General features: G+C 56.9%; 48 protein-coding genes, 3 tRNA genes and 1 pseudogene (2 of these 52 cut by a window edge). 33 read left to right on the plus strand and 19 right to left on the minus strand.

Annotated elements, in window-relative coordinates; translation table 11 throughout:
* The 4 genes from csrA to ADS46_RS14755 form a co-directional block, all read left to right on the plus strand.
* On the plus strand, nt 1–155 hold the 3' portion of the coding sequence (gene csrA, locus ADS46_RS14740) for a carbon storage regulator CsrA (RefSeq protein WP_066321318.1). Its footprint begins 34 nt before the window's first position; the window shows 155 of its 189 coding nt (coding positions 35–189); its start codon lies off the left edge, out of view; its stop codon occupies nt 153–155.
* 121 nt (nt 156–276) lie between these two features.
* Nucleotides 277–369: transfer RNA gene (locus tag ADS46_RS14745), tRNA-Ser, on the plus strand.
* Between the two features lie 17 nt (nt 370–386).
* Nucleotides 387–463 (plus strand) — tRNA-Arg (locus tag ADS46_RS14750).
* Nucleotides 464–522: 59 nt separating this feature from the next.
* A tRNA-Arg gene (locus tag ADS46_RS14755) sits at nt 523–599 on the plus strand.
* A gap of 116 nt (nt 600–715) precedes the next feature.
* On the opposite strand, the gene ADS46_RS14760 is transcribed toward ADS46_RS14755, so the two are convergent.
* Nucleotides 716–1,666, minus strand: coding sequence for a tRNA dihydrouridine synthase (locus ADS46_RS14760; RefSeq protein ID WP_066321774.1), 951 nt, complete (start codon nt 1,664–1,666; stop codon nt 716–718).
* Nucleotides 1,667–1,838: 172 nt separating this feature from the next.
* Here ADS46_RS14760 and ADS46_RS14765 point away from each other — a divergent pair, with 172 nt between their 5' ends.
* The 3 genes from ADS46_RS14765 to ADS46_RS14775 all read left to right on the plus strand — a co-directional run bounded on the left by ADS46_RS14765 (nt 1,839) and on the right by ADS46_RS14775 (nt 5,333).
* Nucleotides 1,839–2,096, plus strand: a complete 258-nt coding sequence (locus tag ADS46_RS14765) for an OadG family protein (RefSeq protein ID WP_066321319.1) — start codon at nt 1,839–1,841, stop codon at nt 2,094–2,096.
* A gap of 91 nt (nt 2,097–2,187) precedes the next feature.
* Nucleotides 2,188–3,999, plus strand: coding sequence for a sodium-extruding oxaloacetate decarboxylase subunit alpha (gene oadA / locus ADS46_RS14770; RefSeq protein WP_066321321.1), 1,812 nt, complete (start codon nt 2,188–2,190; stop codon nt 3,997–3,999).
* A gap of 11 nt (nt 4,000–4,010) precedes the next feature.
* A complete protein-coding gene (locus tag ADS46_RS14775) occupies nt 4,011–5,333 on the plus strand; it encodes a sodium ion-translocating decarboxylase subunit beta (RefSeq protein WP_066321323.1) in 1,323 nt (440 codons plus the stop codon).
* Nucleotides 5,334–5,392: 59 nt separating this feature from the next.
* On the opposite strand, the gene ADS46_RS14780 is transcribed toward ADS46_RS14775, so the two are convergent.
* Together ADS46_RS14780 and ADS46_RS14785 are read right to left on the minus strand one after the other, a co-directional pair.
* Nucleotides 5,393–6,016 (minus strand): IMPACT family protein, encoded by a 624-nt coding sequence (locus tag ADS46_RS14780; RefSeq protein WP_066321324.1) that lies wholly within the window; start codon nt 6,014–6,016, stop codon nt 5,393–5,395.
* 15 nt (nt 6,017–6,031) lie between these two features.
* A complete protein-coding gene (locus ADS46_RS14785; protein ID WP_085918900.1) occupies nt 6,032–6,325 on the minus strand; it encodes a LexA family protein in 294 nt (97 codons plus the stop codon).
* Nucleotides 6,326–6,657: 332 nt separating this feature from the next.
* On the opposite strand from ADS46_RS14785, the gene ccmA reads away from it, so the two are divergent.
* The 13 genes from ccmA to ADS46_RS14850 all read left to right on the plus strand — a co-directional run bounded on the left by ccmA (nt 6,658) and on the right by ADS46_RS14850 (nt 21,754).
* Entirely contained in the window at nt 6,658–7,284 is a 627-nt protein-coding gene (ccmA, locus tag ADS46_RS14790) for a cytochrome c biogenesis heme-transporting ATPase CcmA (protein ID WP_066321775.1), read from the plus strand.
* 11 nt (nt 7,285–7,295) lie between these two features.
* Nucleotides 7,296–8,027 (plus strand): heme exporter protein CcmB, encoded by a 732-nt coding sequence (ccmB, locus tag ADS46_RS14795; RefSeq protein WP_066321328.1) that lies wholly within the window; start codon nt 7,296–7,298, stop codon nt 8,025–8,027.
* Between the two features lie 13 nt (nt 8,028–8,040).
* Nucleotides 8,041–8,781 carry a heme ABC transporter permease gene (locus tag ADS46_RS14800; RefSeq protein WP_066321329.1) on the plus strand — a complete coding sequence of 247 codons (741 nt, stop codon included), beginning with the start codon at nt 8,041–8,043 and terminating at the stop codon, nt 8,779–8,781.
* A complete protein-coding gene (gene ccmD, locus ADS46_RS14805) occupies nt 8,781–8,990 on the plus strand; it encodes a heme exporter protein CcmD (protein WP_066321330.1) in 210 nt (69 codons plus the stop codon). The genes ADS46_RS14800 and ccmD overlap by 1 nt, the downstream gene beginning before the upstream one ends.
* Nucleotides 8,974–9,462, plus strand: a complete 489-nt coding sequence (gene ccmE / locus ADS46_RS14810) for a cytochrome c maturation protein CcmE (RefSeq protein ID WP_066321332.1) — start codon at nt 8,974–8,976, stop codon at nt 9,460–9,462. Before ccmD ends, ccmE begins: the two co-directional genes overlap by 17 nt.
* A gap of 46 nt (nt 9,463–9,508) precedes the next feature.
* Entirely contained in the window at nt 9,509–11,488 is a 1,980-nt protein-coding gene (locus tag ADS46_RS14815) for a heme lyase CcmF/NrfE family subunit (protein WP_066321334.1), read from the plus strand.
* Nucleotides 11,485–12,012 carry a DsbE family thiol:disulfide interchange protein gene (locus tag ADS46_RS14820; RefSeq protein WP_066321336.1) on the plus strand — a complete coding sequence of 176 codons (528 nt, stop codon included), beginning with the start codon at nt 11,485–11,487 and terminating at the stop codon, nt 12,010–12,012. The genes ADS46_RS14815 and ADS46_RS14820 overlap by 4 nt, the downstream gene beginning before the upstream one ends.
* The gene (locus ADS46_RS14825) at nt 12,003–12,473 is read left to right on the plus strand and encodes a cytochrome c-type biogenesis protein (protein ID WP_066321338.1); all 471 of its coding nucleotides are present in this window, start codon (nt 12,003–12,005) and stop codon (nt 12,471–12,473) included. Before ADS46_RS14820 ends, ADS46_RS14825 begins: the two co-directional genes overlap by 10 nt.
* Nucleotides 12,470–13,714, plus strand: coding sequence for a c-type cytochrome biogenesis protein CcmI (gene ccmI / locus ADS46_RS14830; RefSeq protein WP_066321339.1), 1,245 nt, complete (start codon nt 12,470–12,472; stop codon nt 13,712–13,714). Before ADS46_RS14825 ends, ccmI begins: the two co-directional genes overlap by 4 nt.
* A gap of 18 nt (nt 13,715–13,732) precedes the next feature.
* A complete protein-coding gene (smc, locus tag ADS46_RS14835; RefSeq protein WP_066321340.1) occupies nt 13,733–17,224 on the plus strand; it encodes a chromosome segregation protein SMC in 3,492 nt (1,163 codons plus the stop codon).
* A gap of 474 nt (nt 17,225–17,698) precedes the next feature.
* Complete coding sequence (gene zipA / locus ADS46_RS14840; protein ID WP_066321341.1) at nt 17,699–19,333, plus strand: cell division protein ZipA; 1,635 nt, start codon at nt 17,699–17,701, stop codon at nt 19,331–19,333.
* Between the two features lie 112 nt (nt 19,334–19,445).
* Complete coding sequence (gene ligA, locus ADS46_RS14845) at nt 19,446–21,479, plus strand: NAD-dependent DNA ligase LigA (protein WP_066321345.1); 2,034 nt, start codon at nt 19,446–19,448, stop codon at nt 21,477–21,479.
* Nucleotides 21,479–21,754: a YheU family protein gene (locus ADS46_RS14850; RefSeq protein ID WP_066321347.1), complete on the plus strand. Its 276-nt coding sequence runs from the start codon at nt 21,479–21,481 to the stop codon at nt 21,752–21,754. Before ligA ends, ADS46_RS14850 begins: the two co-directional genes overlap by 1 nt.
* On the opposite strand, the gene mnmC is transcribed toward ADS46_RS14850, so the two are convergent.
* Both mnmC and ADS46_RS14860 read right to left on the minus strand, forming a co-directional pair.
* Nucleotides 21,751–23,757 carry a bifunctional tRNA (5-methylaminomethyl-2-thiouridine)(34)-methyltransferase MnmD/FAD-dependent 5-carboxymethylaminomethyl-2-thiouridine(34) oxidoreductase MnmC gene (mnmC, locus tag ADS46_RS14855; RefSeq protein WP_066321348.1) on the minus strand — a complete coding sequence of 669 codons (2,007 nt, stop codon included), beginning with the start codon at nt 23,755–23,757 and terminating at the stop codon, nt 21,751–21,753. The genes ADS46_RS14850 and mnmC overlap by 4 nt on opposite strands.
* A gap of 157 nt (nt 23,758–23,914) precedes the next feature.
* Nucleotides 23,915–24,214 carry a YciI family protein gene (locus ADS46_RS14860; protein WP_066321350.1) on the minus strand — a complete coding sequence of 100 codons (300 nt, stop codon included), beginning with the start codon at nt 24,212–24,214 and terminating at the stop codon, nt 23,915–23,917.
* A gap of 131 nt (nt 24,215–24,345) precedes the next feature.
* Between ADS46_RS14860 and ADS46_RS14865 the strand changes: the two genes are divergently transcribed.
* Both ADS46_RS14865 and ADS46_RS14870 read left to right on the plus strand, forming a co-directional pair.
* Nucleotides 24,346–25,266 carry a PHP domain-containing protein gene (locus ADS46_RS14865; protein ID WP_066321351.1) on the plus strand — a complete coding sequence of 307 codons (921 nt, stop codon included), beginning with the start codon at nt 24,346–24,348 and terminating at the stop codon, nt 25,264–25,266.
* 47 nt (nt 25,267–25,313) lie between these two features.
* Nucleotides 25,314–25,937, plus strand: a complete 624-nt coding sequence (locus tag ADS46_RS14870; RefSeq protein ID WP_066321352.1) for an L-threonylcarbamoyladenylate synthase — start codon at nt 25,314–25,316, stop codon at nt 25,935–25,937.
* A 55-nt stretch (nt 25,938–25,992) separates the two neighbouring features.
* On the opposite strand, the gene ADS46_RS14875 is transcribed toward ADS46_RS14870, so the two are convergent.
* Both ADS46_RS14875 and ADS46_RS14880 read right to left on the minus strand, forming a co-directional pair.
* Nucleotides 25,993–26,931, minus strand: a complete 939-nt coding sequence (locus tag ADS46_RS14875; RefSeq protein ID WP_066321353.1) for an ion transporter — start codon at nt 26,929–26,931, stop codon at nt 25,993–25,995.
* 38 nt (nt 26,932–26,969) lie between these two features.
* A complete protein-coding gene (locus tag ADS46_RS14880; protein WP_066321355.1) occupies nt 26,970–27,851 on the minus strand; it encodes a CYTH domain-containing protein in 882 nt (293 codons plus the stop codon).
* A gap of 117 nt (nt 27,852–27,968) precedes the next feature.
* Between ADS46_RS14880 and ADS46_RS14885 the strand changes: the two genes are divergently transcribed.
* From ADS46_RS14885 to argA, 3 genes are all read left to right on the plus strand, one after another.
* On the plus strand, nt 27,969–28,649 hold the full coding sequence (locus ADS46_RS14885) for a TIGR00153 family protein (protein WP_066321356.1): 681 nt from the start codon (nt 27,969–27,971) through the stop codon (nt 28,647–28,649).
* Between the two features lie 44 nt (nt 28,650–28,693).
* Nucleotides 28,694–29,959, plus strand: coding sequence for an inorganic phosphate transporter (locus ADS46_RS14890; RefSeq protein WP_066321357.1), 1,266 nt, complete (start codon nt 28,694–28,696; stop codon nt 29,957–29,959).
* Nucleotides 29,960–30,122: 163 nt separating this feature from the next.
* Nucleotides 30,123–31,439: an amino-acid N-acetyltransferase gene (gene argA, locus ADS46_RS14895; RefSeq protein WP_066321358.1), complete on the plus strand. Its 1,317-nt coding sequence runs from the start codon at nt 30,123–30,125 to the stop codon at nt 31,437–31,439.
* A gap of 17 nt (nt 31,440–31,456) precedes the next feature.
* Here argA and ADS46_RS14900 read toward each other — a convergent pair whose 3' ends face one another.
* Complete coding sequence (locus ADS46_RS14900; protein WP_066321359.1) at nt 31,457–32,311, minus strand: SDR family oxidoreductase; 855 nt, start codon at nt 32,309–32,311, stop codon at nt 31,457–31,459.
* A gap of 349 nt (nt 32,312–32,660) precedes the next feature.
* Here ADS46_RS14900 and ADS46_RS18905 point away from each other — a divergent pair, with 349 nt between their 5' ends.
* A complete protein-coding gene (locus ADS46_RS18905; RefSeq protein WP_199825247.1) occupies nt 32,661–32,804 on the plus strand; it encodes a hypothetical protein in 144 nt (47 codons plus the stop codon).
* 55 nt (nt 32,805–32,859) lie between these two features.
* Here the strand turns inward: ADS46_RS18905 and ADS46_RS19090 are convergent, their stop codons facing one another.
* From ADS46_RS19090 to ADS46_RS14920, 5 genes are all read right to left on the minus strand, one after another.
* Entirely contained in the window at nt 32,860–33,477 is a 618-nt protein-coding gene (locus tag ADS46_RS19090) for a HipA domain-containing protein (RefSeq protein WP_267886955.1), read from the minus strand.
* The gene (locus ADS46_RS19095) at nt 33,432–34,130 is read right to left on the minus strand and encodes a HipA N-terminal domain-containing protein (RefSeq protein ID WP_267886956.1); all 699 of its coding nucleotides are present in this window, start codon (nt 34,128–34,130) and stop codon (nt 33,432–33,434) included. The genes ADS46_RS19090 and ADS46_RS19095 overlap by 46 nt, the downstream gene beginning before the upstream one ends.
* Nucleotides 34,117–34,371 (minus strand): helix-turn-helix transcriptional regulator, encoded by a 255-nt coding sequence (locus ADS46_RS14910; RefSeq protein ID WP_066321361.1) that lies wholly within the window; start codon nt 34,369–34,371, stop codon nt 34,117–34,119. Before ADS46_RS14910 ends, ADS46_RS19095 begins: the two co-directional genes overlap by 14 nt.
* Nucleotides 34,372–34,504: 133 nt before the next feature.
* On the minus strand, nt 34,505–35,851 hold the full coding sequence (gene xseA / locus ADS46_RS14915; protein ID WP_066321362.1) for an exodeoxyribonuclease VII large subunit: 1,347 nt from the start codon (nt 35,849–35,851) through the stop codon (nt 34,505–34,507).
* Between the two features lie 3 nt (nt 35,852–35,854).
* Complete coding sequence (locus ADS46_RS14920; RefSeq protein WP_066321363.1) at nt 35,855–36,445, minus strand: DsbA family oxidoreductase; 591 nt, start codon at nt 36,443–36,445, stop codon at nt 35,855–35,857.
* 173 nt (nt 36,446–36,618) lie between these two features.
* Between ADS46_RS14920 and guaB the strand changes: the two genes are divergently transcribed.
* From guaB to ADS46_RS14935, 3 genes are all read left to right on the plus strand, one after another.
* Nucleotides 36,619–38,088: an IMP dehydrogenase gene (gene guaB, locus ADS46_RS14925; RefSeq protein WP_066321364.1), complete on the plus strand. Its 1,470-nt coding sequence runs from the start codon at nt 36,619–36,621 to the stop codon at nt 38,086–38,088.
* Nucleotides 38,089–38,177: 89 nt separating this feature from the next.
* A complete protein-coding gene (guaA, locus tag ADS46_RS14930; protein ID WP_066321366.1) occupies nt 38,178–39,755 on the plus strand; it encodes a glutamine-hydrolyzing GMP synthase in 1,578 nt (525 codons plus the stop codon).
* Between the two features lie 278 nt (nt 39,756–40,033).
* Nucleotides 40,034–43,243: an ATP-binding protein gene (locus ADS46_RS14935; protein ID WP_066321367.1), complete on the plus strand. Its 3,210-nt coding sequence runs from the start codon at nt 40,034–40,036 to the stop codon at nt 43,241–43,243.
* A 382-nt stretch (nt 43,244–43,625) separates the two neighbouring features.
* On the opposite strand, the gene ADS46_RS14940 is transcribed toward ADS46_RS14935, so the two are convergent.
* The 6 genes from ADS46_RS14940 to ADS46_RS14965 are packed head-to-tail and all read right to left on the minus strand — an operon-like array spanning nt 43,626 to nt 52,061.
* Complete coding sequence (locus ADS46_RS14940; RefSeq protein WP_066321368.1) at nt 43,626–47,018, minus strand: DEAD/DEAH box helicase family protein; 3,393 nt, start codon at nt 47,016–47,018, stop codon at nt 43,626–43,628.
* 3 nt (nt 47,019–47,021) lie between these two features.
* On the minus strand, nt 47,022–47,501 hold the full coding sequence (locus ADS46_RS14945; protein ID WP_066321370.1) for a hypothetical protein: 480 nt from the start codon (nt 47,499–47,501) through the stop codon (nt 47,022–47,024).
* Nucleotides 47,502–47,503: 2 nt separating this feature from the next.
* Nucleotides 47,504–48,439 carry a hypothetical protein gene (locus ADS46_RS14950; protein ID WP_066321372.1) on the minus strand — a complete coding sequence of 312 codons (936 nt, stop codon included), beginning with the start codon at nt 48,437–48,439 and terminating at the stop codon, nt 47,504–47,506.
* Between the two features lie 3 nt (nt 48,440–48,442).
* The gene (locus ADS46_RS14955; RefSeq protein WP_066321374.1) at nt 48,443–49,588 is read right to left on the minus strand and encodes a restriction endonuclease subunit S; all 1,146 of its coding nucleotides are present in this window, start codon (nt 49,586–49,588) and stop codon (nt 48,443–48,445) included.
* The gene (locus ADS46_RS14960) at nt 49,585–51,123 is read right to left on the minus strand and encodes a type I restriction-modification system subunit M (protein WP_066321376.1); all 1,539 of its coding nucleotides are present in this window, start codon (nt 51,121–51,123) and stop codon (nt 49,585–49,587) included. Before ADS46_RS14960 ends, ADS46_RS14955 begins: the two co-directional genes overlap by 4 nt.
* A gap of 59 nt (nt 51,124–51,182) precedes the next feature.
* The gene (locus tag ADS46_RS14965) at nt 51,183–52,061 is read right to left on the minus strand and encodes a WYL domain-containing protein (RefSeq protein WP_066321379.1); all 879 of its coding nucleotides are present in this window, start codon (nt 52,059–52,061) and stop codon (nt 51,183–51,185) included.
* 349 nt (nt 52,062–52,410) lie between these two features.
* Here ADS46_RS14965 and ADS46_RS14970 point away from each other — a divergent pair, with 349 nt between their 5' ends.
* From ADS46_RS14970 to ADS46_RS14985, 4 genes and pseudogenes are all read left to right on the plus strand, one after another.
* Complete coding sequence (locus ADS46_RS14970) at nt 52,411–53,541, plus strand: hypothetical protein (protein ID WP_066321381.1); 1,131 nt, start codon at nt 52,411–52,413, stop codon at nt 53,539–53,541.
* The gene (locus tag ADS46_RS14975) at nt 53,541–55,838 is read left to right on the plus strand and encodes a ThiF family adenylyltransferase (RefSeq protein ID WP_066321383.1); all 2,298 of its coding nucleotides are present in this window, start codon (nt 53,541–53,543) and stop codon (nt 55,836–55,838) included. Before ADS46_RS14970 ends, ADS46_RS14975 begins: the two co-directional genes overlap by 1 nt.
* 15 nt (nt 55,839–55,853) lie before the next feature.
* Nucleotides 55,854–57,056 carry a patatin-like phospholipase family protein gene (locus ADS46_RS14980; protein WP_066321384.1) on the plus strand — a complete coding sequence of 401 codons (1,203 nt, stop codon included), beginning with the start codon at nt 55,854–55,856 and terminating at the stop codon, nt 57,054–57,056.
* A 131-nt stretch (nt 57,057–57,187) separates the two neighbouring features.
* A pseudogene (locus ADS46_RS14985) lies at nt 57,188–57,671 on the plus strand (IS30 family transposase) (it continues 507 nt past the right edge of the window).

Below are 57,671 nucleotides of genomic sequence, written 5' to 3' on the forward strand. Positions count from 1 at the left end.
TGATGATCGGGGATGAAATCACCGTCACCGTACTAGGTGTGAAGGGTAACCAGGTTCGTATCGGCGTCAATGCGCCAAAAGACGTGGCGGTTCACCGTGAAGAGATATACCAGCGTATTCAGCGCGAACGCAGCGGTGAGAGTGAAGCCGAGTGAGCGTTGTTTGGCGGTGCGATAGTGCCGTGTCATACGTGTAAGGTAAGGTCGGCGCGAAAAAAATCCGAGCAGGGCTGGACAACTTTCTGCCAAATCGGTAATATTCGCGCCGTGCCGTTAAGGAGAGGTGGCCGAGTGGCTGAAGGCGCTCCCCTGCTAAGGGAGTATAGGGTTTATAGCCCTATCGAGGGTTCGAATCCCTCTCTCTCCGCCAGCCGCACATCAAGGTAAGCGCCCGTAGCTCAGCTGGATAGAGTATCTGACTACGAATCAGAGGGTCGGAGGTTCGAATCCTCCCGGGCGCGCCACCTTTTTCAGATGTTGTTTTACCCGTGTTTTTAGATAGATAACGTGGAATAACATCCACGCGCCCGTAGCTCAGCTGGATAGAGTATCTGACTACGAATCAGAGGGTCGGAGGTTCGAATCCTCCCGGGCGCGCCAGATTCCAAACCCGTCCTTTTCAAGGGCGGGTTTTCTGCTTTCTAGTCAGGCTCAAGCGACTCGTGCTTGAGCCTCGTGCTCGTTTAGCGCCCCACTTAACGGTAGGGGCGCTTTTTTTATGCCGTCTCGGCCATGCGGGCTGGCACAACCAGGCTTTCCAGCAGGGTGTCCAGGTCGGTAATCCGCTTGACGCGCTGAAAGTGCAGGTTGGCCTCCGCATTGCCCTGCCGCATCTGCGCAAGCCACTGTTTGACGAGCGATACCACCACTTTCTTCGGCAGCTGTTGACGTTGACGATGAGCGTATTGCTTGAGAACGCTGGCGCGCATTGACCAGGTGGTGTCGGCCAGGCGTTCGCCGGTGCGTTGCCAGTGTCGTATCCTGGGCGCCAGCCAGGGGTCGGCCAGGGCGCTGCGTCCCAGCATGACATCGCGGCATCCGGATAGCGTGCGCGCTTTCCAGTAGTCTTCCAGGGACCAGATATCGCCATTGGCCACCACCGGCAGTGAAACGCGGTGGCGAATCCTGGCGATCCACTCCCAGTGAGCGGGTGGTCGATAGCCTTCGTCGCGGGTGCGCCCGTGAACCACGAGCCGGGCGGCGCCGCCGGCTTCAGTGGCCTGGGCGCAGGCAATGGCCAGGCGGCGGTCAGAGAACCCCAGACGGATTTTGGCCGTCACGGGAATTTCGCCGTCCAGGGCGGTAGCAACCGCTTTCACGGCCTGATAGACGCGCTCGGGCTGGCGCAGCAGCGATGCGCCGCCGTCGTGACGGTTGACGAGCTTGGCCGGGCAGCCGAAATTAAGATCAATGCTGCGCGCCCCGAGTGACAAGGCCTGGCGGGCATTGGCGGCGAGAGCCACCGGGTCGGCGCCCAGGAGTTGCAGGTGAACTGGAATACCGCTGGGAGTGGCAACCTGGTCGCGGGCGAGTTCAGGGCAGTGCTTGTAAAACACCCGAGGGGGTAGTCGGGCATCGACGACACGTACAAATTCAGTCACTGTCCAGTCAAACCCAGGCGTGACCGTCAGCAGCTCGCGCGTGACCGCATCGATCACCCCCTCCATGGGGGCTAGTCCGATTTCGCCTTTATGTAGTAAATTAACAACCATGACTTACACCATCGCGCCATTGCATTCTTCAGGGGGTGTGGCAGGTTAGTGTATTCCCAGCATTGCGCCAAGCGTCAATGGGCGGTCGCGTTGATGGTCTTATCCGTTACCAGAAAGGAGAAGCCTTATGCAGGACCCGGAACTATTACAGGAAGGCCTCGGGCTTATGGCGTTAGGTATGGGGTTTGTGTTTGTTTTTCTTGCGATTTTAGTTTTTTTGCTGACCTTGATGTCAGGCATTATTCGGCGTTTTCAGCCTGCTCCCGCGCCGGTTGCGCCCGGTGGCGGGGCCAAGCCTGCACCCCGGGGGAAAGGACAGGACGATGAGACGCTAGCCGTGATTAGTGCTGCAGTGCACCGTTATCGCTCGAAAAGACGTCGTTAACTTTCATCTTTTGTCGGGGCGCTCCGGGCAATCCGCATAATTTTTTGTTATTTTTACTACAAATAAACATTCCTTGACTACGAGCCAAGCCATGAACGAAACAAAAAAACCACTAGGCATTACCGATGTCGTGCTGCGCGACGCCCATCAGTCGCTGTTTGCTACCCGTCTGCGTCTGGCTGACATGCTGCCGATTGCCGAAAAGCTGGATAAAGTCGGCTACTGGTCCCTGGAAACCTGGGGCGGCGCGACGTTCGACGCCTGTATTCGCTACCTGGGCGAAGATCCCTGGGAACGCATTCGGGCCCTCAAGGAAGCCATGCCCAATACACCCCAGGCCATGCTGCTACGCGGCCAGAACCTGCTGGGCTATCGTCATTACGCCGACGATGTGGTGGATAAATTCGTCGAGCGCGCCAAAACCAACGGTGTCGATGTATTTCGCGTCTTTGATGCCATGAACGACCCGCGCAATCTGGAACGCGCCATCAAGGCGGTTCGCCAGGTGGGCGGTCATGCGCAGGGGACTATTTCTTACACGGTTAGTCCGGTCCATACCCTGGATAGCTGGGTTGACCTCGCCAAGACCATCGCGGCCATGGGCGCGGATTCGTTGGCTATCAAGGATATGGCGGGTCTACTCACGCCTTACACCGCGTTTGAGCTGGTCTCGCGTCTCAAGAAAGAGCTGTCGATCCCCGTGCACCTGCACTGCCATGCCACCACGGGGCTTTCCACCTCGACCATTCTCAAGGCGGTCGAAGCGGGCATTGATAACGTCGATACCGCCATTTCGTCGATGTCGATGACCTACGGCCACAGCCCCACCGAATCGGTGGTGGCGATGCTCAAGGATACCGACCGCGATACCGGGCTCGACCTTGAACTGCTGGAAGATATCGCCAGCTACTTCCGCGGCGTGCGCAAGAAGTACGCTGCCTTTGAAGGCTCGCTGCGCGGCATCGACTCGCGGATTCTGATCGCCCAGGTACCGGGCGGCATGCTGACCAACATGGAAGGCCAGCTCAAGGAGCAGGGGGCGGGCGACAAGCTCGACGATGTGCTCACCGAAATCCCCCGCGTACGCGAAGACCTGGGCTTTATTCCGCTGGTCACGCCGACCTCGCAGATTGTCGGCACCCAGGCCGTCATGAACGTGATGATGGGCGAGCGCTACAAGTCGATTTCCAAGGAAGTCCAGGCGCTGCTCAAGGGCGAATACGGCGCCGCGCCTGCGCCCTTCAACAGCGAGCTGCAACAGCGCGTGCTGGAGGGCAGCGAGCCGATTACCTGCCGCCCGGCGGACAACCTCTCGCCGGAAATGGACAAGCTGGCCAGCGAACTGAAGGACAATGCCAAGGCCGACGGCATTCGCCTGGCCGACGGCGAGCAGCAGGTCGACGACGTGCTGACCTACGCGCTGTTTCCGCAGATTGGTCTTAAGTTCCTCAAGAACCGCGACAATCCTGACGCCTTTGAGCCCGAGCCCCAGGCCGCCGAGGCGGAAACGGCCAGCGTCCCTGCCAAGGCAGAAAGCCAGGCACCTGCCGTAAGTGCCGGCCCGGAAACCTACACGGTCAAACTCAACGGCAAGGCGTTTGTGGTGGAAGTCGCTGAAGGCGGCGACATCAGCGATGTGAAAGAGCAGCCCGCGGGCGGTGCCGCTCCGAAGGAAGAAGCACCGGCCCCCAGCGGCGAGGCCATTACCGCGCCGCTCGCTGGCAACATCTTCAAGGTCAATGTGCGCCCGGGCGATACCGTCGAAGCGGGTGACGTGGTGATTATTCTTGAAGCGATGAAGATGGAAACCGAAGTGCGTGCCAGCAGTGCCGGAACCGTTTCGGCTGTTAGCGTCAGTGAAGGCGACAGCGTTGTCGTTGGCGATACGCTGATAGAACTTTAAGGACCCTCCACATGGATAAATTACTGACCCTATGGCAAGGCTCCGGGCTTTATAACCTGGAGTTGGGCCAAGCCGTGATGGTGATGGTGGGCCTGCTGCTGCTTTATCTCGCCATCTACAAGAAGTTTGAGCCACTGTTGCTGGTGCCGATTGGTTTTGGTGGCATTCTCGCCAACATCCCCGAAGCCGGTTTGGCGCTGTCCGCGCTGGATCAGGCGATTGACGTGGGGCGGCCCGTGCTGCTGGAACAGATCGCCTCGGCGCTGGGTGGCAGCCTGGACAGCCAGGCGAATATCGAGAGCTGGCGCACGAGCCTTCAACAGATGATGGCCAATGGCGCATCGGCCGAGCAGCTTGCTACCGCAAAAGCCGTGGCCAAGGGGGCGGGCTACGGCGATGGCTTGCTGTACATGTTTTACACCGTGGCGATTACCTCGGGCATTGCACCGCTGATTATCTTCATGGGCGTTGGCGCCATGACCGACTTTGGGCCGCTGCTAGCCAATCCGAGAACGCTGTTTCTCGGCGCCGCCGCACAGTTCGGCATCTTCGCCACGCTCTTCGGTGCCGTGCTGCTGTCGTCGATGGGCTGGATGGATTTCTCGCTCAACCAGGCGGCCGCCATCGGCATTATCGGCGGGGCGGATGGCCCGACGTCGATCTACGTCTCGAGCATGCTGGCCCCTGAACTACTGGGTGCCATTGCCGTGGCCGCCTACGCCTATATGGCGCTGGTGCCGTTGATCCAGCCGCCGATCATGCGCCTTCTGACCTCAAAGAAAGAGCGCGAGATCACCATGACGCAGCTGCGTCCGGTGTCGAAGCTCGAGAAAATCGTGTTTCCATTGCTGCTGTTGATCCTGGTGGCGTTGTTTCTACCCGATGCGTCGCCGCTGTTGGGGATGTTCTGTTTTGGCAACCTGATGCGCGAATGCGGCGTGGTCGAGCGGTTAAGCGACACGGCGCAAAACTCCCTGATCAATATCGTGACGATCATGCTCGGGCTGGCGGTGGGCTCCAAGCTCATGGCCGACAGCTTCCTGGCCGTGGAAACGCTGGGCATCATGGCGCTGGGGATCGTCGCCTTCGGGATCGGCACCACGGCAGGCGTGCTGATGGCCAAACTGATGAACCTGGTGAGCAAAATGCCGATCAACCCCTTGATTGGCGCGGCAGGCGTTTCGGCGGTGCCCATGGCGGCACGCGTGGCCAACAAGGTGGGGCTGGAGTCCAATCCGCATAACTTCCTGCTGATGCACGCCATGGGGCCGAATGTGGCCGGGGTGATCGGCTCGGCGGTGGCCGCCGGGGTGATGATCAAGTACCTGGGTTAGGCGAAAGCGCCTGGCCCATAGCAAAACGGCCGCACCTCAAGGGGCGGCCGTTTTTTTGCCTAGGTGTTGATGATCTGCGCGTTAATGGACTGCTTCAGGCGGCTTTCCAGCGGTGTCAAGTCGAGTTCCCAGTCACTCGGCCAGCCGATGGTGAGCGCGACTCCCTTTCCGTCATACTCGGCGTTGACCACGGGAATGGCCTGCTCCTCGCACCACCCGCGGGCAATGGATTCGTCGGCGAAGGAAAAGCATACCCGGTAGTGAACGCGTTGGATAACTTGCCGGGTTTCCAGGGTATCGAGGGCCTTGTTCACCGCCTGGGCATAGGCCCGGGCCAGCCCGCCGGTGCCCAGTTTGGTGCCGCCAAAGTAGCGGATCACCACGCAGCCTACCTCGCCCAACTGACTACCTTGAAGCGCTTGGAACATGGGGCGGCCGGCAGTGCCGCCGGGCTCGCCGTCATCGGAAAAGCCAATGCGCTGCTGCTCGCCCGGGGCGCCGGCGATGTAGGCCAGGCAGTGGTGGCTCGCATTGGGGTGTGCCTGCCTGGCGGCCTTTGTCAGTGCCTCCGCGGCGTCAACCTCCGGGGTATGGGCTATCCAGGCAATGAAACGGCTCTTCTCGACCTCGATCTCGTCAATATGCCAAGTGCCTGGGGGCAGTTGGGGTACGCGATAACGCATGAATATCCCGGCAATTTAGTGTGTCACGGGATGATGCTCAATTCCCATGAACATGCCAAGTACCTGAATATCGCGATTATGCAAAAACACTTCGGGGTGCCGGGCATCATCCAGCCACAGGCGTACGCCCGCCCGGCTAATGGATAGCTGCTTGAGGGCGAGGCTTTGCTGATTGATTTCGGCGATAACGGTCTCGCCCTGACTATCGTCCTGATAGCGCCGAATCACGATGACATCGCCATCGAACAGGTTGCAGTCGGCCATCCGGTTGCCGCGCACTTTCAGCGTATAGGTGTTACGGCGAGTCATTCGCGCTGCTGCCGACGGGATTGCATAGGGGCGTGGCGTTGGGCGCGTCGTCGGTAATGCGGCGTTCATCGACATGTTCATCGGCTTTCTCCAAATCAGCGCCCGGTCCCTAGGCAAGATCTATCGGTAGACACGATACGGTTGTTAGGTTTTTACATGTTCTTTCATACAGTGTTTGTCCAGTATAAACCTGTTTTTGCATACAGTGCCAGGAATAATTATCCAGTGGTTTGGCAACCTGGCCTGAGCGAGGGTCGCAGGCTGGCGCGACTAGCGGGGAAATGGCTTTGAGTGTAGAGTTCAAGCCAGTATTCGATTGCGTGGGGTGGCATGTGTCGCTGAGTTTGCAAGGCCGTCAACTGGGGTGTGAGCGCGATGGCCGCTGGCTCTTCGAGGGGCTGGATATCGACGTCAATCGCGGTGATATATGGCACGTGGGCGGTCCCAATGGCAGCGGCAAAACCACGCTGCTAAAAGTGCTGGCCGGGCAATTCAACGAGTTTTGCGGGGCACTCCACTGGCAGGGCAAGCCGCTGGGACAGAGTCAGAGTCGCGAACACTTGGCCGCCAACATGCTCTACCTGGGGCATTCGCCAGGCGTGAGTGCGGGCCTGACGCCGCTGGAAAACCTGGCCTGGTACCAGGCATTGCACGATGAATGCAGCGACGCGACGCAGCGCGAAGCCGCCCTTGCGGTCATGGGGCTTGAAGGCTTTGAAGATGTCCCGGTGGGGCATTTATCAGCGGGTCAGCAACGCCGCGTGGCACTGGCAAGGCTGAGTCTCACGCCGCGTGCTCTCTGGATACTGGATGAGCCTTTTACGGCCATCGATCAGGCGGGTGTCGAGGCGCTGGAGGCGCAGTTGCTTGCCCATGCCCGGGACGGAGGGGCCGTGGTGATGACGACCCACCATGTACTCGCTATTGACCATCCGCTGCGTCATGTTGCGTTGGGCTAAAGGAGCCAGAGTTGCCGCCTTCAGAAACCACACAGCGCGTTGCAGTACTGGCCGAACCGACCTCCAGGCGCCTCGGCGTCGCCTTTGGCGCAACCCTGTTACGTGACCTTAATCGCGTGCGCCGTCGGCGCGGTGACGTGCTGAATCCGCTGGTCTTCTATGCCCTGGCGGTTAGCTTATTTCCCATCGGTATTTCACCCGAGGCAGAGCTGCTGGCCGTCATGGCGCCGGGGCTGTTATGGGTCACGGCGCTGCTCGCCACGCTGTTGTCACTGGATGGCCTTTTTCGCAGTGATTTCGATGACGGCAGCCTGGAGCAGATGATGCTTTCCCCTCAGCCGCTTGCGGCATTGAGCATCGCCAAGGTGGCCGCCCATTGGCTGGTTACCGGCTTGCCGCTGGCGCTCATGGCGCCCCTGCTGGGTATCATGCTGGCACTGCCTGTCCACAGTATCGGGGTGTTGATGGCATCGTTAGCGCTGGGGAGTGCCAGCTTGAGCCTCATCGGCGGTATTGGTGCAGCATTAACCGTCGGTTTGCCCCGGGGTGGCGTGCTACTCTCGCTACTGGTTTTGCCGCTGTATATTCCGGTGCTGATTTTTGGCACCGGGGCGGTTCAGGCGGCTATCCAGGGCGATGCCGTACTGCCTCACCTGGCGATGCTTGGCGCCTTGCTGGCCGCGGCGCTGATATTTGCTCCCTGGGCCATTGCCGCGTCGCTGCGTATCAGTATTAACGGGTAGGGATGAGCACTGTATGTGGGGCTTGATACATAAGCTGGGGTCGCCAAAGTGGTTTTATTACCGGAGCGCAGCGCTGCAGCCCTGGTGCTGGGGCGTGGCTGCCGTGTTGCTGCTGGTCGGCAGCGTATGGGGGCTTGTCTTCGCCCCCGCCGACTACCAGCAGGGCAACAGCTTCCGCATCATTTATGTGCATGTGCCCGCCGCCTTTTTGGCCCAGTCGGTGTTTGTCGCCATGGCGGTTTCCGGGCTTGTTTTCATGGTCTGGAAAATCAAGCTTGCTGATATGGCGGCCGCTGTCATGGCCCCGTTGGGCGCGGCCATGACCTTTGTCGCGCTGTTTTCCGGCGCGGTGTGGGGCGTGCCCACCTGGGGTACATGGTGGATATGGGACGCCCGGTTGACGTCCATGCTCATTCTGCTGTTCTTGTACCTGGGCGTGATAGCGCTGCGCGGCGCCTTTAGCCGCCGGGATAGCGGTGCGCGGGCGGCATCGGTGCTGGCCATGGTCGGCGTGATCAATATTCCCATCATCAAGTACTCGGTGGACTGGTGGTACACCTTGCACCAGCCCGCCTCATTTACGTTGACCTCCAGACCCGCGATGCCGGTGGAAATGTGGCTGCCGTTGCTGATTATGGTGGTAGGCTTTTACGGCTTCTTTATCGCCCTTACGCTGACCCGTACGCGCAGTGAAATACTCCGTCGCGAAGCCAACACGCGGTGGGTGAAAGCGTTACTTGAGGAGGTTAACTGATGGTGGCCTCGTTGGCTGAATGGGTGTCCATGGGCGAGCACGGTGTCTACGTGTGGTCTGCCTGGGGAATCACGGCCGTATTTATGCTGGGCCTGACACTGCATGCCCGGCTTGAACGTCGACGATTGTTCAAACACCTCAAGCGGGTGGCGCGGCGGCGGGCCGCAGCCCCGCAGCAAAGAGGGCATTGCGATGACCCCAAAGCGTAAGCGCAAGCTATATGTAATCGTCACGCTGGTCAGCCTGGCCGCCGTGGCCGTTGGCCTGACGCTGTATGCGCTGCGGGCCAACATCAATCTGTTTTTTAGCCCCGTGCAGATCGCCCAGGGAGAAGCCCCCATGTCGCGTTCCATCCGTGCGGGGGGCATGGTGAAAGTCGGCTCGGTATCCCGCGATGCCGATAGCTTGAATATTGAATTTACCGTTACCGACTATGTAGGCGATCTGCAGGTTGACTACCAGGGCATCCTGCCCGACCTGTTTCGCGAAGGCCAGGGCGTGGTCGTGGTGGGCGAGCTGCAGGACGACGGCCGTTTTCGTGCCGATGAGGTCTTAGCCCGGCACGACGAGAACTATATGCCCCCCGAGGTCGCACAAGCCCTGGAAGAGGCCGGTTACTCGCCCGCCGATTTTCAGGCCAAGGCCGCCGAGGTAGGCCAGCAGCGCAAGGACGATATGTGATGCGCCGCCACCTCGCCGTCGATTGTCGTGCTCAGCCGGAGTACCCATGCTGACCCGGATATTGCCCGAAATAGGTCATTTCGCCCTGATCATTGCGCTACTGATGGCGGTGGTGCAATCAGTGCTGCCATTGGCCGGAGCCGCAACGCGACGCCCTCTGTGGATGGCTTACGGGCAACCCATGGCCACCGGCCAGTTCCTGTTTGTGCTGCTGGCCTATGCCTGCTTGACGGCCAGTTACGCCATGGACGACTTCAGCGTGGTGAATGTCGCCAACAACTCCAATTCGCTGTTGCCCTGGTATTACAAGCTCAGCGCCGTATGGGGCAACCATGAAGGCTCGGTGCTGCTGTGGAGTCTGATGCTGGCGGGCTGGGGATGTGTTGCCGGCTGGTGGTCGCGGCGCCTGCCCCGGGACATGCTCGCCCGTGTGCTCGGTATCCTGGGGCTGATCAGCGCCGGCTTTCTGTTGTTTATCCTGTTGACCTCCAATCCCTTCGAGCGGCATCTGCCCGACATCCCTGCCGATGGCGCGGACCTTAACCCCCTGCTGCAGGATATCGGTCTGATCATTCATCCGCCCATGCTGTATATGGGCTATGTCGGGTTTTCGGTGGTGTTCGCCTTTGCCATCGCCGCCTTGCTGGGAGGGCGCCTGGATGCCGCCTGGACCCGCTGGGCAAGGCCCTGGACCAATGCCGCCTGGGCGTTTCTGACGGTCGGGATTGCGCTGGGCAGCTGGTGGGCCTACTACGAGCTGGGCTGGGGCGGCTGGTGGTTCTGGGACCCGGTGGAAAACGCCTCGCTGCTGCCATGGCTCACCGGCACGGCCCTGATTCACTCGCTGGCGGTCACCGAAAAACGCGGCTCCTTCAAGAGTTGGACGGTACTGCTGGCGATTGCCACCTTTTCGCTTTCGCTGATGGGCACCTTCCTGGTCCGTTCCGGTGTGCTGACCTCGGTGCACGCCTTTGCCAACGACCCATCAAGGGGGCTGTTCATTCTGGTGCTGCTGGCCATCACGGTCACGCTTTCCCTGGTCGTGTTTGCCCTGCGCGCGCCGCGCGTCAGCCATGCCGTGGGGTTTAACTGGCTGTCCCGGGATGCCCTGCTGCTGATCAATAATGGCCTGCTGGTGACCGCGACGATGACGGTGCTGCTGGGCACCCTGTATCCGCTGATTCTGGATTCCCTGGGGCTGGGCAAGATCAGCGTGGGGCCGCCTTATTTCAATGCACTGTTCGTACCGCTGACGGTGATTGCCTGCCTGTTCATGGGCCTGGGGCCGATGGCGCAGTGGAAGTCGACGTCGCCTGGCAAACTGGCCCGCAAGCTGTGGCTGGCGGGGTTGCTGGCGCTGGGGCTGGGGGCACTGGTGCCGCTGGTGTATCGCGGCGAATGGAACCTGTGGGTGACCTTGGGGTTGTCGACAGCGCTGTGGATAGGGCTGTCATTGAGCCGTGACCTGTTCGACAAAGTGCGGCATCGGCACTCGATATGGAAAGGGCTGCGCAGCCTGTCGCTGGCTTATTGGGGGATGGTGCTGGGCCATCTGGGGGTAGCGGTGACCATTGTCGGCGCCACGGTGGTCAGCCAATATGCGGTGGAGCGCAACGTGCGCATGTCGCCGGATACCCGCGTCCAGGTGGCAGGCTATCACTTTACCATGACCGAGCTTTTCGACCGGCGCGGTGCCAACTTCCTGGCCGATACCGCTGTCATTGAAGTACAGCGGGGTGACAGCCGCCATCGTTTCGAGATGCAGCCAGAAAAGCGGCTGTATCTGGCGACGGGCATGCCCATGACCCAGGTGGCGCTTAGCCCGGGCCTCTTTCGTGATCTTTACGTGGCCATGGGTGAAGAGCTGGACGATGGCAGCTGGGCAATGCGTATCCAGTACAAACCCTTTGTGCGCTGGCTGTGGCTAGGCGGTCTTCTGATGGCGTTGGGCGGTGTGCTGGCGGTGTTCGACAAGCGCTACCGTAAGACGCGCCCGGCACGAGTGGCCCAGGAGGGACAGGCATGAAACGACGCTGGCTCCTGTTTCTGTTACCCGTTGCGTTTTTAGGACTGGCGCTGTTTTTCTTTGAGCGCTTGTCCCAGGACCCCGCAGAACGTGACTCGGCGCTGATGGCCCGGGACTTCCCCGCCTTTGAGGCCACGACGCTTGCAGACGAAAATCAGCGGGTCGATCAATCGTTGCTCGAAGGCCAACTGACACTGGTCAATGTGTGGGGCGAGTGGTGCGCCGCCTGTCGCCAGGAAATGCCCCAGCTGCTTGACCTGGCGGATCGTGGCATCCGTCTGGTGGGGGTCAACTACCGGGATACCCGCGAGAATGGCCTGGCGTTTCTGGATGAGTTCGGCGACCCCTTTGCGGCCAACATTTTTGATCCTGAAGGTGACCTGGGCTTTGAGCTTGGCGTCATTGGCGCGCCGGAAACCTTTGTGGTCGATGCGCAAGGTATCATTCGCTATCACCATAAAGGCTATGTATCCCCCGAGGATGTTCGCAACCGTCTGCTGCCGGAGGTGGAGAAATGGCGCTGATTCGCGGCTTAGGCCTGGTGATGCTGATGCTATGCGCGCTGTCGGCGTGGTCGGCCGGTATCGAACTGCGCGGCTTTGACGACCCGGTGAAGGAGCAGCGCTATCGCGACCTGACGGCCTCCATGCGCTGCCCGTTGTGTGAAAACCAGGCGATCGATGATTCCAATGCGCCAATTTCCGCGGACATGCGGGAACGCGTGTATCAGTTGCTTGACGAGGGTAAGTCGGACACGGAAATCATTCATCACATGGTGCAGCGGTTTGGCGACTACATCCTCTATAACCCGCGCCTGGAACAGCGTACCTATCTGCTCTGGGGCTTGCCGGTCGGGCTCTTGGTGCTGGTGGGTGTTGTCGTCGCATGGATCGTCAGGGCCCGTCGTCACGCCTCGGCGAAGGCGCTGACCGCTGACGAGCAGGCGCGACTGGATGCCCTGATCGAGCGTAAGGAGTCGTCGTGACCCAGCTTTGGATCGCCCTTGCCTGCGTATTGCTGCCTGCGCTCTGGCTGTTGGTGCTGCCGTTGCGCACGGCGCGCCGCTGGCGCGATAAGCAGCTGGCCTTCGAGCAGCATGACACCGCCGTCGAGCAGAATGTCGCCATCTTTCAGCGGCGTCTGGCAGCGCTTGAGAACGCCCATGCCGACGGTAAAGTGGACGCCACGCAATTGGCTGAAGAACGTCTTGAACTGGAGCGCAGTCTGCTGGACGATACCGCCACCCGGCAGCGTCGGCCGCTCAAGCCTTATGCGTCGGGGCGTTGGGTCGTGCCACTGGTGATGCTCGCGCTGGGAGCGGGCAGCCTGGCGTGGTACCAGCAGCAGGGCGCGGCGGACGATCTCGTGCTGTGGGCCATTGGTCAGGAGGTTCGCGAACATCCGGAGGGCTCACGGGAGATGTATATCGAGCGGCTTGAGGCCCAGGCGTCACAGCAGCCGTCGAACCCCAACCTGTGGAGCACGCTGTTTCCGCTATACCGGCAAACCGGCCAGGCGGATAACGCCGTGGCGGCGCTTGAGCGTTTGATCGCCCTGGAAGGCCGCCAGCCATCGCTGCTAGCCCAGCTCGCGCAGCTGCGCTTTTTCATGGCCGGGCGTGAGCTCACCGACGAGGTGCAGGGGCTTGTGGACGAAGTGCTGGCGGAAGATCCACGCCAGCCCACTGCGTTGGGTATACTCGGCATTCACGCCTTCGACGCTGGCGACTACGCGCAGGCGATCGACCGCTGGCGGCGTGCCGTAGCCAATGTTGAAAACCCGGACATTGCCGCATCGCTGCGCGAGGGGATTCAGGTGGCGCAATCGCGCCTTGGTGAAGAAGAAGGCCGTCAAGTCACGCAGGCAGACGGCCCGGGGGTGCAGGTCAGGGTGTCGCTTGACCCCGATCTGGCAAGTCAGGTTGACGGTGATGATAAAGTCTTTATCGTTGCTCGCGATGTGGATGGCGAACAGCCACCGCTGGCGGTGGTTCAAGGTCTGGTCTCAGAGTTGCCAATGACCGTCGTGCTGGATGACCGCGCGGCCATGACGGCCGATGCGCAGATATCGCAAGCGCGCGAGGTTCGCCTGATGGTACGTGTTTCACCAACTGGCCAGGCCAGCCCTCAGGCAGGGGATTTATGGGGTTCTGTCGACCGGGTCGACGTTGGCCCGATTAACGCACGAGAGGCTACCAGGGTGACCATTGATCGTGTCTTTGAATAATCTCAACGTGAAGTCTCCATGCGTTTAACGTCAATACGTCTTGTCGGTTTCAAATCCTTTGTCGACCCGGTCACGGTGCCTTTCGACGGTAATATGACGGCTGTCGTCGGGCCCAACGGTTGCGGTAAATCGAATATTATCGACGCCGTGCGCTGGGTGATGGGCGAGTCTTCCGCCAAGACGTTGCGCGGTGAGTCCATGTCTGACGTCATCTTCAACGGCTCGACGGGCCGCAAACCGGTTGGGCAGGCCTCCATCGAACTGAAGTTCGATAACCGGGATGGCGCCATGGGCGGGGTCTACGCCCAGTACGCTGAAATCGCGGTGAAGCGGCTGGTCACCCGCGACGGCCAGTCCAACTACTTTTTCAATGGCCAGAAATGCCGCCGTCGGGATATCGCCGACCTGTTCATGGGGACCGGGCTGGGCCCGCGTTCCTACGCCATTATTGGCCAGGGGATGATATCGCGGCTGATCGAAGCCCGCCCTGACGATCTGCGTGCCACGCTGGAAGAAGCGGCGGGGATCTCCAAATACAAAGAGCGTCGCCGGGAAACCGAAAACCGCATGCGGCGTACCCAGGAAAACCTGGAGCGTCTGGACGACATCCGCGAAGAGCTGGATAAGCAGCTTGAACGCCTCAAGCGTCAGGCCGAGGCCGCCAAGCGTTACCAGGCATTGAAGCAGCAGGAATTCCAGCTGAAAGGCGAACTTGCCGTGCTGCGCGGGCGTGCCCTGAGGGCGGAACAGGCCCAGCAGGAAAGCCGTGTGCGCGAGCTGGAAATCGCCGTCGAGAAAGACGTATTCGGCGTTCGCCAGTGCGAAACCCGCCTGGAGCAGGCCCGTGAGCAACACGATGAGCTGGCTGAAGTCCTCGAACGCCACCAGCAACAGTTCTTTGAGACCACCACCCGCATCGCCCGCCTGGAGCAGGACCAGTCCCACCGGCGCAGTCGGGAAGCGCAACTGGCAAGCGACATCGAGACGGCGCGGCGAGACCTCGACGAGCAGCGCCAGGTCAGCGAAGGCGACCAGGAACGTCTGGCCGCCATTGAAGCGCGGTTGGACGAATTGCTGCCCGAGCACGAAGCACTCGACGAACAGCTGGAAACGCTGGAACAGGCCCTGGCCGATGCCAGCCCCTCTCTGGAGGCCGCCGAACAGCAGTGGGCGGATGCCGAAAGCCACTGGCGGGATGCCAGCCGCGAGGCCGAGCGCCGCCAGGACCAGTTGCGAGACCTCGAACAGCGAATTGCCCGCCTGCAGGCCGAACGCCAGCGCCGCCGTCAGCAGCGGGGCGAGCTTGCCGATGTCACCGAATTACGCAGTGAGCACGCTGAATGCCAGGCCCGCAAGGAAGAGGCCGAGCAGCGTGCGGAGGCCTTCCAGGCCGAGCGCGACCAATGGCAGCAGCGCTACAGCGAAGCCAAGGCGGCTTACCAGCAGGCGACCCAGACCCGCGACCAACAGCGCGCCGAGTTGAGCCAGCGGCAGGGCGAACTTGCCTCGCTGCAGGCGCTGATTGATGCCGCCCTTGCCGATCACGACCCGCACCTCACCGAGGCGTTAGCCGCCCACGGGCTTGCCGAGGCGCCACGGCTGGGTGAGGCCATCAGCGTCGAACCCGGCTGGGAGCGGGTGATCTCCTGGCTGCTGGCACCCTGGCTCAATGCCCGCCTGGTCGCCGATGATCAGTTGCAGGCTCTGCCCGATGCGCTGGCCACCGACTGGTGCTTGATTGACCGGGCGTCGCCTGCCTTGCACGGCGGGCAACGCCTGGACGCCCTGGTCAGTGGGGCGGGCGCGCTGGGTGAATGGTTGGCAAGTATTCACTATGCCGAGAGCAGCGCCGAGGCGGATGCGCTATTGGCCACGCTTGCCCCGGGGGAAAGCGTGGTCACCCGTGAGGGAGTGTGGCGCGGGCGTGGCTGGTTGCACCAGCAGGCCAACGGCGACGGCGTGGACGCGCTGTTGGTCACCCGGCGTCGCTATGATGAGCTGGCGGCCCGCCGGGAGCAGGATGAAGAGGCGCTGGCGCTTGCTGAAGCCCAGTGCGAGACGGCCAGTGAAACCATCGAGACGCTGGAGCACACCCGCGATCAACAGGCGGAGGAAGAGCGTGCCCACGCCGCCACGCTCCAGCAGCTGGCGGTCACCGAGCAGCGCCTTTCTCAGCGTCTGGAACATCTGGAAAGCCGAGCCACAGAACTTGACGAAGAATTGAGTCAACTGCAGGAAGATGAAGCAGAGTTAGCGCTTACTCTCGATGAGCAGCGTGCCCGCTGGCATGAGGCCATGGAACAGCTGGAAATGGCGGCCCAGGCCCGCGATGAAAGCGCCGAGCAGCGGGATCACCAGCGCGAACAGCGTGAACGGCTGAATCAGCAACATGCACCACTGAAAGCCCGCCAGCAGGCGCTGGCGCTTGAGCGGGAGCGTCTCAACACCGAGCTTAATAGCCTGCGTTCCCAGCAGTCGCGTAGCCGGGAAAGCGAAGAGCGCCTGACGCTGCGTATTGAAGAGCTGGAAGCATCGCGGGAGACCCTGCTGGAGCCCGACGAACTTGCCGCCGAGGAGCTTGAAGAGCTGCTCCACCAGCGCGAACAGCAGGAGCAGCGTTTAAACGACACCCGCCAGCAAACCCAGACGCTGGCGGAGCAGTTGCGAAACGACGAACTGACCCGTCAGCAGCATGAGCGTAACCTGGAGCAAAGCCGCGAGCAGTTGCAGCAGCGCCGAATGGACGTTCAGGCGCTGGCGCTGAAAGCCGCCACCCAGGATGAGCAGCTGACTGAGCTGGGGCACGATGTCGATGCGTTGACAGAACAGCTTGCCGACGACGCCACTGAAACCGCCTGGCAGGAACGTCTGGAAAGCACCACCGACAAAATTCGTCGCCTGGGGGCCATCAACCTGGCGGCCATTGAAGAATACGATCAACAGGCCGAACGGCGTGACTACCTGGAAGCCCAGCACGCCGAACTCAGCGAAGCGCTGGAAACCCTGGAACGTGCCATTAAACGTATTGATCAAGAAACCCGGGTGCGTTTTAGAGATACGTTTGACCGGGTCAATACCGGATTGCAAACCTTGTTCCCGAGAGTGTTTGGCGGCGGCACTGCCTGGTTAACGCTCACCGGTGACGACTTATTGGAAACCGGTGTGGCGATCATGGCGCGTCCACCGGGTAAAAAGAACAGCACGATTCATCTTTTATCCGGTGGCGAAAAAGCACTGACGGCACTCTCGCTGGTATTCGCTATATTCCAGTTAAACCCGGCGCCTTTTTGTATGCTGGATGAAGTCGATGCTCCCTTGGATGATGCTAACGTTGGCCGCTATGCCAAGTTGGTAAAAGAGATGTCGGAAAACGTTCAGTTCATCTACATCACCCATAACAAAATTGCCATGGAGGCCGCCGAGCGATTAATGGGGGTCACCATGCAGGAGCCGGGGGTCTCGCGGATGGTCTCGGTAGGTATTGAAGAAGCGACAGCGATGGTGGATTAATGCTCGCAAGTGTTAACGTTATTAACTACCCTAACGGTTAATGATCCACATCCCAGCGTTAAAAAAGGTGACTCGAGGCGCTAAACTTATCTATATTATATGGCGATGAGTGTTTTTGGCCTTCAGTAGTGTTAAAAAATGCGCTAAGCACATCCGGCTTCCGGTACTCGGCAGGGCGATGTTTAAAGGGGCCGAGCTTGCATTGCAAACACCGGTTTCAATCGCAAAGGATGTTGCTATCGCGTAAGGTAGTTAATTAATAGGCAGGCATTGGGGCACTTATCGCCGACGGTATAGTCGAATTTTTGCCTTAGATAACGTTAAAAACTGTGCGATAACGTGAAAATTAGCAAAAAGTGGCCCTTTTCGTAGTAATCGCGCTATGCTTAGGGTAAGTATAGGTTTAACAGTAGTGATCTAATTTTCAGGCATCGCGCCTTAGCAACCGTCAAAATGACCCATGGAATGTTCAACATGGAATTAAGAGAGTGGCTAATCATTTTAGGGCTGGCGCTGGTTTCCCTCATCGTCATCGATGGGGTGAGACGACTCCAGCGCCAGCGCCGTGTTCCTCGCCTTGACCAGTCTGTCGGCGAAACTCCGTCAAGTCGATCCACCGAGTTTGACGATGAGGCTAAAGAAGCCGAAGTCAACTGGGAGCTCCCCAACGGGGGAGCACGTGTCGTTAAGCCTGCTGATTATAGCGGTCTCAATCAAAAGCCGAAGTTGGAACGCCAAGAACACCCGGGTCCCTCGAAAATACTTTCACAGTTTAAACGCAGTACCTCCAAGGCAGGTTCTCCCGCCTCTTCAAGGGTTGAAGAGAGCCCAAGGGTTGAAGAGAGACAGGATGAGCAGCCCGTCACCACGCGCACAGCCGAGGCACCAACGACGCGTGCCCAGCGCCCCGAGGTGAAAATGCCCGAGTCAACGCCAGAGCCGGAAACCAGCCGTCGCGAGTCGGCGCGGTCCTCCTCGGACGATGTCAGCCCTGCGTCTGATGATGCCGTCACCGCCAGCCGCGAGCCTCGTTTAAGTGCCATTGATGAAAACGAGGCTGAACGTCAGGCGGCCCCACAAGCTGCCCATGACGACAGGCCGGTCTTGAGGGCCGAGCCGGAGGATGCGGCATTCGCCAAACATGCCACCTCCGACGGGTCGACGAAACGTCGTCATCTGCGCAACGATATTGCCGGTGAGTACCCGGATGAAGACGAAGAAGACACCTACCGTCTGGTCGACTTTGAGGAAATCGGTCGTTCACTGAAACAGAAAATGATCGACCATCGCAAAGCGCGGGCGAAGAAAAAAGCCGAGAAGGCACGTCGCGCTGAAGCATTGGCCAAACAGAAAGCAGAACGCAAGGCGCTTGAAGCCGAGCAGCGCCGGGCAGCCGAGGAGGCCGCCGAGGCAGAGAAAGCCCGCATTGCTCAGGAGCAGGCGAAAGAACGCGAGCTGGCTGCCCAGGCCGCCGAGGAAGAACGCCTCGCCCAGGCGTCCGAGATGGCCCAGTATGCCGCCGAGGAAGAAGCTTATGACTCGGTAGAGCCACAAGCGACCCGTCACGAGCCTGATGAAGGGGTAGTACGTACTCACCCTGCACTGGAAAAAGCATTGCGGCACGATGTCTGCGGTGAACACGCCAAGGAAACGTTGACCAATGCAGAAGAAATGATCGTCATCAGCGTGCTGTCACGCGATCCGGAAGGATTTGACGGTGGCAAGTTACTGGAACTGATGATGGCCTGCGGCCTGCGTTATAGCAGTGCCATGGGGGTTTTCCACCGCTTCGAAACCGAAAGTGCCGACAGCGAGCTGCAATTCTCCATGGTCAATGTCGTCAAGCCGGGCACCTTCCCCATTGAAGAGATGGATGAGTTCGTGACGCCCGGCATTACCCTGCTCATGCCGCTACCCGGCGCCCACGACAGCTCGGCAGCGTTCGAGGCCATGGTCGAAACCGCCATGGTGGTTGTGCGGCATATGGGTGGCGAGCTTAAAGACGAGAACCATAGCGTGATGACGGCCCAAACCATCGAATTTGCGCGCCAACGCGTGCACGAGTTTGAACGCCGCCATCGCCTGCACCGCCATATGCAGGCCCACTGACAAGGCACTTGTCATCCAGCACCCGTCCTCTTGCAGAGGGCGGGTGTTTTTTATTTTATAATGCCGTTAACTTGTATCACCGTTACTAGCCTGTCGACGAGAACCCGCTTCAATGAGTCAGCCTGCCCCCGATGTGCGGCAAGAAGTCAGCCAGCTTCGCGCCGAGCTGGACGATGCCAACTACCGCTACTATGTGCTGGATGAGCCCACGCTATCCGACGCGGACTACGACCGTAAATTTCAGCGTTTAAAAACCCTTGAGGACGAAAATCCAGCGCTCGTCACGCCGGACTCCCCGACCCAGCGGGTGGGTGCAGCGCCTGCCGATGGTTTTCCCGAAGTGGCCCACGCCATCCCCATGCTGTCGTTGGATAATGCGTTCAGCCGCGATGATATCCATGCCTTTGCCGAGCGCGTTGCCGAACGTCTTGAATGCGAGGCAGATGACATCGAGTTTAGCTGCGAGCCCAAGCTTGACGGCGCCGCGGTGTCGTTGGTTTACGAGCAGGGTGTGCTGGTCAGCGGGGCGACGCGTGGCGATGGCCGTACCGGTGAAGGTATTACCTCCAACCTGCGCACGCTGCGTTCGGTGCCCTTGAAACTGATGGGGGAAAACGTCCCCGAGCTGCTGGAAGTGCGCGGTGAGGTGATCATGCGCCATGCGGGCTTTGAAACGCTCAACGAACGTGCCCGGGAAGAAGGCAGCAAGGTATTTGCCAACCCGCGTAACGCAGCGGCGGGCAGCCTGCGTCAACTGGACCCGCGCATCACCGCTAAACGGCCGCTTGAGTTTCACGCCTACCAGGCGGCTCGTCTTGAGCCCGACCTGGGCGATACGACCCACAGCGCCTTGATGGCACGGTTAACAACACTTGGCTTTCGTACCAGCGCCGAGCTAACCACCATGAAGGGCCCCAAAGCCGTTGCCGATTACTGCGAACAGCTCGGCGATAAGCGCGACCAGCTGGGCTACGATATCGATGGCGTGGTCATCAAGGTGAACGATCTGCGCCACCAGCGGGAACTGGGTTTTGTCGCCCGGGCGCCGCGCTGGGCCGTGGCCTTCAAGTTCCCCGCCCAGGAAGAAGTCACCACGCTCAATGAGGTGGAGTTTCAGGTGGGGCGTACCGGCGCTATTACCCCGGTGGCAAGGCTGGAACCGGTAACGGTAGCAGGCGTGACGGTAGCGAACGCCACACTCCACAATGCCGATGAAATTACCCGTTTGGGCGTCATGATTGGCGATACCGTCGCCATTCGTCGCGCCGGTGATGTGATTCCCCAGGTGGTTCGGGTGGATACCGACAAGCGCCCCGCGGATGCCCGCCCCATTACGTTTCCTGATCATTGTCCCGTGTGTGGTTCGGAAATCGAACGCCTGGACGACGAAGCGGTGGCCCGCTGTTCCGGAGGGCTTTACTGCGCCGCCCAGCGCAAAGAAGCGCTTAAGCATTTTGCCAGCCGCAAGGCACTGGATATCGACGGTCTGGGCGAAAAGCTGATCGAGCAGCTCGTTGACCTGGACTGGGTGAAAACCCCGGCAGACTTGTTTCATCTGACCGTTGAGCAACTGCAAAGCCTGCCGCGCATGGGGGAAAAGTCATCCCGCAATCTGGTCAATGCCCTGGATAACGCCAAATCGACAACCTTGGCGCGGTTTATCTACGCCTTGGGTATCCGCGAAGTGGGTGAAGCCACGGCATCCAACCTGGCGAATCACTTCGGCACCCTCCAGGCATTGCAGGACGCCGACCAGGCAGGGCTGGAGGCGGTGAACGATGTGGGGCCGGTGGTCGCGGCTCACCTGTACACCTTTTTCCGCCAGCCGCATAACCTGGAAACACTGCAGGCGCTGATAGACGCCGGGGTAACCTGGCAAGAGGCAGAGGTCACCCAAGGCCCCACGCCCCTTGATGGCCAGACCTGGGTGCTGACCGGTACCCTTGAGTCGATGACCCGGGATGAAGGCAAGGCGCGCCTGCAGGCGCTGGGCGCCAAGGTGTCAGGCAGCGTCTCCAAGAAAACCGCCTGCCTGGTGGCGGGTGAAGCCGCGGGCAGCAAGCTCACCAAGGCCGAGCAGATGGGTGTCGACGTCATCGATGAAGCGACCTTTATAGACCGTTTGGCAGAGTGGGAGCAGCGCTAATGAGCCGATTTATTGAAGTACCCGCCAGAATGCTGCCGCAGGAAACCCTGGATGCCCTGCTCGAGGCGTTTGTGACCCGCCAGGGCTACGACACGACCGATACCACGGGTGAGGGCATGCATGGCTGGGTCGCGCAGCTTAAAAAGCAGCTTGAGCGCAATGAACTGATCATTGCCCACGACCTCGAGCTTGAGATGACCGAGGTGATGACCCTGGCCCAGTGGCGTTCCTTTGGCCGCGATATCGCCGACGACGAGGAGGAAGGCGACATCTAGGTCATCGTTCCCCGAATAATCGCGCTGATAAGCCGCCGCCCCGGGTGGAGGTGATCCACCAGCGTCAACTCCAATGGCTGTGGGTCGTCGCTGATACGTGAGGCAATCACCTCGGCGCACAGCGGCGCGCTGGCAAGCCCGCGGGAACCGTGGGCGGTGGATATCCACAACCCCGGGTAATGCTCCCCCTGTGTATCAGGCACTTTCGAGGCGTCCTTGCCTAATGCTTGATACGCCGCCTGCCAGGATTCAGCCACCGGCACCGGCCCTGCGTAGGGGCTTTTGTCCGGGCTTGCCGCGCGTACGGCGGCCCGGCCCCGGAGTGATTCAGGGCTGAGCTCAACTCCTGCGTCTTCAAGGGCCGCCACCCAGTCGGGCAATGCCTCGCGCAGTTCGTCAATATTGCGCTGGTGGTCGTCATGGGTGACGTGGCGGGTGGCGTTATTGGGCACAAAGCTGGCGCCAAAGGTCAGCACGCCATCCACAGGGGGCGACACATAGCCACCAGCGCAAACCACGCGCTGAGGCGCAGGCACGCTTTCAGGCAGCGTCACTTCGCTGACCTGGCCGCGCACCTGCTGGAGCGGCAGTTGTGCGGTTTGCGCAAAGTGGTTGGCCAGTTGGGCGTTGGCGATCACGACCTGGTCGGCGCTCACGGTATCGCCATTGGCCAGGTCGAGCTGCCAATGCTGCCCGTCCCGTTGCAGCTGCTTCACATCCCCCTGAATAACGCGGATAAGCGGATGGGCGAGCAGCTGCTCGCACAGTGCCTTGGGGTGTACCCAGCCTGCCTGGGGATAAAACAGCGCCTGCTGGGCACTGATCGGTACCCCGGCAAGCTCGCTTAACCCTTCCGTATGAGCCGACACCACCGCTTCAGGCAGCGAGTGGTACGCCATGAAGCGCTGCTGGCGGCGGGCTTCCTTATCGCTTAACGCCAGCTGTACCACGCCGCTTGGCTGCCATACGGGCGTGTCCGTGGCTAACTGGCCAAGCCAACGCTGGGAATACATCAACCCGGCCAAATAGAACCGGCTTTGATGGTTCGTCTCGGCGGCCAGTTTGACGTATAGCGCCCCCTGGCGATTGCCCGAGCCGCCCGCGCCGGGTGCCTCACGCTCGACCACGCTGACCTTGATCCCGCGCCTGGCGAGGGCGGCGGCGACGCTGGCCCCGGCGATGCCCGCGCCAATCACCGCCACATGCCGGTTATCAAGGTTTGCAGGCGGCGTAAACCATGGCGTGGCGCCGCGGCGCGTGTCGCTGGGGGGCGCGTCAATCATGCCCGCCAGCATTTCCCGCTTGCGTCCAAAGCCCGGCACTTTTTGCCACGCAAACCCGGCGGCTTTCAGGCCGCGTTTGACGATACCGGCGCAGGTGAAGGTGGCGAATGTCGCGCCGGGACGCGAGCGCGCCGCCATGGCCTCAAACAGCTCAGGTTGCCACATCTCAGGGTTCTTGGAAGGTGCAAAGCCATCCAGAAACCAGGCGTCGACCTGGCCATCCAACTGCGACAGGCGCTCGGTGGTGTCGCCAAAATGCAGATCCAGCGTCACGCGTTCGCTCAGGTGCAAACGGTGGACGCCGCTAACCGCCTCGGGCCACTGGTCGCAAAGCACCTGTACATAAGTAACAAGCGACGGCCAGGCACTCAACGCGCGGATAAGCGAGGCGCGATCCAGGGGAAACTTCTCTGTGGATAACAGGTGAAGCCGGGCGTGGGCCGGTGCGTGCGCGTCAAAACAGGCCCAGGCACACAGCATATTCAGCCCGGTGCCAAAGCCTGTCTCGCCGATCACGAAGGCATGCCGTTGCCGCCACTCGGCAAAACGGGTGGGCAGGTAATTGGCGTTGATAAACACGTGCTCGGTCTCGGCGCGGCCGTTCTCGCGGGAAAAATAAACGTCGTCGAAGGCGTCCGAGTGGGGCGCCGCGTCGTCCCAGGTGAGCGACGGCGACGTCAGCGCCGCCAGAGGCGGCAAAGGGTAAGGGCGTTGGGTCACGCAGTCATCCGTGTTGCAGAAAGATGGTTAAAAAATGACCAATTTGTGAATAGGGGCGTTATTCCTGGCTTAGGGAAATGCGTCCGCCGTGTTTTCACAGAGTTTTCCACAGCCTCTGTGAAAAAGCCGACGGACCCTCCATATTCACTCGTCAGGGTCAAGGCAAAACTTTCTTGAACGGTTTGACGGTCACCTGGGAATACACACCGGCAATGACATAGGGGTCGGCATCGGCCCAGCTTTTGGCGTCTTCCAGGCTGTCGAACTCGGCAATCACCAAGCTGCCGCTGAAGCCCGCTTCGCCAGGATCGTTGGCATCAATGGCCGGGTGGGGGCCTGCGAGTATCAGGCGACCTTCGTCGCGCAGGGCTTCCAGGCGTGCGAGGTGGTCGGGCCGGGCGGCCAGGCGGCGTTCCAGACTGTTAGCCGTATCTTCACTGATGATGGCATATAGCATGTGCATAACTCCTTGAATGAAAAAGAAACAAAAAGGCGGGCAAGGACGCCTTCAATTGACCGGACCGGTATAAGCGAGCACCATGTCGCCTCAACCTGAACCTTATTCTGACAAACTCGCCACACGGCGTCATGCCTATGCCCCGACTTCCTGCTACGTTCGAGACCGACCAGCGTTACCCCGTTGATTTGCATATGCATTCGACGGCATCCGACGGTGCCCTGACGCCGACGCAACTCGTCACGCTGTGCGCCGAACGCGGGCTGACACACATGGCATTGACCGATCACGATACCATGGATGGCGTAGCGGAGGCGGGCCAGGCGGCTGAATCCGCGGGCATTTGCCTGCTGCCCGGCTGTGAGTTATCCACTCGCTGGCAGGGTATCAATATTCACATGGTGGCGCTGATGCCGGGCGGCCTCCAGGGCCCGCTGGTGGAAGGGTTGATCCACCAGCGAGAGGCGCGTATCAAGCGCGCCGAGGTGATCGCTGAGCGGCTTGAAAAAGCCGGTCTGGTCGACGCCCTGGCCAAGGCCCGCGAGCAGGCGGGGAGCGACCGGCCGCTGGGGCGCCCCGATTTTGCCCGTGCGCTGGTGGCAGATGGCATGGTGGCCGATTGGGCCAGCGCCTTTAAACGCTTTTTGGGCAGTGGCAAGAAAGGCGATGTAAAGGCCCACTGGCCGGAAATCAGCGAGGCGGTGGGCTGGGTGGTGGCGTCGGGCGGCGTGGCGGTACTGGCCCATCCGCTGCGACACGGCCTGACTCGGCGCAAGCGTGGCCTGTTGATGGATACCTTTCAGGCCGCCGGCGGCCAGGCGGTGGAGCTGGTCAGCGGCCAGCAAAACCCGGACAGCACCCGCGACCTGGCACGCCAGCTGGTGGAACGCGAATTATACGCCTCGATGGGCAGCGATTTTCACTTTCCCGGCAGCCACGCCGCCCCCGGCAGCATGAGCATGATACCGCGCACCGCGGCGCCCCCCATCTGGCAGCATCCGCGTTTACGCCACCTGCTGGACGCACCGGCTGGGCCTCTGGCCGCTGCATAAGCTAAGGTAGGCGGTATGAAACTAATACCCACAGGCAGGAGCACGCCATGAGCCAATACTTTCAGATTCATCCCGAGAATCCGCAAAAACGCCTGATCGACCAAGCCATCGAGATTATCCGCAAGGGCGGCGTGGTGGCGTACCCCACCGATTCCGGCTACGCGCTGGGTTGCCACCTTGGCGAGAAAAAAGCCGTCGAGAAAATCAAATGGCTGCGCTCGCTGGACGACAAGCACAACTTCACCCTGGTGTGTTCGGACCTGTCGCAGATCGGTACCTACGCCAAGGTCGATAATGACGTGTTCCGGCTGCTCAAGGCGCATACGCCTGGCCCCTACACCTTCATTCTAGACGCCAGCACCGAAGTGCCGCGCCTGCTGCTGCACCCCAAGCGGCGTTCTATCGGCGTTCGTGTGCCAGACCACCGCATCACCCACGCGCTTCTGGAGGCGCTGGGCGAGCCGCTGATGAGCGTCACCCTGATTCCCGTCGGCGAGGACCTGCCGATGAGCGACGCCGAGGATATCCGCGAGCGCTTTGGCGCACACCTGGATCTGATCATTGACGGCGGCGCCTGTCATCTGGACCCCACCAGCGTCATCGACCTGCGCGAACTACCGCCCAAGATCGTCCGTGAAGGCCGCGGGGATACCGCGCCGTTTAACATTTAAGCGGCTGATGTTAAGCGCTTGAACGCTTAACGCCCTCAGCGTCTTTCTCCGCGCCTCAGGTGTCACCTGCCTGGGGCGCGTTTTTGTCTGTGTCGTCGCCGTTGTCGTCGTTCTTCTCTTCCTCTTTCTTTTCTTTCTCTTTCTTGCGCGGGTCTTCAGTGTCTTCATCCAGCCAGGTGCCGCAGCGCAGGCAGTAGTAGGCGCGTTTTTCGTGGCGGTCGTGGCCGCAGCCGGGGCAGGCTTCGTCCGAGTAGCGATCCTCGCGGATAGAACGGATGACCTGGGCGGAGAACACCCCGGTGGGCACGGCGATGATCGAGTAACCGAGCAGCATCAACACCACGGTGATGGATTTGCCGAGGGGGGTGGCCGGGACAATATCGCCGTAGCCCACCGTGGTCATGCTGACGATCGCCCAGTAGATCGACATGGGAATACTGGTAAACCCGGCTTCTGGCGATTCGATGACATACATGAGTGCCGCAAAGAGCGTGACCACCATGAAAATGCTGAAGAAGAACAGCAGGATCTGGCGCAGGCTGCGCTTTAACGCATCGATCAACAGCCGTGCTTCACCGACAAACTCCATCAGCCGCAGAATGCGGAAAATCCGCAACACCCGCAGTATTCGCACAATCACCAGACCGTGGGCGCCGGGTATCAGCAATACCAGCCAGGTGGGCAGAATGGCGATCAGGTCGACAATGCCGTAAAAGCTTTTCAGGTAGAGCGTGGGCCGCTCGAGGCAGTATATGCGCAGCAGCAGTTCGACGCTGAACAGTATTGTGAATATCCACTCCAGGACATAAAAAAGTGTGCCGTAGCGGGCGGCATAAGCTTCGACGCTGCTCAGCAAAATCACGCCGACGCTGAGCAAAATCGCCAAAATCAAGCCGATGTCGAAGGCTTTTGCCCCTGGCGTATTCGACTCGAAAATGATGTGGAAAAGCTTCGTGCGCAATCCTTCTGCGCCCGGGTGCAAGGGAAAGTTCATCAATACCGTCCTGAAGGTGCCTTTGAAGCCGTCAACGTCTAGCGTAGCGCGGTTTGATACGCCAGGCGATGGGCAAAGGCCAACGCCGCCTGTCCGTAGGCAAGGTTGGGTTGGTCAGCGGTTTCCAAGGCACGGCGCATGGTTTCGACGTCGAAGCGCGCCTGGTCGGTGAGCGTCGGGTCTGACGCCAGCGTGGTGAGCGCTGCCTGGGCGATGGCCAAGTGATCGGCGCGGTGGCTGTCGTGGTAGGCATCCAGCGCCAGGGTGGCGCGGTGCATCCACTGGGCAGGCGTTGTTGCCTCGGGCAGTGGCCACTGTTGGGCGGCCAGGGCCGTGCCGCGGGCCGCCTTGCTGCTGTCGGAAGGGCGTAGGGGCACCTGCTCGGCAAGCGCCAGGGCCGTGGACCAGAGCGATTCAGGCTCGCCCTGTTTGAGTTCCAGCTCGGCCTCGCAAATGCTCGTCCGATAGCCGCCGCTGTGGATATCGCCCTGATCCAGCGCCAGTTCGATATGGCTTTCCGGCCCTGCCAACTGCCAGCTGTGGCGCACAAAATCGGTATTCAACTGCGCTACCAGGGCGGGGATCGACTCGGCGAGCGGCCCTTGAAAAGGCGGCAGTTCGGCCAGGCGCTGGGTATCCAGCTCAAGGGTCGGTACCGACCATTCCCATTCCTGGCGCTCGGAAAACCCGCCGCCACCGTGACCCGCTGTCTTGACCGTCTGCAGCACCTGATCATCCACTTGGCGAAGCCGTACGGCGATGCGTGCTTCTGCAAGCGCTCCCTTGGGCGTATCGAAATAGGTGTTGATGAGCGTTTGCCGATTGGGTGTCAGCGACTGCAACAGAGGATGCTGGAAAAGCAACGCCGGCCCCCCAGGGGCGAGGGCAAGTTTCAGTTCGATCTCGGTGGGTGTTGACATGACGCTAGCTACCCCTATTCGATGAATTTTTAGTGAACTTTTCATGACGTCGAGCAGCACAGTCACTATACTGTCGCCGTTATTTCATGGCTTCCCGAAAACAGGCGTAAAGGCTTTATGGTTACTTCCAACCCCTTCTCCGCGATGTTTGGCCGCTCGCCATTCCAGCCGCTGCTCGCGCATATCGTCAAGGCAAACGAATGTGCTGATCAACTTCTGCCATTCTTCGAAGCGACGCTGGTCGGCGATTGGGAGAGCGCCGGGCAGCTGCGCGAAAACGTCACGCGCTTGGAGCACGATGCCGACGTACTCAAAACCGAGCTGCGTCTGAACCTTCCCAACACCATGTTCCTTCCCGTCTCGCGTTCTGACCTGCTCGACCTGATCAGCGTACAGGACAAGATTGCCAACAAGGCGCGTGACATTACCGGCATTATGCTGGGCCGTAAAATGACCGTGCCCAGCGAACTGGCCGACCCCATGCGTGACTACATCCGCACCAGTGTGGCCTGTGTGGCGCAAGCCCGCCAGGCCCTGGAAGAACTCAAGGACCTGCTGGAGTCAGGCTTCGGGCGCAACGTCTCGGATGTGATGCAAAACATGATTCGCGAACTGCATACCCTTGAGCACCAGGCGGATGCCCAGCAGGTGGCGATCCGCCGTCAACTGTTCAGCCTGGAAAGCGAGTTGCCGCCGGTGGATGTGGTGTTCCTCTACCAGATCATCGATTGGGTGGGCGAACTCTCCGACCGTGCCGAGCGGGTGGGCAGCCGCCTGCAGATCATGACCGCCAACTAAGTTGATCCCGACTTAATATCTGATCCCCAAACAAGGGAAGCGTTATGCAGATCATTGCTCAGCACGGTGATATTTTTATCATCCTGGCCTGTCTTTTCGGCTTTTTCATGGCCTGGGGCGTGGGGGCCAACGACGTGGCCAACGCCATGGGTACCTCGGTCGGCTCGAAAGCCATCACCATTAAACAGGCGATCTTGATCGCTGTGGTATTTGAGTTTTTGGGGGCCTGGCTTGCGGGCGGCGAGGTCACCAATACCATTCGCAAGGGCATTATCGATCCCGAGCTGCTTCAGGCGGACCCGCAACTGCTGGTATACGGCATGCTGTCGGCGCTCCTGGCAGCGGCCACCTGGTTGTTGGTGGCCTCAATGAAAGGTTGGCCGGTTTCGACTACCCACTCGATTGTGGGCGCGATTGTCGGCTTTGCAGTAGCTGGCCTGGGGGCAGAGGCCGTTGATTGGGGAGCGGTTGGTAACATCGCCGCGAGTTGGCTGGTGTCGCCGCTATTGGCCGGTACGGCCGGTTTCGTGCTGTTTAAATCGGTCCATCACCTGGTGTTTGAAGACCGCAACCCGCTGGCCGCCGCCAAGCGTTACCTGCCCGCCTATGTGTTCCTGGTAGGCTTTGTCGTTTCCATGGTCACCATGACCAAGGGCCTGAAACACGTTGGCCTGGATCTATCCTTTGGCCAGAGCCTGGTGATCTCGTTGATCCTGGGCGGGTTACTCGCCGGTGTCGGTGTATTGATGGAGCGCCGAGTGACGTACGTAGAAAGCAGCGATGATCACTTTGGCTATGCCAACGTGGAGCGCGCTTTTGGGGTGTTGATGATCTTCACCGCCTGCGCCATGGCCTTTGCGCACGGCTCTAACGACGTGGCCAACGCGGTTGGCCCGCTGGCGGCGGTGATCAGCGTGGTGCAAACCGGCGGTGAGATCGAAGGTTCCGCGCTGGTGCCCTGGTGGGTGCTGGTGCTCGGGGGCGGCGGTATCGTCGTGGGCCTGATCACTTACGGTCATAAAGTGATTGCCACCGTGGGCACAGGCATCACCGAGTTAACCCCCAGTCGTGGCTTTGCCGCTACCCTGGCGGCGGCCACCACCGTCGTGCTTGCGTCAGGCACCGGCTTGCCGATTTCCACCACCCATACCCTGGTAGGCGCCATTCTGGGCGTTGGCCTGGCGCGGGGGATGACGGCGCTCAACCTGCGGGTAATCGGTACCATTGCCATGTCGTGGTTGATTACGCTGCCTGCAGGCGCGGCGCTCTCCATTCTGTTCTTCTTTATGTTCAAGGGTATGTTCGGTTAAACGGCGGACACGCAGCCGCCGAGATAGCCTGCGAAGGCACGACGCACGCCCATCCAGCGGCACCTTCTTTTATGCATAAGTGCATTAGAAGGTGCCGCTATTTTTTGCGCTCTGGTAAAGTAAGCGTAGTTTTTTCATTCACCTGCTGCCGGAGAGCGGCCCCTTGGATACTCGCTTCCCCTTTGTCGACTGGTTTCGTAATGCGTCCCCCTATATCAACGCGCACCGGGGGCGAACCTTTGTCATCTTGATTGAAGGCGAAGCCATGGCGTCTGGCCGAGGGGAGCAGCTGATCCAGGATCTGGCGCTGCTGCACACCCTGGGCGTGCGCCTGGTGGTCGTGTTCGGCATTCGCCCTCAGGTGAATGAAGCGCTCACCGCTGCGGGGGTCGAGCCCACGCGCCTCAATGGTCGCTGGGTGGCTGACCGAGCCGTCATGGCCCATGTCGAGCAGGTGGCGGCGCACCTGCGGTTGTGGCTGGAAGCACGGCTTTCATTGGGCCTACCCAGCACCCCGTTGCATGGCGTGGAACTCAGCGTGATCTCTGGGAACCTCGTCACGGCCAAACCCCTGGGCGTGCGCGAAGGCATCGACTTCGACCACAGCGGCGAAGTGCGCCGTGTGCGGGCGGATGCCATTCAAGGCCTGCTGGACAAGGGCTCGCTGGTGTTGCTGCCGCCGCTGGGATTTTCCAGCACCGGCGAGGTGTTCGACCTGGACGCCTCGGAAGTCGCCCAGCACGCCGCGGTGGCGCTCAAAGCCGACAAGCTGATACTGCTGGGCGAGTCCGAAGGCCTGGAAGACGAGCAGGGCGCGCTGCTGCGCCAGCTTTCTCCCGCTGATGCCGAGCCGCGCCTGCAGCATGCTGTTCCAGGCAGCGAACTGGCCCGCCACCTGAACGCTGCCTGCACCGCCGCGCGGGAAGGCGTGGCCCGCACGCACCTGCTTTCCTGGCGCAACCATGATGCCTTGCTGGGAGAACTCTTCACCCGTGACGGCGTGGGTACCATGATCACCCAGCACCGCTATGAACAGCTGCGCCCGGCCACGCTCAACGATGTGGCGGGCCTGTTGGAGCTGCTGGAACCGCTGGAAAACCGGGGCATGCTGGTGGCACGCTCCCGGGAGCGACTGGAGCACGAAATCGACGACTACATGGTGATCGAGCGCGACGGCATGGTGATCGGCTGTGCGGCGCTGCATGTCTTCCCGGATGCGGGTGTTGCCGAGCTGGCCTGCGTGGCCGTGCATGGCAACTACCGGGGCGGCGAGCGCGGCGAGCGACTGGTCGAGGCGCTGGAACGCCGTGCCCGCCAGCGCGCAGTGCAGGAGATGTTCGTGCTGACCACCCACACCGCGCACTGGTTTGTGGAGCGAGGCTTCCGCGCCGCCAGCCTGGAAGAGCTGCCGCCGCTGAAGCGTGAAACCTACAACCATGCGCGCAAATCCAAGGTGCTGATCAAGACGCTGGCTTCCTAGGCCTCGGACCCCAGCTATCAGGTATTGAGAATCACGCCGCCGTTGAGGTGCATCGTTTGCCCGGTCATGTAGGACGACTCTTCGCTTGCCAGATACACATAGGCAGGCCCCATTTCGCTGGGCTGGCCGGCGCGATTCATCGGTACCTGACCGCCAAATGAGGCGACTTTTTCGTCGTCGAAACTGGCAGGAATCAGCGGCGTCCATACCGGCCCTGGCGCCACGGCGTTGACCCGAATGCCGCGGTCCATCAGCGACATGGCAAGCGAGCGCACCAGGCCCTGAATCGCGCCTTTGGTCGCGGTGTAATCAATCAGCGTATCGTTGCCCTTGAAGGCATTTATCGACGAGGTGGCGATAATCGTGTCGCCCTCGCTCAGGTGGGGTAGCGCGGCCTTGGTCATGTAAAAGTGGCTAAACAGGTTAGTTTGAAAGGTGCGCTGCAACTGGTCGTCGGGGATCTCGGTAATATCCCGCCAGTCGTACTGTTCAGCCGCGTTATTGACGACGATATTGAGTTTGCCGAACTCTTTCAGGGCTCGCTTCACAATCTCACGGCAGAAGCTGGGAGCCCCTACGTCGCCTTTCACAACCAGGCAGCGACGGCCTTCAGCCTCAACCAGTCGTTGGGTTTCTTTGGCATCTTGGGTTTCCTTCAAATGCACGATCACGCTGTCGGCACCTTCGCGTGCATAGTGCACCGCCACCGCGCGGCCAATACCGCTATCGCCGCCGGTAATAATCGCCACTTTATCCAGCAGCTTGTCGGCCCCTTTATAGCTTTCACGAATAAACTCGGGTTCCGGGCGCATGGCATATTCGTCGCCCGGCTGTTTGGCTTGATGCTGAGGGGGTTGTTGCTGATCGCTCATGTGCGGTCACTCCTTTGTTGGCACAAAAAGGTAAAATGCAGCAGGTGCCAGCCTCCTTGGGCACCCGGTTTTTAATGTAGACCCGGCTCGCCGGTAGGGGCAAACCGGGTCATCTACCGCATGGCGTAAGCCGGAATCCACGGCGATAGCGACAGGCGATGTGCCCTATTTAGTTTGCTAATCACCTTGCTGAATACCATGGTTCTTGTATGGCATTGTTTTTAAATTATTTTTTAATTCGAAGGGGATGGGTGGGCGAGAGGTGCTTAATTGCAAGTTACGCGTGACGCACTACAGTGAAGACAGGCAACGTAATGCCGAGCACCATTAACCGTAAGGAGTACGCGTTATGTCTCATCCCGACAGGAAAGAAGAGAAATCACCCAAACCTCAGGACGAACACTACAGTGAAGCCAATCCGATGCCGGATACGCATCATGTAAATCCCGAGTCCGAAGACTCGCCCCAGAAGCCGGGCAAGGACAAGAAATAAGCTGAGTTGATCCCATCAGCTCAACCATCGCGGCGCTACCCCTTGTAGCGCCGTTTTACTTCCACACTGAGTTGGCCTGCCAACGTTTTGGCATCTTATGGCAGTTGCGGGTAATACGTTGGCATAACCGTTCGAGTAACACCTGCTCGGTGCCAGGTTTGGCGTCTGCCTGTAGCGGCTCTGCCACGTCAGGCAGACAGGTGAGTAAGGCTTCGGCGAGCTCTACACCCTGCCGGATGAAATAAGCAGGCTTGAACCCCAGTGCCTTCGCCAATGACGCCAAATGCGCTTGCTCAATACTGCCAGGTTGATCGACACCGCCTACCTGAAACGCAAAACGTTTGGATAGACCGCTGTAAATTGTCGTCGACATTAGGTCGTAAAACGGAGCCAACTGAACGCCCTGGGGCGTTTGCAGCAATGAAAGGTTTTTGGCGTGGCTATCGTTGTTGCCGATAAGAAGGTTGTAAAAAAACCAGCGTATGAATCGCTGCAAGTCTTTGGCCGGGGCGCCAGCACGCTGCAACAATTGGCGGCACTGGATCAAACCGGGGCCGCCATCGTTTTCGTACTTAAGCGTTGAGGGCGTTCCTGCCAACTGGCAGAAGTCCAACTGATGGTAGCGTTTTAAGTTACCGTGCTCATCACGCGGTCGTACCGCTTGATCAAGCACGCGCGTGTCTCAGGCTGAAAAGACGTTTCAGCCACATTCAATGACAACGCGGCGGCCAGCTGCATACACAGCGTTTCGTTAAGCGCAGAACACCAAACGCCTTTTAAGCCTCTTATGTCGGGTTTTAGCAGATGGCTGGAAGGGGCTGAGCCTTCAGGAATGGCGGGGCGACCATCGTTGCCTATCATCAATAGAAGTTTATTTTGAGCGCCCGCCAAGGATATGCGTGCGTTGTGCACAAGCTGGCCGGGTAGTTCTCCCTGCATGTCGTTATCGAGAAACGTCTTGATTGCTTGCCAGCTCGTTTCTCGATAGCGGGCGGGCTGCGGGGTTTCTCCCTGGGGAAGCAGCAGGTAGCCGCTGGCCGTATCGCCGCCAACGGATTTCAAAAGCCCAAATATCGTGGTGGTATGGTGGCTTAGCTCAATGTAGCGACGCAGCTCGCCCTCTGGCAGCAGATTCTCAAAGTAAGCCAGTACGTCGTCACCCTGATGAGTCTGTTGCGTTATCGGCAAGTGAGGGGAAAGGCTGGAAACGTCAGCTTGCTCTAGCCACTCTTTGCGATAAGTGAAACTCAGCGGTTGGGTGTCGTAAAGCCGCCCTACATGCTGCTCACCCCAATAAAGATCCAGCGCTTCATTATGAGTGCCCATTAGATTGACCCTTACGCTGAATGATTACCTCAAGCCCCATCAGGTCGAGTGTATCAAGCACTTTCTGGAGCTGTATCGTGGGTTTGCCGCGTTCCAGGTCGACAATGAAGCGGTTGCCCGTGCCTGCAAGCCCCGCGATATCGCTCTGCAGCAGCGATTGGTCTTGGCGTACCTGCTTGACCAGCTTGCCAAGTTCCTCGCTTGTACGAATGCGTGCTGTCTTGTCGTCAATGCGTGTCATTGCCCATGGCCTGTAAAATTACCGTACGGTAATGATAGCCAATATAACGCTTGATTGCCTATTATTTTTACCGATCGGGAATTTTGTAGCCAGTGGAAGCGGATAACAACAAAAAAGTTACCGTTCGGGAATTTTAGGGCTTCATGTAGCGCCGTTTTACTTCCACGTTGAGTTGGCCTTCGCCCAGGCGCAGCTTGAGCTTCTGCCCCGGCGAGGTATCTTCCGCACGCCGCACGATCTGCCCCTGCTCGTCCTGGGCAATCGCATAGCCGCGCCCCAATACCGCGAGCGGGCTGACCGCATTGAGCTCCCGGGCGGCGCTGGTTAACCGCGCCTGGCGGCTTTCCAGCTGGCGCTGCATGGCGGCCCCCAGGCGACGCTGGAGCTGGCCGACGCGTTCCTGTTCGGCGCGATGCAATCTCGCCATGTCCTGGCTGGCCAGGCGCCTGCTCAATTGCGATACCTGCGCTTTCTGCTGGGTGAGCGTGTGCTGCATAGCGCGGCTCAAGCGCTGGTGGAGCGCGTTTAAATACTGGCGCTGGCGATTGAGCTGTTCGCCGGGGTGGCGCAGTTTGGCGCGCAGGGTGTCCAGCCGCTGGCTGTCGCGCTCCAGGCGCGCCTGCATGGCCCGCATCAATCGGTTTTCATGGTGTTCAAGCTGGCGCTTGAGGGTGTGCTGGTCCGGCACCAGGCGCTCGGCCGCGGCGGAAGGCGTGGGCGCACGCATGTCGGCGGCAAAATCCGCCAGGGTGATATCCACCTCGTGGCCCACCGCCGACATCACCGGCAGCCGGGAGTGAAAAATCGCCCGGGCCAGGTGCTCGTTGTTGAACGCCCACAAGTCTTCCAGGCTGCCGCCGCCGCGGGTGATCAGGATGGCATCGCGTTTCGGGTCCAGCCGCGCCTGGCGATTGAGCAGGGCCAGTGCCGATATCATCGCAGGCGCCGCCTCGGCCCCCTGTACCGGCACCGGAATCAGTGTGACATCCGCCAGCGGCCAGCGGGCGGCCAATACCGCCAATACGTCACGAATCGCCGCGCCTGTCGCCGAGCTTAAAATCAACAGCTTGCGCGGCGGAAAGGGCAGGGGGCGGGCGTTGGCAAATACGCCTTCACCGTCGAGCTGGGCTTTCAGGCGTTCGAACGCCGCCAGCAGTTCGCCCAACCCCGCGGCCTGAACCGCCTCGGCAATCAGTTGGTAATCGCCGCGAGGCTCGAACAGCGATACCCGTCCGCGTAGCTTGACCTGGTCGCCGTCGCGCATGGGCGCCGACACAAACCGTGCCCGCTGACGAAACAGCGCACAGCGAATCTGCGCCCGGTCATCTTTCAGGGTGAAATAGACATGCCCGGAAGCAGGGCGCGAGACGTTGGAAAGCTCACCCTCTACCCACACCTCGCCCACGTCGCGCTCGAGCGTCTGCTTGGCGCGCTGGTTGAGCTGACTGACGGAAAGCGCCTGGGGCGTGGCAGAGGACATAGGTTAAGCGCGCTCGGTGAGGAAGTGTTTCAGCGCCGCCGGGTCGGGGACGCCCTGGATCGTTTCACCGTCGATGATCAAGGTGGGCACCGACTGAATGCGCGCTTCTTCCATGGCGTGGCGCAGCGCTGCCTGGTGCTGCTCGCGGTAGCGGCCCTCGGCAAGCGCATCGAGCACCGCCTGGCGTTCCAGACCGACGGAGTCAGCAATGTCGGCCAGCACGTCCGGGTCGCCAATATCGCGTTCCTGCTGGAAGAACGCCTTCAACGTCGCCATCGAATAGGCGTGGCCGACGCCGTGTTCTTCAGCCATGGCGAAGACTTCAAAGGCCTTGTCGGTGCGAGGCTGTGGCGAAATATTGGGCAATTTGATAGGCACGCCGAGTTGTTCCGCCATCGGGTAGACCGCCTCGCGCCACACTTTGGGCAGGTACGGGTCTTCGACCTTCAAGGTGGGCACCGGCGCCGGGCGCAGCTCGAACGGGCGCCATTGGATGTCGACGTCCAGGCCTTCGGTGGCCTCGGCAAGCACCTCTTCGGCCAGTAGGCAGAAGGGGCAGACGTAATCGCTGTAAACAATGATTTGCTGGGTCAACACGCACCCCTTGGGTCGGTAAATGAGTCGGCTATCAGGCTACCATCAATCGTCATTATCCATTGGTATAAGCGTAATGGCGTCTCTGCATTGCTGGGACGGCCCTCTACCCGTTATAATGGGGGATTAACTTTTCACGCCCCGTCTTCCACTTCAAATTGGGTGTTGCCGCTATGCTACGTATGGCTCAAGAAGCACTTACGTTCGACGACGTACTCCTCCTGCCCGGTTATTCGGACGTTCTCCCCAAGAATGTTAACCTTAAAACCCGCCTGACCCGCAATCTCTCGCTTAACATTCCGCTTGTCTCCGCCGCGATGGACACGGTGACCGAAGCGCGTTTGGCGATTGCCATGGCGCAGGAAGGTGGCATTGGTATCATTCACAAAAGCATGACCATGTCGCAGCAGGCCGCTGAAGTGCGCAAGGTGAAGAAGCACGAAAGCGTGATCGTTAAAGACCCGATTACCGTCAGCCCCAAAGCCAAGCTCGAAGACCTGCTCGCCATGGCGCGCGAGTACGGTTTCTCCGGTTTCCCGGTGGTCGAGGGCGAAACCCTGGTGGGCATTGTGACCGAGCGCGACATGCGCTTCCAGCCCAACCACGGCGACAGCGTGGCCGACATCATGACCCCCCGCGAGCGGTTGGTCACCGTGCCGGAAGGCACCCAGCTTGAAGAAAGCAAAGCCAAGATGCGCGAACACCGCATCGAAAAGATGCTGATCGTTGACGACGCCTTCCACTTGCGCGGCCTGGTGACCTTCCAGGACATCGAAAAAGCCCGCACCTACCCGATGGCCGCCAAAGACAGCGACGGCCGTCTGCTGGTCGGCGCTGCCGTGGGTACCGGCCCGGAAACCCCGGACCGCATCGCGGCGCTGGCCGAAGCCGGTGTGGACGTGATCGTGGTAGACACCGCCCACGGCCACTCCGAAGGCGTGATTGACCGCGTTCGCTGGATCAAGGAACACTTCCCGGCCATTCAGGTGATTGGCGGCAACATCGCCACCGCCGCCGCCGCCAAGGCGCTGGCCGAAGCGGGCGCCGATGCGGTGAAGGTCGGCATCGGCCCCGGTTCTATCTGCACCACGCGGATCGTCACAGGCGTGGGTGTACCGCAAATCACCGCGGTCTCTAACGTGGCAGAAGCGCTCAAAGAGTACGATATTCCGCTGATTGCCGACGGCGGCATCCGCTTCTCCGGCGACCTTTCAAAAGCCATTGCCGCTGGCGCAAGCGCGGTGATGGTGGGTGGCCTGCTGGCCGGTACCGAAGAAGCCCCGGGCGAAGTGGAGCTTTACCAGGGTCGTACCTACAAAGCCTACCGCGGCATGGGCTCCATGGGTGCCATGTCCGAGAATCAGGGCAGTGCCGACCGCTACTTCCAGGATAAAGCCGAAGGCGCCGAAAAGCTGGTGCCGGAAGGCATCGAAGGCCGCGTACCTTACAAAGGCGTGATGGGCGCCATCGTCCACCAGCTGATGGGCGGCCTGCGTGCCTCCATGGGTTACACCGGCTGCAGCACCATTCAAGAGATGCGCACCAAGCCTGAGTTCGTGAAAATCACCGGCGCTGGCTTCAACGAATCCCACGTCCACAACGTGCAGATCACCAAGGAAGCGCCCAACTACCGGGTGAGCTAACCAGCGCTTTAGTTCACTAGCGGCGGGCATGGCTCGCCGCTTGCTTTTTGGCCTTACCGTGGCCCCGCCCCGCTTAATGAGATACCGCCATGAGTGACATTCACGCCCACAAGATCCTGATTCTCGACTTCGGCTCCCAGTACACCCAGTTGATCGCCCGCCGGGTCCGCGAAATCGGTGTGTATTCCGAAGTTCGTGCCTTCGACATCACCGAAGAAGAGATTCGCGCCTACAACCCCAACGGCATCATCCTGGCCGGTGGGCCGGAATCCGTCACCGAGCTGGATTCCCCGCGTGCGCCGCAGTGCGTGTTTGACATGGGCCTGCCGGTATTTGGTATCTGCTACGGCATGCAGACCATGGCCGAGCAGCTGGGCGGCAAGGTGGAAGGCTCCAACCAGCGCGAATTCGGCTACGCCCAGATCCGCCTGGACGAGCCCACCGCGCTGTTTAAGGATATTAAAGACCACGTCGACCACGAGACCGGCAAAGCGCTCCTGGACGTATGGATGAGCCACGGCGATAAAGTCGCCAAAGCGCCGGACACCTTCACCGTGACCGCTTCCACGCCCAGCTGCCCGATCGCCGCCATGGCCTGGGAAGAGAAACAGTTTTACGGCGTACAGTTCCACCCGGAAGTGACCCACACCCTTCAGGGCCAGCGCATTCTCGAGCACTTCGTGCTGGATATCTGCCAGGCCGAAAAACTCTGGACGCCCGCGCAGATCATCGAAGACCAGGTACAGCGCGTACGCGAACAGGTCGGCGACCGCCACGTACTGCTTGGCCTTTCCGGCGGCGTGGATTCCTCCGTGGTCGCCGCGCTGCTGCACAAGGCGATTGGCACCCAGCTGACCTGCGTGTTCGTGGATAACGGCCTGCTGCGGAAGGCGGAAGGCGATCAGGTGATGGAAACCTTCGCCAAGCACATGGGCGTGAAGGTCATCCGCGTGGACGCCGAAGACCTGTTCCTCGACAAGCTGAAGGGCGAACAGGATCCGGAAGTGAAGCGCAAGATCATCGGCAACACCTTCATCGACGTGTTCGATGATGAAGCCAGCAAAATCGAGGATGTGGACTTCCTCGCCCAGGGCACCATCTACCCGGACGTGATTGAATCCGCCGCCAGCAAAACCGGCAAGGCCCACGTGATCAAATCCCACCACAACGTGGGCGGCCTGCCGGAAACCATGAAGCTCAAGCTGGTCGAGCCGCTGCGCGAACTGTTCAAGGACGAAGTGCGCAAACTCGGCCTGGAACTCGGCCTGCCTTACGACATGGTCTACCGCCACCCCTTCCCGGGGCCGGGCCTGGGCGTACGCATCCTCGGCGAAGTCAAAAAAGAGTACGCCGACATCCTCCGAGAAGCCGACGCCATCTTCATCCAAGAGCTGCGCAACTCAGGCTGGTACGAAAAAACCAGCCAGGCGTTTGCCGTGTTCCTGCCGGTCAAGTCAGTCGGCGTAGTAGGCGACGGCCGCCGCTACGAATGGGTCATCGCGCTACGCGCCGTCGAAACCATCGACTTCATGACCGCCCGCTGGGCGCATTTGCCCTATGAGCTGCTGGAGAAGGTTTCCAACCGGATTATCAATGAGTTGGAAGGGGTGTCGCGGGTGACCTATGATGTCTCCAGCAAGCCGCCTGCTACTATTGAGTGGGAGTGAGTCAAGAGAGTACTCGATTGTTCTAGTCTGGGCATGTATTAGGAGTCTACTATTTTGGTAGACTCTTTTTTTTGCAATCTGCCCCATTTTTTAGTCTACTTGGTGCTAAGACTGATAAGAATAAAGATGAATAGCCGGGAAAAGCTGCCATATTCAACGGTAGCACGACTAATCCTCTTTTCTGCCCAGAATTTTCGTGATGGCATAACCTAGCTATGACTGAAACATAATATGTGTTTTAGCTAAGAGATTATCTCAACTATTTATGGAGTAGGGATTTGACTGAACTTGAAGCTGCTTTGGAAATAGAGCGTATTTTGCTTAATCTTCAAAGCCCTACTGATGAAGAGTTGAAGTTGGCCAGGCTATCTGTTAGGGCTGTATTTCAAGATTTTTCTAAAATAGAAATAGATAAGTCGTTAACATTATTTGAAACAATAGAAAGAATAGCTTTTCTGGGTGAAAAGAAAGCTCGGAGAAGTTCTGCTATTTTTATAATCAGGTTGAATTCAGAACCAGGTTTTTTCCCAAAGCATGTGGCTGGAACTAATGCAGATGCAAAAATAATTACTCTATTAGAGCCTAGTCTTCCCGATTTTTACAAGAGATTTTCAATTGAAGAGAAAGAGCAAACATATATTAAATTAGACAAACTTTACGCAGTGCACGAATATTGCTGTGATAAGTTAAGATGCCTTAAGCAAATACCTGCTAATATAGAAGGTATATCAGCAGAAAAGCAAATGATTTTGAGATCCCTTGGAGACTCAACCGTAAAATCTTATCTTGCTCCATATGAGTATTCTAAAATCAGGAGCGCTGTTGAAGCTATCCTTGCTCAAGTTGTTGCTTTTTCAGCATCTGCAGATACGACGTTTAATAGGAAGCTAAAAGAACTGTTAGATTTGCTGAACGATGAGTTGATTCATTGTGATGATTATAAAACTTTTGTTACAGAAGATTTTTATAGGTTTTTTTTAGAAACTATTAAGTGCGTAGTTGAGAGCGAAGCTGAACGAGCAAAAGAGAGGTTCGTTTGTGAGGTTATAAGCAGAAAAGGGTGTGCGTTTACTCTTGATAAAAAGTACCCTCTGAGTAGAAGCAATGAAGAGGTGCGTTTATTTATACCTTTGTATAATAGTGGCCCCGGCATTGCTGATCGCGTCAATGCGTCAATTAATACTTCAAGCCAGAACGTATTATTGCATGTTGAGGAAGTGGATTTAGGAGGGGTGGGGCCTGGAGAGTTTGTTCTGCCAGTTTCTTTTACAGTATATGAGCCAGTCGAATCACTGAAAATAAATATATTAGTTTCCTGGATGATTATTGGAGACAGTGAAGAAAAGCTAATTGATTTATCAGTTGAAGTGAAATCGCAGTCCGCAAACATTGACTGGGATTCGCTTAGTAACTTAAACCCTTATAGTTTAGATATTGCAACCGGTTTGGACTTTTATGGAAGAAAGGATAAAGTTGGCCGTCTAGTGTCGAGGGTATCTCGCGGAAAAATGCAATCAAGTTATATTACTGGACAAAGGAGGGTTGGTAAGAGTTCGTTGGCAAAAGCGGTAGAAGATAAAGTTTTAAATAATGATTTGGACTGCTATGTTTTAAATATTGAGTGTGGGGACTTCAAGCATCCTGACGCAATAAGTACGATAAATTCACTTGGAGAAAATATAGAATATTTTCTATCTAGTTTTCTTCCACAAGACGCGAAATGGTCTCCTATTGGTATGAATGGCTCACTAGCTACGCTATCTCGATTAGCTGGAACTTTAGAGAGACTTGACCCTAATAAGCGATTTCTAATTATTATAGACGAATTTGATGAAATTAACCAAGAGCTTTATCGTTTTAGTGAAATTGCAGAAACTTTTTTTCTTAATATTCGTTCTTTGAGCAGTAAAAAAAATATATGTTTTTGCTTGATTGGTGCAGAAAGAATGTCTTTCGTAATGTCTTCACAAGGGGAAAAGCTAAATAAATTTTTCCGTGAGTCACTGGACACTTTTAAACAAGAAGAGTGGGAAGATTACGAAGACTTAGTTAAAGCAAACTTGTCAAGTTCAATTACCTGGTTGGATAACTCTATTAGATACCTTTACTCAATTACTTATGGTCACCCATATTTCACTAAGCAAATATGTGCTAAAGTTTTTGATGATGCTATTTCGTCTAGAGATGCAGAAATAACTGATGAGGAAGTTAAGGAGGCAGTGAATAGCCTAATCCCTGAATTAGATGTTAATGCTTTCCAACATTTTTGGAGAGATGGTATATTGGGAAACTTAGACGAGGTAGAAATAATAACATTAAAGCGTTGCCGAGTCTTAGTAGGCTTTGCTAGGGTAAAAAGATTGGGCTTGGAGCCAAATGTTGAAAACATTAAATTGCATATACATTCTGGAAAAATATCAGAAGTGGATGTGTTGCCGATATTGATGGATTTTTGCCGTAGAGGCATAATGTTTGAATATGAAAATAAATATAATATAGAAATTCCTTTATTTGAAAGTTGGCTGGTGAATCAAGGCTTTAGTAGTTTAATTGCTGATCAACTGGGCGATGAACTCGCTGAAAAGAAACAGAAGGAAGAAGATAATGCTTACGTAAAAGATATAGAAATAGCTTCCCTCTTACAAACATGGCCTAGTTATAAAGGTATACAGATCACTCCAACTATTGTGCGTGAATGGCTTGCACAAGTGGAAAGTCATATTCAACAAAGAATATTGTTCAAGCTTTTAAGCAATTTGCGCTTTTTTGGTGAGGCGGAAGTTAGAAAAATGTTTAAAAATATGCACGAGAGAAATTATAGCCAGTTTAAACTGGTGGTTAAAACTTCCAAGGCTCAGCGAAGAAAAGATATTTGGATTACATATGTCGATGGTCCTAGTAAAAGTGGAGCTCAATTTGCTGCATATTACGCTCAAGAAAACCTTATAAGTACAACTTGCATCAAGGAGATGAGTGAAATTAATTCCCTTATTAAAAAAAGTGATTTTTCTTCTGATCAAGTTTCAACAGTTGTTGTAGTTGACGACTTTATTGGAAGTGGAGATAATTTATCCAGTGGTATGCGGCATTTTCACGAAAGTAATGGTCATGCATTGAAAAATGCAAGTGTGAATGTGCTGGTGGCTGTGGTTTGTGCAACTAAAGACGGCGAGGATATGGTCAGAGGAGAACTTACATCCTTAGATGCTGAGTATGACCTCATTGTATGTGAAACGCTAAGTTCAAGTAATATAGCATTTGATAGTAGTAATTCGATTTGGTCTGATGAAAGCGAGATGTTCGCTGCAAAGGATTTATGCCAGAGACTAGGAGTCAGAGTGGATAAAAATCACCCTCTTGGATATAAGGATCAAGGGCTTCTAGTTGTTTTTTCAAGAAACTGTCCAAACAATACTTTACCTATCATGCATTCAACTGGGCGAGGTGGTAATCTTTGGAATCCTTTATTCGAAAGGGTCAAGCATTAGCCAAGAGATATGTAGTTTAATAGAGTTTTATAAAATTAATTTTTAGCCTTGTGTTCAATAATTTATTGATTACTAAGGGCTAAGCACCGACATCCAAGGCGCTGGTAGGGCAATACCCGAAACTGGGAGATACTTAGTCCAGTGTCCCTCAACTATGGAAAAGTGCACGATATCGAGCGTAACAAACAGGCTGCTTAATGGCAGCTATTTGGACAACTGGGCTGAAAATCATCGTTATCACCTACGCTGATTTTATGAGGATTATACTGTAAGGATAAATTCTTGAAAATTGGTTAAAGATGGGTCTTGGTCGTTTGTAGTGCGCAGCTAAATGGTTAATTAATGTTTTTTAGTGTTAGTATTGGCTTTTTTATATAATCTGTTACGCAGCAGCTTTATCTTTGATGCTTCCAATAATTGAGATTAAATCTACTACTTCAGCAGAACTAAAAATGCCCTCGACCCCCATGCTGTTTAGATCAGTGAATGGGCTCTCATAAAGTGTACGAGGATCCATGATTCCGCGTTCTGTCAGGTAATCTATGACCATGTTTAGGAATTCAATCTGATCAGAGTCTGGATTATATTTTTCTATGAAAGCATTGAAGGCTTCCTTGGCAGCCGCACGATCAAGACCAACCATAGAGCGGATGAACAAGCTGAGCCCGCCATCTTTTTCCAGCTCTTTAATCTGCTCCCGCTCGGCGGTGCCGGACTCAATCAGAATCCGCTCCATCTCTTCCAGATCCTGCTGCGTCAGGGGCTCATTGCGCCGTAGTTTCTGGATCGTAATGTGATCCATGTGATCTGTCAGGAAGTGACGTACCTTCAGACGGAAGCGATGCATGTCCGTACCGATGGAAGAGCCTAGCGCTTCAATCTCAGAAGCTTCGCCTAGTTCATCCTCAAAGTTTGTATAGACATGCGGGCGCTTTTTGACTTCTATGAGTTTAATGAGGCGCCGCAGCCGACGCCGGACGGTATCCAGAATTGGTGCCGTGATATCTTGCCAGAATTCATCGGTCTGGAGTTCAAGGATTAGGTCCAGTTCATCCGAAACCATCGGAACATTCCGCTTTTCCTCCATAAGACCAGCCAGATCCCGGACCTTCCTGGAGTACCCTTCAAAGCTTCTTTCGCCCTGAAGCAACGCGAGCTGAGAGCGTAGTATGAGCAGATCGAACTGCTTGGCCTCCAACTCGTCATCTTCATTGGCTGTCGGCAGGCCGGCAAGCTCTTCGATGAGCTCTGAGCGCTCATCTAGGCCGAGCTGTTTCCATGCTTCAGATGACTGGAATTTTTCAACCAAACGGCGCTTCGGGCGAACCTCAAAGTTATCAGTATTCATGCCCGCGATATCGGCCTTGAGACGCTCTACCAAAGCGGTGCGTAGGTCATTCAAAGCGTCGGTTAGCTGCTTGTCCGGTCTGTCTTCAATTTCTGCGGCAAGCTTAACTCGTGAGGAGAATAGGCGGCTGCTCAGTGATTCACTGCCAGTGCCATCCGTTACTGCGGGGTTCTGTTTGAAAAACTCGAAGTTCTGGCAAAAGTCAAAGACATAAAACTCTTCTTTATGTTCGCCAGGACCGAAAAGATCCGGGCACAGCCGGGTTCCGCGTCCAAGCATCTGCCAGAACTTTGTCTTCGACCGAACGATCTTGAAGAAGACAAGATTGACCGTCTCTGGAACATCAATGCCGGTATCTAGCATATCAACGGATATGGCAATATGAGGCGACTTATCCTTTTCGCTGAAATCATCGATTAATGATTGTGCGTATTCTGTTTTAAAATCAATAACACGGGCGAATTTGCCGGCCAGGTGAGGGTAATTGGCATCAAAGCGCTCTGCAATAAATTGCGCATGGTCATGGTTCTTGGCAAAGACAATCGTCTTGCCAAGTCGGTCACCGTCAGCGACCTTGAGACCGTGGGTCATCAGATGTTCGAGAACCTTGTCTACCGTATCTTCATTGAACAGCCAATTATTGACCGCGGCCGGATCGATCTGATCGGGAACGGTTCCCTCTTCATCCCACTCGATAGCATCCCATGCTTCTTTTTCTTCTTCGGAGAGATCGTCGTATTTTATCCCCTCGCGCATGAAACGAAGCGGCACCGATACGGCTTTGGGCGGTACTAGATAGCCATCATCGACAGCCTGATCCAGGTCATATGCGTCCGTCGGGACGCCGCGCTCTAGGTTGAACAGAGCATAGGTGTCGCGGTCAACATCATCTTTTGGCGTTGCCGTCAGGCCGACCAGGAAGCTGTCAAAGTAGTCAAAAATGGCTTTGTATTTGCGATAAACGGAGCGGTGCGCTTCGTCAATCACAATCAGATCGAAATGCCCCGGCCCAAACCGCCGCACGCCATTATGAGTTTCATCGATCAGCCTCATCATTGTCGGGTATGTCGAGACATAGATGCGGCCATGACCGGTATTGTCCTCGATGAGGTTGACCGGTGACGATTGCGGTAGAAACTTCTTAAAGGCATTTGTGGCCTGATTCACCAGTGCAACGCGGTCAGCCAGGAACAAGGTACGCTTGGCCCAGTTCGCGCGCATGAGAAGGTCGGTTAGTGCGATGACCGTGCGCGTCTTACCAGAGCCGGTTGCCATAACCAGAAGCGACTTGCGCATTTTGTCCTTTTCAAAGGTCTCGGCAATACGCCGGATCGCACGGGTCTGATAATAGCGCTCGACAATCTTGCCGTTGATGCTCTCAGGCGCCAGCGGTTTTAGGGTTGAGCGCCGCTGGATAAGCAGCTCCAGCTCGTCCCGTTTCAGGAAACCCTGGACTGGCCGGGGCGGATAACGCATATCATCCCATAGCCAGTGTTCATAACCATTAGAATAAAATATAACAGGACGCTGACCGAACCGGTTTTCGAGGGCGTTGGCATACAGCTCTGCCTGCCGCTGGCCTTCGCGGGCATCCCGCTTGGTCCGCTTGGCTTCGATCAGAGCAAGCGGCTTGCCGTCATGCCCCCACAAGACATAATCAACGAAGCCTTCGCCGGTTTTATTGGGCATGCCCGTAACCGGGAATTCAATGTCGCGCTCATCGTCCAGTGACCATCCTGCCTCGGCGAGCAGCAGGTCAATGAATGCATCTCGCGTCTGGGCCTCGTTATAGTCATGATCGTCAGGAATCTTCAGGTTCGCTTTCTTAACCCTGTCGATTTCAGCACGAAGTGCTTTAATATCCTCTTCGACTTTTAAGCGGTCACCTTCGCTTTTTAACCGCTCTTTTTCCGCAAAGGCGCGGGCTTTTTCAGCTTCTGCGTAGCGGCGTTCGGTTTCCTGAAGTTTCTGGAGCGTATTTGACTCAATCTGTGTTGTTGCTGGTAGCGCATCGGCAGAGAAATTAATATCGGTGGCAGGCTTTTCACCACTGGCATAGGTGCGCACAAGCCAATAGGTGAAATGAAAAAGCTCACGAACGGCTGTAATGGCACGATGTGGTGGAACAGGTTTGACCTCGTGAACGGCCATATTACCGTGGTCTTTGATGATCTTGGCTTTTGTGACCAGTGCGCTGCCGACCAGGCTTCGGAACGTCGGTTCATGAATATGCGCCGACAGGGTTGATTGATAAGGGGAACTGAGAGTTCCGTCACTGCGGTACATCCATTTAACAGCGACTTCCAGGGCAAGCCGGGCATAAAAACAGGCACTGCGCGGATCAGATCGTGCCAAAAGCTCGGCTTTATGAGCATGGTCATATACGTCCGCAAATTCCTTTTGTGCGAATGAAAATTGCGAATCCATAGCTTAATGCTCCCCTATGTCAGGGAAGTGCTCAATAAAAGCGGCTTTTACCATGCTCCAGATCTCCTTATCCAAAGGTTGCCTACAATGGACCGTATTGAGCACTTTATAACCCGCGGTCGCTAATGTACAGGCAAGCTGCTTCTCCAGCGCAGCGACTATGTCGCGGGGCCCGCGATGAGAACCCATGTCATCCTGTTCCGCGTAAAGCGGGCCGTGCGCGATCAGGTCGAACGCCTGGCAGCTTTCCGGTTTCACTCCAGCGCGGACAAGATGCGCGCGCAGGGCGTTGGATGCCTTGACATGGCCGAGGTGCTGACCCATCCGGGCATAGGGCGGCGCCGCATTCGGCGATGAGCTGTCACCTGTCCGGCCAACATAGAGCAGTTCACCTTCCGGCGTATCGACACGCCACACATAAAGCCAGAAGCCACGCTGTAGCATCGCCCCTGGTACTTTTAATGTGTGGGTATCAGCGCCCATGGTTATGTCCCCTGATAAACGCGATCAGAATTTAGCTGATCTGTTAAGTATGGGGAAAATCCAGTAAGCACGACAGCAACTGATACTAAGTCGCGCATTTCAATGTCGCGTAGAACGCTATCATGGTTTCCTGCGTGTCCAAGCCCAGGATAATTTGAACGGAAGCCATATAGTTTTTTCAAAGCTTCTCTAAGGGTTGCATGTGGCCACGAGTTGACCTGAGTGCATATATCGCCAAGAGTGTTTGCAGTTACATTGGGGCCTTTCTGTCCAATACCTTCCAAAAGATTGAATTGCTTCTGAATACAAGTTTTCATCCGTGCTGAAGATGCATCACCCTTCAAATCACGCAAGGAATCTTCAAATTCCTGCATCAATTGATGCAGGTGTGCATCGCGTTCAGTATGCCATTTTAATTCACGAATAAGTTGAGCGAACACGCCAGGCAAAGTTGGGTGGAGGCTGAAGGGGCGACGCAAATCATAACGTAAACTGTATTTTTGAAGAAAACTTTCAACTAGCTGGAAATACCGGTTGCGGTAAGGCTCGTCATCATAGCTGGATATGACGTTGTAGGCGCTTTCCAGCGCTGCAACAGCAGTGGCTTCATCTTTTACCTGTGCTTTCATGGCAAGACGAACGGCACGCCTGCTTAGGTGACCTCCACTCACGGCCTCCTCATAGGCAGCTCGTTCCTTTTCATATTCAGCAAAATACCTCAAATACTCGTCTCTTGCTGCAATATCTTCAGGGTGAGTGAGTTCACCATCATCGGTGAAGTCTCGTGGTGGTGTTGGCTCTTCTGGAGGATTAGGCTCTGGCACCAGTTCCCTGTATAAATCAGGGAAAAGGTCATCACCATACTCGGGATGTTTTCCAAGTTTGGCCCAAATCTCACGCCATGATTCATTCCATACACCGATAATTTCGCCCCGCATAATTCAAAGCTCCCCGCGGAAGGCGCGTTGCTGGAGGGAGGCGAAAAGTTTGGATTGTTTCTTATAGAGAGCTTGTGCTTGTGTTGAAAGATCATGGATAGCCTGACATTTCTTGTAAAAGTTTTTAACAGCATTTTGACCAGGCCAAATTACGTCGAGGTTTCGAAGAATTGACAAGTTTATATTTTTCTGAGCAACAGCTGGGGCAATGCGGTCAAGCTCCCCTTTGGTAAGTTTAAACCAAACATGTATAAAAAAGTTGGTTTCATGGTTTTCTGCATTGAATGCAACGACACTATCGGGGAAGCAGGCATCAAAATCTAGTATTGCAGTGTCGGCAATGTTTGCAGCAATAGTAATGCAAACAGTACCCGCTGGCCACTTTTTACTTTGGGCGAGACCAATATCAGAATAAGTTGAGCTGAAAGAAGTTATATAATCCTGAGCGGAAGAAACATCGCCGGTTTGGATTAGTGGATGTTCCCCGCCTAGTAACACTGGGTCATTTCGGGGGCGATATTTAGATATTCCTCTGTCCAAGCTACCAAGCTTCGCAAGCTTTTCTGTATCCCATTTCTTAGGGTTTATTACTGGGTTGCCAAACATCTCATAAAAAATAGATTGGTTAAGTAGGTTTAGTTTTTTGATTGCATTTTGTCGAAGATAGCAGAGTTCGTTAGCCTGGTCTAAAATCGCTGCGATACGAGTTTGTTCGTCCAGAGGCAGCAAGGGTACATCAAATTCTGCCAAGGTCTTTGGGCTTAAGCGTGGTAGATTCGCACCAGTCGAACGAGAGGTAGCATAATCCACCATCGATGGTTGACGAAGAAAGTAAGCAAGAAATTTCTTATCAATCTTGGGTCCCGGCCTAATAGGTAATATATCAGTGCTGCACACACCATCGAAATCAGGTAAAGCTATCTTTGAAAGGTATGGTCGAAGCTTCCCATAAAGTATATGTTCGTGACTAAACGAAAATTTAGTGCTGGCAAGCTCTCCGTTTAATACCTTCTTGCGCCCAATAATACGGCCACCGCTTTGAATATGTTCCAGTCCGAGATAGTTGGTCCCTGACTCGATTGCTGAGGGATCAACTCCCTTTCTTTCAATGGATGCAACTTCTACCAGTTTGACTGTCGTCCAATTCATCTAAGCATACCCTCTAGGGAGTTGAGTCCCTCGGCGATCTTGGCATCGATTTTTCGAAGGTCAGCGATTATATCTTCTGGAGGGTCGTATTTTACTTCTTCATGCTCTATCTCAGCGTAGCGATTAAGAGACAGGTCGTATCCTGCTGTGGCAATTTCTTTTCGGGGTACGCAAAAGCTTTGCGCAGTACGTGATCGCTTTTGCTCGGTTGTCTCACTATTGACCCAGCGTGTCAGAATATCCGGCAGATTATTTTTTTCATGCTCTTCGGTTGTTAATGCTTGCTGAGGTTTCGGACCAAGCTTTTCTGGGGGCAGCAGCGGAGTGCGCTTGTCGTCGAGCGAAATGCCGTCTTGCTTGACATTGTAGAACCAGACATTGTCAGTGCCGCCGACTCCGGTTTTGGTGAATACCAGAATAGCAGTTGACACACCGGCATAAGGACGGAACACGCCTGAAGGAAGCTTAATGACAGCGTCAAGCTTGTGCTCTTCTACCAACATCTGGCGCAATTCCTTGTGCGCCTTTGATGAACCGAACAACACGCCGTCGGGTACAATTACAGCTGCGCGACCCCCAGTGCGCATGAGACGCAGAAACAGGGCAAGGAAGAGAAGCTCTGTCTTCTTCGTCTTGACGATCTTTTGAAGATCCTTAGCGCACGCTTCGTAATCGAGTGATCCCGCGAAGGGTGGATTGGCTAAGACAAGCGAATAGGTACCCGCATCTTCAGAATGATCTTCGGCCAGGCTGTCACGGTGGCTTATATTCGGGTTTTCGACCCCATGCAGTGTCATGTTCATTGATCCAATACGAAGCATGGTCGTATCGAAATCAAAGCCGTGAAACATGTTGTTGTGAAAATGTTCCCGGAGCTTCGGATCGCGCAGCATCTCCTTGTGGTTATCCCGGAGATATTCACCTGCGGCAACCAGGAAGCCACATGTACCGGCAGCCGGATCGCAAATTACATCTGTCGGCTGCGGATCGGTGATTTCGACCATAAGCTGGATAATATGGCGCGGCGTACGGAATTGACCGTTCTGGCCGGCACTGGCGATCTTGCCCAGCATATATTCATAGACATCGCCTTTGGTATCCCGGTCTTCCATAGGGATTTTGTCCAGCTTATCAACCACCTTGGCAAGCAGGGCGGGGTTTGATATGCCAAGGCGCGCATCGCGCATGTGCTTGCCGTAGCTGGATGTCTCTCCGTTCAGGGTTCTCAGAAACGGGAAGACATGTTCATCAACGACCGTCATCATTTCGCGGGCTTCAAAATTCTTGAAGCGAGACCAGCGTAAATCTTCGTAGGGACGGCCGCGCTGATCTTCGCCTTGCGGGAAAATGCAACGCTTCAAGGGAATATTCAAACGTTGGCTTTTACGCTCTTCGAGCGTATGTAGCTCATCCAGGCGTTTAATAAATAGCAGGTAAGTTATCTGTTCGATAACTGAGAGAGGGTTTGCAACGCCACCTGCCCAGAAATCATTCCAGATGTTGTTAATCTGGGTTTTAATGTCGCCTGTTATCACTGTTGCAATCCTAATTTCTGCTGAAATTTAAAACAATAATTCTTACGAGTATGCCCGATTTACGATGATGCTTCCTGCAAGGCTTTTTCAAATTCAGTCCTGTTTGAGACCACAATCGGCACTTCTTCTGCATTATCAACTTTATCAGCTATGTCTAGACGTAAGCGCTTTTTGAAATAATATAAAAAAGACTTTCTTATTGGTATATCAATCACATGATTATCCATAGCATAGTCAGAAGCGATAATGTCTTGCTGCGACTTTGACAGAGTGGGATTCGGCATTAGTTGTACTGTGAAAATAGTATGCCACATCTGATCATCTCTAGCAGCCGCTTTAGCCTTGCCAGCCGGGCGGCACTCAAGGCAACGAGACAGCAAGAAGTCCTTGAACTTGAAGTCTATATGGCAATAGGCACGAACATGCCAGCGGAAGCCGTCACTTGCCAGCGCATGTGGTGAGATCTCACGCCACACGGGGTCGGGGCGGTTCGGGTTCATGGACTGGTAATGAATCTCAACAGCACCCCTATTGCGAATCGCCGATAGTAGCGTGCGCAACACCTTAGGGTCGATCCTGCGGTGGGGTATGGGTAAGCAGTCAACATTCGGTAGATTCGACAGCCATGTCTCCTCTACCTTTTTGCCCTTCTCGGCGATCTGGCGCAACTGTGACAAGTACTGATCCGGTTCGGGCGTTAGGAAGCGTGGCTGGAAGGTGTCAGCGGCAAAATAACGTTTCTCGCTCTTGTCGTACGCCATGTTGCCGGGGGCCAGCTCCTGGTACTGGCTCAGGTCCTTGGATGCCTGCGGCACGGACACGCCGAAGAACCCAATAATGTCGCCGCGATTGATCCCGCCCTCCCAGTACAGACGGAACTCTATGAACCTGAGGCGTCTTTCGACCCCCCAGCGTAAGCCTGATGAACCTTCGCTCACTGATGACTCCTTGATGGGTATAGAAACTATATTGACATCGAAAAGCGATGCGTATAGTTTTTATCCTATCGATGAGATGCAGTCAACGGAAATCGGAGGTCGCTATGGCGCGGAATGACCGGTATTTCGTCAAGCATGGCAAGGCGTGGGCGGTGAAAGGGCTGGCGTTGCCGCGCCTGAAAGCGTGCAAAGGACGCAGGGTTCGGCTGAGCAGAGCGCAAAGCGACCCGTTCGCTCCGCCGGTGGCGGGACTCGGATACGGTGGTGCCGGGCAACGCCCGTCCCCACCACGGGACAAGAAGCACTGAACCGGCTCAGCAAAACATCAACAAACTTGGAGTAACAACACATGACAGCACGTATTGAGTTCTTTCCTCTCGGCAACGCAGACACGCTGCGTCTTGACCTTGCGGACGGTCGCAAGATCCTCTTTGATTACGCGGCGATGCGCAGCGGCGACGATTCCCAGGACAAGCGCTGCGACCTGCCTGCAACACTTCGCCGGGACCTGGACAAGGCCGGCCGCGACTATTTCGATGCAGTCTGCATTACCCACACAGACACGGATCACTGTAAGGGATTCGGCGATTTCTTCTGGCTTGAGCATGCCAAAGCTTACCAGGGCGACGATCGAATCAAGATCGACGAACTCTGGGTACCGGCAGCAGCGATCCTGGAGGACAACCTGAAAGGCGATGCCCGACTTGTCCGCGCTGAAGCGCGGCACCGCTTGCGCGAGGGCAAGGGTGTGAGGGTGTTTTCACGGCCAGGGAGGTTGAAGGAATGGCTCGAGGACGAGTGCCTCAACTTCGAAAATCGCAAACACCTGATTGTCGACGCCGGAGAGCTCGTTCCCGGTTATGAGAAGGACGGCCCCGAACAAGTTGAGTTTTTCGTTCACAGTCCTTTCGGCTGGCGTCAGGATGAGAACACCGTTGTGTCCCGGAACGAGGACTCTATCGTGATGCATGCGACGTTTCAGGAAGCCGGCACAGAATCGCGCCTGTTCCTTGGATCGGACGCGACCTACGAAATACTCTCCCAGATCGTGCGAACGACCCGCCGACACGGCAATGCGGACCGGCTGCGATGGGATATTATGAAGCTTCCTCATCACTGCTCTTACCTGTCGCTCGGACCGGAGCGAGGCACCGATGAGACCGTCCCCGATCCTGATGTTCGCTGGCTGTTCGAGGATCAGCGGGAAGAGGGTAGCTGCATCGTGTCACCGTCCTGTCCCATTCCGGCCAAGGGGACACTGGATGACAAGAGCGATCAACCGCCCCACCGGCAGGCCGCGAACTATCACCGGCGTATCTCCAGGGACTTCGATGGTGAGTTTGAGGTGACGATGGAAAAGCCATCGAAGGCAAGTCCCAGGCCGTTCACCTATATGGTCACCGCCCAAGGCATCGCGCCGGAACTCGCGGCGCCTATGGTCGGCAACACTGCGGCTGCTGAAACGCCGAGGGCTGGCTGATGGACATCGATACCTGGCTGAAAGAAAGCGGGGAATCAGTGGCGGCCACGTGTCTCACTTATCCGGCAGCGCAAGCTCTTGTTTCTTACGTTGATCGATACGCCGGTCACCTCGCCACCGTCGTGGAAGGGCGCCGGGGCGCGGGGCATGAGCTTGTCGTTCTCGATTTTCAGACGGGCAGGCCGCAGAAAAGTGTCCATCCGATCAAGCGTGTGGAGCGTATCGGTGTCTGTTTTACCCATGACGCGGGCATGCCGCTCGTTTTCATGCTGCGTGCGGATTTCCCGGACACGGAGCACCAACAGCTCACGCCTGAAGGTATTCCGCGGGCTATCTGTATCGATGATCGACCTTGGGCTGAAGCGCGCCTCGCCTGGACGACTGCGGAACTGGCCGAACGCATCCTCTCCTGGTTCAGGCGAGCAGGGCGCGGGGAACTGCATAACGCGCACCAACCCCTTGACCCTCTGCTCTTCGGCAGCCCGCTGAGCTTCATCATCTCACGGGATGCCCTACATCATGCTGCGGAGCTTGATCTGGTCGCGCTGCATGAGGCCGACCAAGGGCAGATTCTGCGAGTGCGTCCGGCGAAGCCCGGCGAGCGTCCAAACGAACATGTAGAGCCGATCTGCCTCATCGCATACAGCATCCCGCCAGAAAATATGCGGCGTCTTCAGTTTGCGCCCGAAACGCTGGGGAGTCTTGCGGACATGCTCGAGCACCGGGGTATAGACCTGTTCAAGGATTTGCGAACCCGATTATCAGAGTGGATCCTTCAGGCTGAAGAGATCCCGTGGCGCGTTCTGTCGCGCTTTGCCGTTATCGTGGAAATGCCTGTAATCGCTCCTGACGGCTCGCCGCAGAACGGCATCGACCTGCGCGCGTTCGTAACCAATCAGTCGGTTGGCGACATTGCCGTGGCGCTTGGCATTGCGCTAAAGGCCGAACGCAGCGATGAAGTTAGCAAGGTAGGTTACACCAGTGCGGTAGTCCCGGGCCCAGAGGAGACGGACACACTGCGCGCCATCACGGCGCAGTCGGCAGAAATCCACTATGAGTTTGACCGCCGACTTGCGACCCAGCTAAGCGGCAGGCATAACACTGATGAGCGCAAGGCAGTTATGGTGGGGGCCGGGGCTATCGGCTCGCATGTTGCAGAGTGTCTTGGCCGGGAAGGACGTTTTTCATGGACGGTGATCGACGATGACCGGCTGTTACCCCACAACATTGCGCGGCACACGGGCCGTGATTGTGACGTTACCAAGAGCAAAGCCGAGCTGGTTGCCGCGCAGCTTGAAAGCACCATCCATCATGAAAGCGGGCAGGTCGCGCGCGGCCTTGCCGCTGATGTGATGACAGCAGGCGATTGCCGTGAAGAGATTGACCGCACGCTCGGAAACGCTGACATCATCATCGATGCCACAGCATCCGTCCTGGCGGCGCGATACCTCTCGGACCATTCAACGTCAGCCCGGCGTGCAAGTGCGTTTTTCAATCCGTCCGGCGAGTCTGCGGTGCTGCTAGCTGAGCAGGAAGGCCGCACAGTAACCCTGCGCGATCTGGAAGCGCAGTATCTTGGCCTTGTCGCGCGTGATGACCGGCTGGCTGGGCATCTCGCTGCAGGGGACGGTACATATGCCTACACCGGAGCATGCCGGGCGATCACGAACCTTATCCCGGAGTCCCGTGTGATGGCCTTGAGCGGGCTTGTCTCCGGCGGCCTTGGACGGGCAGCCGATCAGGGTGAAGGCGCGATCCGGATATGGTCGATGTCAGAGAGCGGTGCCGTCGCATTTATAGAAAGTGAACCTGAACCGGTCAAACGCTTTAAAGCCGGAGACTGGACCATCGCTATCGATCATGGGCTCATCGAGCGCATACAGGTGATGCGGGGCGGCCATCTTCCCTCGGAAACTGGCGGCGTGCTTTCCGGCGTGGTGGATATACCGGCGCAATGCATTCATCTAGTCAACGCAGCTCCCGCGCCTCCCGACAGCAAGGGCAGCGCTACCGGGTTTGTGCGTGGCACGTCCGGTGTGCAGGAGCATCTTGAGCGTATCTCAAAGCGGACGCGGGGGCAGGTCCGCTACATTGGCGAGTGGCATTCTCATCCTCCGGGATCGGGTTCAGCACCAAGCCCTACAGATCTAGTGCAAATGGACTGGCTGGCTACAGTATTTGACATGGATACGCTGCCGGCCCTGATGCTCATCGCAGGAGAGCACGACATCAGCATCATTCTGGCCAATACAGATGCAGAGCAGGTTGATGAACCGCTAAACAGCATGGATGCATAGGGGAGAAATGAGGTTATGAGCGCACCTAAGATCGGGTTGTCTCTTTCAGGTGGCGGATCGCGCGCCATTGCGTTCCATCTCGGATGCCTGCGTGCCCTGCATGAGTTGGGAGTCATGGACAAGGTCAGGGTCCTTTCTACGGTCTCGGGCGGGAGTGTGATCGGCGCGTTATATGCGGAACATCAGGGATCTTTTGCCGACTTTGAAACCAGGGTACGCGATATCCTTTCGCATGGACTTGTCAAACCTTCCATCAAGAAGGTTTTGACGACCACAGAAGGGCTTCGCGCCGTTTATTGCTGGGCTTTGCTCTTTATCGTGAATACTTTTATCTTTTTGGTTTCACGGGGGACATGGCTGTTTTCGTTTCTTATGCCGCCGGGGCGGCGACATGAATGGCGTATGACGAAGATGGGGGCGCCCATGCGACGCTTTGCCAGCCGGACAACTATCCTGCGCCGTGTTTTCGATGAAGATATTTTTAAAGGGAAGCGACTTTCTGACCTCTCTTCAAAGGGACCGCTTCTGATTGTCAACGCTGCTGATCTTCGCACGGGCTCAGCTTTTTACTATTCACCACAAAGCTCGGGAAGCTGGCGGTTTGGTAAGCTTGCCAACAATGATGTGACATTAGCGCAAGCTGTGACGGCTTCCGCTGCTTATCCTATAGCCCTGCCGGCACTGGATGAAAACCTGGCCTTCGATAAAAAAGACGGCTCCCGCCGTGTTGAAAGAGTGACGCTGACAGATGGCGGCGTCTACGATAATCTTGGTCTTGCGCCTCTATGGCCTGATCGCCACCCGGATGTCAGCCTGAACGTCACAGATATCGATTCCATTATCTGCTGCCGAGCCGGTTATGGGTTACGCTTTGATCCACCCAGTCAATCCTTGTTTTCCAGGTTTGCAAGTGCTTTTAGCTGTGTTCATAACCGTTCGCAGAATGCAGCGATGAAGCGCCTGTATGATCTTCACGGTTCAGGACACCTGAAAAATATTCTTGTGCCTTATCTCGGTCAGATGGATAGTCGCCTTGAATTTCCGCCGGGAGACCTAGTGACGCGTGAAGATGCGCATGATTATCCCACTGACTTTTCAGCAATGCCTGATGAGTGGATTGAAAAATTGAGCCGCCGTGGTGAGCAGTTGACAAAAGCTCTTATCAGGGAGCATTGGCCAGAGCTGCTAAGCGAAAAGAGCTCTTTACCAAACGCCTAAGTTGTCGGTCTCGATGACCAAGTGCAACACCTAACCTATCAAGTAGGGTATTGCCATGACTCACTGTGACCACCATCTCGCTGCTGAAGAACGAGCCGCCATCATACTGATGCGGGTTTACCACTCGATTCGTGCTATTGCGCGTCAGTTGGGGGCGTGCGCCCAGTACTATTTCTCGAGAACTGTTGTGCCATACTGTTAGACCTGACAGAGCTTATGACACTAGCCTCGCTGGACACCGAGCTCGACTGACCTGGCCCGCTGTCTGCCTCGCCGTAGTCCGAAGCTGCATCTCGACGGTGAGCTTTCCGAACGGGTGGTCTACCCACTGCGCAAGTAGTGGTCACCAGAGCAAATAGCCCGCACACAGAAGCGTATGTTTCCTGATAAGAATGACCACCATGTCTCACACGAAGCCATCTACCTCATGTCGCGGCTCGCTCAAGAAGGAGCTCATTGCCTGTGTTTGAGCCAGGGTTGTCGACGCCAGTGCTATAAGCCCGCACCTCCATTGCGTTGACAGGGTAAAGGTAAACGACGCTCGCGCAGCCGTGGCAAGGATAGGCGGCAACAGATTGCTGACCTAATGAGCGTTCACCTGCGGCTGCCTGAGAT

The sequence above is a fragment of the Halomonas sp. G11 genome (assembly GCF_001663515.1).
Classification (GTDB): domain Bacteria; phylum Pseudomonadota; class Gammaproteobacteria; order Pseudomonadales; family Halomonadaceae; genus Vreelandella.

Coding starts and splice junctions, on each gene's coding strand:
- ADS46_RS14760 (WP_066321774.1), bottom strand. CDS start 1,666: ATGGAGGGGGTGATCGATGCGGTCACGCGCGAGCTGCTGACGGTCACG.
- ADS46_RS14765 (WP_066321319.1), top strand. CDS start 1,839: ATGCAGGACCCGGAACTATTACAGGAAGGCCTCGGGCTTATGGCGTTA.
- oadA (WP_066321321.1), top strand. CDS start 2,188: ATGAACGAAACAAAAAAACCACTAGGCATTACCGATGTCGTGCTGCGC.
- ADS46_RS14775 (WP_066321323.1), top strand. CDS start 4,011: ATGGATAAATTACTGACCCTATGGCAAGGCTCCGGGCTTTATAACCTG.
- ADS46_RS14780 (WP_066321324.1), bottom strand. CDS start 6,016: ATGCGTTATCGCGTACCCCAACTGCCCCCAGGCACTTGGCATATTGAC.
- ADS46_RS14785 (WP_085918900.1), bottom strand. CDS start 6,325: ATGACTCGCCGTAACACCTATACGCTGAAAGTGCGCGGCAACCGGATG.
- ADS46_RS14800 (WP_066321329.1), top strand. CDS start 8,041: ATGTGGGGCTTGATACATAAGCTGGGGTCGCCAAAGTGGTTTTATTAC.
- ccmD (WP_066321330.1), top strand. CDS start 8,781: ATGGTGGCCTCGTTGGCTGAATGGGTGTCCATGGGCGAGCACGGTGTC.
- ccmE (WP_066321332.1), top strand. CDS start 8,974: ATGACCCCAAAGCGTAAGCGCAAGCTATATGTAATCGTCACGCTGGTC.
- ADS46_RS14815 (WP_066321334.1), top strand. CDS start 9,509: ATGCTGACCCGGATATTGCCCGAAATAGGTCATTTCGCCCTGATCATT.
- ADS46_RS14820 (WP_066321336.1), top strand. CDS start 11,485: ATGAAACGACGCTGGCTCCTGTTTCTGTTACCCGTTGCGTTTTTAGGA.
- ADS46_RS14825 (WP_066321338.1), top strand. CDS start 12,003: ATGGCGCTGATTCGCGGCTTAGGCCTGGTGATGCTGATGCTATGCGCG.
- smc (WP_066321340.1), top strand. CDS start 13,733: ATGCGTTTAACGTCAATACGTCTTGTCGGTTTCAAATCCTTTGTCGAC.
- zipA (WP_066321341.1), top strand. CDS start 17,699: ATGGAATTAAGAGAGTGGCTAATCATTTTAGGGCTGGCGCTGGTTTCC.
- ligA (WP_066321345.1), top strand. CDS start 19,446: ATGAGTCAGCCTGCCCCCGATGTGCGGCAAGAAGTCAGCCAGCTTCGC.
- ADS46_RS14850 (WP_066321347.1), top strand. CDS start 21,479: ATGAGCCGATTTATTGAAGTACCCGCCAGAATGCTGCCGCAGGAAACC.
- ADS46_RS14860 (WP_066321350.1), bottom strand. CDS start 24,214: ATGCTATATGCCATCATCAGTGAAGATACGGCTAACAGTCTGGAACGC.
- ADS46_RS14865 (WP_066321351.1), top strand. CDS start 24,346: ATGCCTATGCCCCGACTTCCTGCTACGTTCGAGACCGACCAGCGTTAC.
- ADS46_RS14870 (WP_066321352.1), top strand. CDS start 25,314: ATGAGCCAATACTTTCAGATTCATCCCGAGAATCCGCAAAAACGCCTG.
- ADS46_RS14875 (WP_066321353.1), bottom strand. CDS start 26,931: ATGAACTTTCCCTTGCACCCGGGCGCAGAAGGATTGCGCACGAAGCTT.
- ADS46_RS14880 (WP_066321355.1), bottom strand. CDS start 27,851: ATGTCAACACCCACCGAGATCGAACTGAAACTTGCCCTCGCCCCTGGG.
- ADS46_RS14885 (WP_066321356.1), top strand. CDS start 27,969: ATGGTTACTTCCAACCCCTTCTCCGCGATGTTTGGCCGCTCGCCATTC.
- ADS46_RS14890 (WP_066321357.1), top strand. CDS start 28,694: ATGCAGATCATTGCTCAGCACGGTGATATTTTTATCATCCTGGCCTGT.
- ADS46_RS14900 (WP_066321359.1), bottom strand. CDS start 32,311: ATGAGCGATCAGCAACAACCCCCTCAGCATCAAGCCAAACAGCCGGGC.
- ADS46_RS18905 (WP_199825247.1), top strand. CDS start 32,661: ATGTCTCATCCCGACAGGAAAGAAGAGAAATCACCCAAACCTCAGGAC.
- ADS46_RS19095 (WP_267886956.1), bottom strand. CDS start 34,130: ATGGGCACTCATAATGAAGCGCTGGATCTTTATTGGGGTGAGCAGCAT.
- ADS46_RS14910 (WP_066321361.1), bottom strand. CDS start 34,371: ATGACACGCATTGACGACAAGACAGCACGCATTCGTACAAGCGAGGAA.
- xseA (WP_066321362.1), bottom strand. CDS start 35,851: ATGTCCTCTGCCACGCCCCAGGCGCTTTCCGTCAGTCAGCTCAACCAG.
- guaB (WP_066321364.1), top strand. CDS start 36,619: ATGCTACGTATGGCTCAAGAAGCACTTACGTTCGACGACGTACTCCTC.
- guaA (WP_066321366.1), top strand. CDS start 38,178: ATGAGTGACATTCACGCCCACAAGATCCTGATTCTCGACTTCGGCTCC.
- ADS46_RS14940 (WP_066321368.1), bottom strand. CDS start 47,018: ATGGATTCGCAATTTTCATTCGCACAAAAGGAATTTGCGGACGTATAT.
- ADS46_RS14945 (WP_066321370.1), bottom strand. CDS start 47,501: ATGGGCGCTGATACCCACACATTAAAAGTACCAGGGGCGATGCTACAG.
- ADS46_RS14950 (WP_066321372.1), bottom strand. CDS start 48,439: ATGCGGGGCGAAATTATCGGTGTATGGAATGAATCATGGCGTGAGATT.
- ADS46_RS14955 (WP_066321374.1), bottom strand. CDS start 49,588: ATGAATTGGACGACAGTCAAACTGGTAGAAGTTGCATCCATTGAAAGA.
- ADS46_RS14970 (WP_066321381.1), top strand. CDS start 52,411: ATGACAGCACGTATTGAGTTCTTTCCTCTCGGCAACGCAGACACGCTG.
- ADS46_RS14975 (WP_066321383.1), top strand. CDS start 53,541: ATGGACATCGATACCTGGCTGAAAGAAAGCGGGGAATCAGTGGCGGCC.
- ADS46_RS14980 (WP_066321384.1), top strand. CDS start 55,854: ATGAGCGCACCTAAGATCGGGTTGTCTCTTTCAGGTGGCGGATCGCGC.